This window comes from Streptomyces sp. M2CJ-2 (genome assembly GCF_016757295.1).
GTDB lineage: Bacteria > Actinomycetota > Actinomycetes > Streptomycetales > Streptomycetaceae > Streptomyces.
In genome coordinates this window covers 1-55289 of sequence record NZ_JAESIF010000009.1, presented here as the reverse complement: position 1 = coordinate 55289, position 55289 = coordinate 1, and the positions used below count along the sequence as shown (strand labels likewise).

Annotated in this window: 55 protein-coding genes and 4 pseudogenes (1 of these 59 running past the window's edge); 23 read left to right on the top strand and 36 right to left on the bottom strand. The window is 70.8% G+C overall.

What is annotated here, in order from left to right:
- The 15 genes and pseudogenes from eccD to JL475_RS10470 form a co-directional block, all read right to left on the bottom strand.
- A protein-coding gene (gene eccD, locus JL475_RS10535; protein WP_202277271.1) for a type VII secretion integral membrane protein EccD crosses the window boundary here: on the bottom strand, positions 1-1278 show its 5' portion. 108 nt of this gene lie to the left of the window's left edge; only the first 1278 of its 1386 coding nucleotides appear in the window; it begins with the start codon at positions 1276-1278; the stop codon falls past the left edge of the window.
- Positions 1279-1294: 16 nt separating this feature from the next.
- On the bottom strand, positions 1295-1561 hold the full coding sequence (locus JL475_RS10530; RefSeq protein WP_202277270.1) for a hypothetical protein: 267 nt from the start codon (positions 1559-1561) through the stop codon (positions 1295-1297).
- Positions 1562-1580: 19 nt separating this feature from the next.
- Positions 1581-2423, bottom strand: a complete 843-nt coding sequence (locus JL475_RS10525; protein WP_202277269.1) for an immunity 49 family protein — start codon at positions 2421-2423, stop codon at positions 1581-1583.
- A 33-nt stretch (positions 2424-2456) separates the two neighbouring features.
- Complete coding sequence (locus JL475_RS10520; protein WP_237406789.1) at positions 2457-2987, bottom strand: pentapeptide repeat-containing protein; 531 nt, start codon at positions 2985-2987, stop codon at positions 2457-2459.
- An 82-nt stretch (positions 2988-3069) separates the two neighbouring features.
- Complete coding sequence (locus JL475_RS10515) at positions 3070-3444, bottom strand: toxin-antitoxin system YwqK family antitoxin (protein WP_202277267.1); 375 nt, start codon at positions 3442-3444, stop codon at positions 3070-3072.
- Between the two features lie 182 nt (positions 3445-3626).
- A complete protein-coding gene (locus JL475_RS10510; RefSeq protein ID WP_202277266.1) occupies positions 3627-4490 on the bottom strand; it encodes an immunity 49 family protein in 864 nt (287 codons plus the stop codon).
- A complete protein-coding gene (locus JL475_RS10505) occupies positions 4487-7231 on the bottom strand; it encodes a hypothetical protein (RefSeq protein WP_202277265.1) in 2745 nt (914 codons plus the stop codon). Before JL475_RS10505 ends, JL475_RS10510 begins: the two co-directional genes overlap by 4 nt.
- Positions 7228-7617: a DUF6507 family protein gene (locus JL475_RS10500; RefSeq protein ID WP_202277264.1), complete on the bottom strand. Its 390-nt coding sequence runs from the start codon at positions 7615-7617 to the stop codon at positions 7228-7230. The genes JL475_RS10505 and JL475_RS10500 overlap by 4 nt, the downstream gene beginning before the upstream one ends.
- Before the next feature lie 57 nt (positions 7618-7674).
- Entirely contained in the window at positions 7675-7986 is a 312-nt protein-coding gene (locus JL475_RS10495) for a pore-forming ESAT-6 family protein (RefSeq protein ID WP_109382349.1), read from the bottom strand.
- Between the two features lie 45 nt (positions 7987-8031).
- Positions 8032-8364: a hypothetical protein gene (locus JL475_RS10490; RefSeq protein WP_109382377.1), complete on the bottom strand. Its 333-nt coding sequence runs from the start codon at positions 8362-8364 to the stop codon at positions 8032-8034.
- Positions 8365-8755: 391 nt separating this feature from the next.
- Positions 8756-8836: pseudogene (locus JL475_RS41445) on the bottom strand (D-ribose pyranase); the annotation flags it as partial.
- Positions 8833-9735: a ribokinase gene (locus tag JL475_RS10485; protein WP_202277358.1), complete on the bottom strand. Its 903-nt coding sequence runs from the start codon at positions 9733-9735 to the stop codon at positions 8833-8835. The gene JL475_RS10485 and the pseudogene JL475_RS41445, both read right to left, overlap by 4 nt.
- Positions 9736-10271: 536 nt before the next feature.
- Positions 10272-10889 carry a hypothetical protein gene (locus tag JL475_RS10480; protein ID WP_202277263.1) on the bottom strand — a complete coding sequence of 206 codons (618 nt, stop codon included), beginning with the start codon at positions 10887-10889 and terminating at the stop codon, positions 10272-10274.
- 230 nt (positions 10890-11119) lie between these two features.
- Positions 11120-11431: a hypothetical protein gene (locus JL475_RS10475; RefSeq protein ID WP_237406796.1), complete on the bottom strand. Its 312-nt coding sequence runs from the start codon at positions 11429-11431 to the stop codon at positions 11120-11122.
- A gap of 230 nt (positions 11432-11661) precedes the next feature.
- Positions 11662-12699, bottom strand: coding sequence for a questin oxidase family protein (locus JL475_RS10470; protein ID WP_202277261.1), 1038 nt, complete (start codon positions 12697-12699; stop codon positions 11662-11664).
- Positions 12700-13086: 387 nt separating this feature from the next.
- Here JL475_RS10470 and JL475_RS10465 point away from each other — a divergent pair, with 387 nt between their 5' ends.
- On the top strand, positions 13087-15339 hold the full coding sequence (locus tag JL475_RS10465; protein WP_202277260.1) for an ATP-dependent RecD-like DNA helicase: 2253 nt from the start codon (positions 13087-13089) through the stop codon (positions 15337-15339).
- A 242-nt stretch (positions 15340-15581) separates the two neighbouring features.
- Positions 15582-16871 carry a citrate synthase gene (locus tag JL475_RS10460; protein ID WP_109382337.1) on the top strand — a complete coding sequence of 430 codons (1290 nt, stop codon included), beginning with the start codon at positions 15582-15584 and terminating at the stop codon, positions 16869-16871.
- Positions 16872-17536: 665 nt separating this feature from the next.
- Here the strand turns inward: JL475_RS10460 and JL475_RS10455 are convergent.
- A complete protein-coding gene (locus JL475_RS10455; protein WP_202277259.1) occupies positions 17537-17776 on the bottom strand; it encodes a heavy-metal-associated domain-containing protein in 240 nt (79 codons plus the stop codon).
- A 259-nt stretch (positions 17777-18035) separates the two neighbouring features.
- Here JL475_RS10455 and JL475_RS10450 point away from each other — a divergent pair, with 259 nt between their 5' ends.
- On the top strand, positions 18036-19079 hold the full coding sequence (locus JL475_RS10450) for a zinc-dependent alcohol dehydrogenase family protein (protein ID WP_202277258.1): 1044 nt from the start codon (positions 18036-18038) through the stop codon (positions 19077-19079).
- A gap of 51 nt (positions 19080-19130) precedes the next feature.
- Here JL475_RS10450 and JL475_RS10445 read toward each other — a convergent pair whose 3' ends face one another.
- Positions 19131-19328, bottom strand: coding sequence for an AlpA family transcriptional regulator (locus JL475_RS10445; RefSeq protein ID WP_202277257.1), 198 nt, complete (start codon positions 19326-19328; stop codon positions 19131-19133).
- Between the two features lie 427 nt (positions 19329-19755).
- On the opposite strand from JL475_RS10445, the gene iolC reads away from it, so the two are divergent.
- From iolC to JL475_RS10420, 6 genes and pseudogenes are all read left to right on the top strand, one after another.
- Complete coding sequence (gene iolC / locus JL475_RS10440; protein WP_202277256.1) at positions 19756-20706, top strand: 5-dehydro-2-deoxygluconokinase; 951 nt, start codon at positions 19756-19758, stop codon at positions 20704-20706.
- 53 nt (positions 20707-20759) lie between these two features.
- Positions 20760-20831, top strand: a pseudogene (locus JL475_RS39920) (5-deoxy-glucuronate isomerase); the annotation flags it as partial.
- A gap of 219 nt (positions 20832-21050) precedes the next feature.
- Positions 21051-22553 carry a CoA-acylating methylmalonate-semialdehyde dehydrogenase gene (mmsA, locus tag JL475_RS10435; protein ID WP_202277255.1) on the top strand — a complete coding sequence of 501 codons (1503 nt, stop codon included), beginning with the start codon at positions 21051-21053 and terminating at the stop codon, positions 22551-22553.
- Between the two features lie 190 nt (positions 22554-22743).
- Complete coding sequence (locus tag JL475_RS10430) at positions 22744-25404, top strand: alpha/beta fold hydrolase (protein ID WP_202277254.1); 2661 nt, start codon at positions 22744-22746, stop codon at positions 25402-25404.
- On the top strand, positions 25401-26300 hold the full coding sequence (locus JL475_RS10425) for an ABC transporter permease (protein WP_202277253.1): 900 nt from the start codon (positions 25401-25403) through the stop codon (positions 26298-26300). The genes JL475_RS10430 and JL475_RS10425 overlap by 4 nt, the downstream gene beginning before the upstream one ends.
- Positions 26301-26587: 287 nt before the next feature.
- Positions 26588-27514, top strand: a complete 927-nt coding sequence (locus JL475_RS10420; RefSeq protein WP_237406783.1) for a chaplin family protein — start codon at positions 26588-26590, stop codon at positions 27512-27514.
- 149 nt (positions 27515-27663) lie between these two features.
- Here the strand turns inward: JL475_RS10420 and JL475_RS10415 are convergent, their stop codons facing one another.
- Positions 27664-28929 (bottom strand): NAD(P)-binding domain-containing protein, encoded by a 1266-nt coding sequence (locus tag JL475_RS10415; RefSeq protein ID WP_202277356.1) that lies wholly within the window; start codon positions 28927-28929, stop codon positions 27664-27666.
- A gap of 2 nt (positions 28930-28931) precedes the next feature.
- Positions 28932-30188, bottom strand: coding sequence for an ATP-grasp domain-containing protein (locus tag JL475_RS10410; protein WP_202277252.1), 1257 nt, complete (start codon positions 30186-30188; stop codon positions 28932-28934).
- A 217-nt stretch (positions 30189-30405) separates the two neighbouring features.
- On the opposite strand from JL475_RS10410, the gene JL475_RS10405 reads away from it, so the two are divergent.
- The gene (locus JL475_RS10405; protein WP_202277251.1) at positions 30406-31650 is read left to right on the top strand and encodes a glycoside hydrolase family 26 protein; all 1245 of its coding nucleotides are present in this window, start codon (positions 30406-30408) and stop codon (positions 31648-31650) included.
- A 32-nt stretch (positions 31651-31682) separates the two neighbouring features.
- Here the strand turns inward: JL475_RS10405 and JL475_RS10400 are convergent, their stop codons facing one another.
- The 8 genes from JL475_RS10400 to JL475_RS10365 all read right to left on the bottom strand — a co-directional run bounded on the left by JL475_RS10400 (position 31683) and on the right by JL475_RS10365 (position 41219).
- Entirely contained in the window at positions 31683-32396 is a 714-nt protein-coding gene (locus JL475_RS10400; protein WP_202277250.1) for a lipopolysaccharide biosynthesis protein, read from the bottom strand.
- The gene (locus JL475_RS10395) at positions 32393-33562 is read right to left on the bottom strand and encodes a glycosyltransferase (RefSeq protein WP_202277249.1); all 1170 of its coding nucleotides are present in this window, start codon (positions 33560-33562) and stop codon (positions 32393-32395) included. The genes JL475_RS10400 and JL475_RS10395 overlap by 4 nt, the downstream gene beginning before the upstream one ends.
- A 1-nt stretch (position 33563) precedes the next feature.
- The gene (locus JL475_RS10390; protein ID WP_307825017.1) at positions 33564-34253 is read right to left on the bottom strand and encodes a polysaccharide deacetylase family protein; all 690 of its coding nucleotides are present in this window, start codon (positions 34251-34253) and stop codon (positions 33564-33566) included.
- A gap of 67 nt (positions 34254-34320) precedes the next feature.
- Positions 34321-36015, bottom strand: coding sequence for a murein biosynthesis integral membrane protein MurJ (gene murJ / locus JL475_RS10385; protein ID WP_202277247.1), 1695 nt, complete (start codon positions 36013-36015; stop codon positions 34321-34323).
- The gene (locus JL475_RS10380) at positions 36012-37355 is read right to left on the bottom strand and encodes an O-antigen ligase (RefSeq protein ID WP_202277246.1); all 1344 of its coding nucleotides are present in this window, start codon (positions 37353-37355) and stop codon (positions 36012-36014) included. Before JL475_RS10380 ends, murJ begins: the two co-directional genes overlap by 4 nt.
- A 5-nt stretch (positions 37356-37360) precedes the next feature.
- Complete coding sequence (locus tag JL475_RS10375) at positions 37361-38788, bottom strand: exopolysaccharide biosynthesis polyprenyl glycosylphosphotransferase (protein ID WP_202277245.1); 1428 nt, start codon at positions 38786-38788, stop codon at positions 37361-37363.
- A complete protein-coding gene (locus JL475_RS10370; protein WP_202277355.1) occupies positions 38785-40074 on the bottom strand; it encodes a glycosyltransferase in 1290 nt (429 codons plus the stop codon). The genes JL475_RS10375 and JL475_RS10370 overlap by 4 nt, the downstream gene beginning before the upstream one ends.
- Positions 40075-40124: 50 nt before the next feature.
- Entirely contained in the window at positions 40125-41219 is a 1095-nt protein-coding gene (locus JL475_RS10365; protein ID WP_202277243.1) for a DUF3344 domain-containing protein, read from the bottom strand.
- Positions 41220-41524: 305 nt separating this feature from the next.
- Between JL475_RS10365 and JL475_RS10360 the strand changes: the two genes are divergently transcribed.
- On the top strand, positions 41525-42391 hold the full coding sequence (locus JL475_RS10360; protein ID WP_202277241.1) for a hypothetical protein: 867 nt from the start codon (positions 41525-41527) through the stop codon (positions 42389-42391).
- Positions 42392-42505: 114 nt separating this feature from the next.
- Positions 42506-42778 carry a hypothetical protein gene (locus tag JL475_RS10355; RefSeq protein WP_202277240.1) on the top strand — a complete coding sequence of 91 codons (273 nt, stop codon included), beginning with the start codon at positions 42506-42508 and terminating at the stop codon, positions 42776-42778.
- 198 nt (positions 42779-42976) lie between these two features.
- On the opposite strand, the gene JL475_RS10350 is transcribed toward JL475_RS10355, so the two are convergent.
- Complete coding sequence (locus tag JL475_RS10350; protein ID WP_202277239.1) at positions 42977-43207, bottom strand: chaplin; 231 nt, start codon at positions 43205-43207, stop codon at positions 42977-42979.
- 373 nt (positions 43208-43580) lie between these two features.
- Here JL475_RS10350 and JL475_RS10345 point away from each other — a divergent pair, with 373 nt between their 5' ends.
- Entirely contained in the window at positions 43581-43856 is a 276-nt protein-coding gene (locus JL475_RS10345; RefSeq protein WP_202277238.1) for a hypothetical protein, read from the top strand.
- A gap of 139 nt (positions 43857-43995) precedes the next feature.
- On the opposite strand, the gene JL475_RS10340 is transcribed toward JL475_RS10345, so the two are convergent.
- A complete protein-coding gene (locus JL475_RS10340; RefSeq protein WP_202277237.1) occupies positions 43996-44172 on the bottom strand; it encodes a hypothetical protein in 177 nt (58 codons plus the stop codon).
- A 270-nt stretch (positions 44173-44442) separates the two neighbouring features.
- Here JL475_RS10340 and JL475_RS10335 point away from each other — a divergent pair, with 270 nt between their 5' ends.
- Positions 44443-44712, top strand: coding sequence for a hypothetical protein (locus JL475_RS10335; RefSeq protein ID WP_202277236.1), 270 nt, complete (start codon positions 44443-44445; stop codon positions 44710-44712).
- A 151-nt stretch (positions 44713-44863) separates the two neighbouring features.
- On the top strand, positions 44864-45139 hold the full coding sequence (locus JL475_RS10330; protein WP_202277235.1) for a hypothetical protein: 276 nt from the start codon (positions 44864-44866) through the stop codon (positions 45137-45139).
- 82 nt (positions 45140-45221) lie between these two features.
- Here JL475_RS10330 and JL475_RS10325 read toward each other — a convergent pair whose 3' ends face one another.
- Both JL475_RS10325 and JL475_RS10320 read right to left on the bottom strand, forming a co-directional pair.
- Positions 45222-46232 carry an alpha/beta fold hydrolase gene (locus JL475_RS10325; RefSeq protein WP_202277233.1) on the bottom strand — a complete coding sequence of 337 codons (1011 nt, stop codon included), beginning with the start codon at positions 46230-46232 and terminating at the stop codon, positions 45222-45224.
- 148 nt (positions 46233-46380) lie between these two features.
- Positions 46381-46998, bottom strand: a complete 618-nt coding sequence (locus JL475_RS10320; protein ID WP_202277231.1) for a dihydrofolate reductase family protein — start codon at positions 46996-46998, stop codon at positions 46381-46383.
- A gap of 723 nt (positions 46999-47721) precedes the next feature.
- On the opposite strand from JL475_RS10320, the gene JL475_RS10315 reads away from it, so the two are divergent.
- Both JL475_RS10315 and JL475_RS10310 read left to right on the top strand, forming a co-directional pair.
- Complete coding sequence (locus JL475_RS10315) at positions 47722-48114, top strand: VOC family protein (protein WP_202277229.1); 393 nt, start codon at positions 47722-47724, stop codon at positions 48112-48114.
- Positions 48115-48543: 429 nt separating this feature from the next.
- The gene (locus JL475_RS10310; RefSeq protein WP_237406780.1) at positions 48544-49020 is read left to right on the top strand and encodes a hypothetical protein; all 477 of its coding nucleotides are present in this window, start codon (positions 48544-48546) and stop codon (positions 49018-49020) included.
- Positions 49021-49223: 203 nt separating this feature from the next.
- Here JL475_RS10310 and JL475_RS10305 read toward each other — a convergent pair whose 3' ends face one another.
- Positions 49224-49415 (bottom strand): hypothetical protein, encoded by a 192-nt coding sequence (locus tag JL475_RS10305; protein ID WP_202277227.1) that lies wholly within the window; start codon positions 49413-49415, stop codon positions 49224-49226.
- Positions 49416-49689: 274 nt separating this feature from the next.
- Here JL475_RS10305 and JL475_RS10300 point away from each other — a divergent pair.
- The 5 genes and pseudogenes from JL475_RS10300 to JL475_RS10290 form a co-directional block, all read left to right on the top strand.
- Positions 49690-50900, top strand: a pseudogene (locus JL475_RS10300) (FtsK/SpoIIIE domain-containing protein); the annotation flags it as partial.
- Between the two features lie 83 nt (positions 50901-50983).
- Positions 50984-51091 (top strand): annotated as a pseudogene (locus tag JL475_RS39915) (DUF2637 domain-containing protein); the annotation flags it as partial.
- Complete coding sequence (locus JL475_RS41695; RefSeq protein ID WP_368860225.1) at positions 51039-51383, top strand: site-specific integrase; 345 nt, start codon at positions 51039-51041, stop codon at positions 51381-51383. The pseudogene JL475_RS39915 and the gene JL475_RS41695, both read left to right, overlap by 53 nt.
- 12 nt (positions 51384-51395) lie before the next feature.
- Complete coding sequence (locus tag JL475_RS41690) at positions 51396-51674, top strand: tyrosine-type recombinase/integrase (protein WP_368860224.1); 279 nt, start codon at positions 51396-51398, stop codon at positions 51672-51674.
- Between the two features lie 460 nt (positions 51675-52134).
- Positions 52135-52368, top strand: coding sequence for a helix-turn-helix transcriptional regulator (locus JL475_RS10290; protein ID WP_202277223.1), 234 nt, complete (start codon positions 52135-52137; stop codon positions 52366-52368).
- 96 nt (positions 52369-52464) lie between these two features.
- Here JL475_RS10290 and JL475_RS10285 read toward each other — a convergent pair whose 3' ends face one another.
- The 4 genes from JL475_RS10285 to JL475_RS10270 all read right to left on the bottom strand — a co-directional run bounded on the left by JL475_RS10285 (position 52465) and on the right by JL475_RS10270 (position 54762).
- A complete protein-coding gene (locus JL475_RS10285; protein ID WP_237406779.1) occupies positions 52465-53535 on the bottom strand; it encodes a hypothetical protein in 1071 nt (356 codons plus the stop codon).
- Positions 53457-53912: an NUDIX domain-containing protein gene (locus tag JL475_RS10280; RefSeq protein WP_202277221.1), complete on the bottom strand. Its 456-nt coding sequence runs from the start codon at positions 53910-53912 to the stop codon at positions 53457-53459. Before JL475_RS10280 ends, JL475_RS10285 begins: the two co-directional genes overlap by 79 nt.
- A 167-nt stretch (positions 53913-54079) precedes the next feature.
- On the bottom strand, positions 54080-54430 hold the full coding sequence (locus JL475_RS10275; protein WP_202277219.1) for a hypothetical protein: 351 nt from the start codon (positions 54428-54430) through the stop codon (positions 54080-54082).
- A complete protein-coding gene (locus JL475_RS10270; protein WP_202277217.1) occupies positions 54427-54762 on the bottom strand; it encodes a hypothetical protein in 336 nt (111 codons plus the stop codon). Before JL475_RS10270 ends, JL475_RS10275 begins: the two co-directional genes overlap by 4 nt.
- A gap of 142 nt (positions 54763-54904) precedes the next feature.
- Here JL475_RS10270 and JL475_RS10265 point away from each other — a divergent pair, with 142 nt between their 5' ends.
- Positions 54905-55234, top strand: coding sequence for a winged helix-turn-helix domain-containing protein (locus tag JL475_RS10265; protein WP_307825012.1), 330 nt, complete (start codon positions 54905-54907; stop codon positions 55232-55234).
- Positions 55235-55289 lie beyond the last annotated feature (55 nt).

The window sequence follows — 55289 nt, the reverse complement described above, 5'->3', positions numbered from 1 at the left end:
CCGGACCCGTACGTGCTCGGCCGGCTGCACGGCGAGCACGACGAGCGGCAGGACCGCCAGCACCACGAGGACGGCCAGCGGTGCCGCGGCCGAGGACCGCTCCGCCCACACCACCAGCAACCGCACGGCGACGCCCGCCGCGGCGGCCAGCAGCACGACCACCTCGGCGACCAGCGGGAACGCCCGGGCCCGCAGCGCCAGCACCACTGCGACGACCGCAGCCAGCGGCACCGTCCACCCGGAGGGATCCCGCAGCGCCAGCACGGCGGCCACGGCGGCCGACCCCGCCAGAGTGATCGTAGCGAGCACCAACCCGTGGTGGGCGGCGGCCAGGGCGACGGACACCTGGTGGCGGCTGACGGAGACCCCGCCGGCCCGACGGTCGTCGAGCCCGGAGAGCCCGGACGCCATCAGCGCGAGCCGCGGCAGCACGCCGAGCAGCACCACCGAGACCACGCCGACAACGGCCCCGACACGGGCCTGCTGCTCCGCCGTCCCGGCGCCGGACTGCACTGCGACGACGACCTCCCAGCCGACGGCGGTCAGCGCCACGGCCCCGGCCCCCACGAGCCCGCCCCGCCCCAACGGCGTGAACAACCCCAGCAGGACGAGGACCAGCACGCTCACAGCAGCCAACCCGGCGAGCCGCAGAGCGCCCGCCGAGGACCCGCCGAGGTCGTCGACCAGGCTCCACACGCCCAGCACACCGAGCGCGCCACCGGCACACAGGAGGGTCGCGGCGAGCCCGTGCCTGCGCACCCGCCCCAGGACCGCACCCGCGACCGCGGCCGCACCGGCGGCGGCGAGCAGGGCACCGGCGACGACCGACCGGTCGTACTGCGCCCGCGCGAACAGCGCGGCGACGACCACCCAGCCCACGCTCGCGACCCCCGCCGTGACCCGCCGCGCGGCCGGCCCCCACACCCACGCCCGATGACCCAGATCCTCCGCCACCTCGTCGGTGACGTCGTGCACGACGGGGGCGGGCGGGGCGTCCTCCGCACGGACGAGAGGCAGGACGGCACCGTCGCGGATGCCCGCCGTCTCCAGTGTGCTGTCGTGATCGAGCGCGGAGCCGTCCACCGTGACGAGGTGACGCGAGGCGGGCCGCCCCGCCACACGGTCGTCCAGCAACCGCATGACCTCGGGCAACAGCAGCCCGACCGGCTCCCGCGCCGGAAGCACCAGGTCGACGCGGCGCCGCTCGCCGACGAGCGTGACCCGGCTCAACACCGTCGGCCCACCGGCCGTTTCCCTGCGCAAGGCCCCCGTAGACATCACGTTCGCGAACCTATCACCGGCCTGTAGGACTATTGGAGGGCGTGGAAACGCCGGGGGAGTACGGGCTGTTCTCCCCGATCAGCCGATGCGACACGAACGACCACCCGATACACCCCGCGCAGAGCACGGCCGTGATCACCATCCCGGCGATCACCTTCCCCACCCGCTCGTCCACGGCCCGCCGTTGCCGCTGCGCCCCGAACACCAGGGCGTCCCGCAACCGCCGCCGCCGCACGGAAACGGATTCGAGGAGCTGGCTGTCGTAGTCCTGAGCGGTCATTCTGATCATTCACCTCGTGTCACGTCGGGAATTCGCCCAGCCAGCTGCGCTTGAGCAGATGCTCGGGCAGGTACTCCGATTCGACCTCGACGGGCCGTCCGGCGTCGTGGGCGAGGCAGGCGAGGGCGAGAACGGCGAGAGGGATGTCACCGTCACCCGTCTCCTGGCGCTCCTCGCTTGCCGTCCAGTACTCCCTGTGGAGCTGGAGTGCCTGGACCAGGGCCTCGTTGAACTGGTCGGCATCCCGTCCGACGAAGCGGTAGAACAGATTGATCGGCGGATACAGGACCTTGAGCATCATCTCGCGGTCGAGGAACCGCAGCCGGTCCGGGTCGGTCCCGTCGAACGCGGCGACGAGTTTCTCCCCGAGTCCCGGCCGCTCCAGCCAGTACGTCTGGAGGGTGTCCACCCAGTGGTAGATGTACTCCTCGAACACGGCGCCGGAGGCCCGCAGCGTCTCGATCGGCACCTGGCACAGTTGCGTCATCCGTGCCTGGTCCCGGCAGACGACCGCCAGCCAGAAGACGTCCAGCCAGGTACCGGCGTCCGTGAAGTGCGTGATCCCCACGGCGGGGATCGTCCGCACCTCATGGCCGATCATGCACTCGACGGTGGAGCCCTCCGGAGCGGTCGCCGAGGCGAACAGGGCGGACCCGACCTGCATGGCCATCACCCAGGCCTCCCACGTCTCCAACTTGTCGGTGGTGGGATCGAGGGAGCACTGGAGCTTGGCGGTGTGCAAGGCGCCGTTGAAGACCATGCCGAAACCTTGCGGCCACTCCTCCAGCTCATCGATGTATTTGAGCGTGTCCTCGTTGAGCTCCTGCCGGAGTTGATCGGGATTTGGGTGGGTACCTTCCATCGCGGGCCGCGAAACAATGGCTGACAATTCCCATTACCCCCGGCTCTCCAGTACACGTACATCGCCACCACGTTCCCGCAACCAACGCTCCAGATCGGCACCGCCGATTTCCTGCTGACCGTTGCGACGGATCAGCTGGAGAGGGCCAAAAAGGGTGCCGGACATCCCTGTGAAATTGGTCTTCTCGTCGACGGTCACTTTGAACGTATTCTCGCGGACGATCGCTTGGGAGAGGTCGGTGCCGCGGAAGTCGGCATCGATCAGCGAAGCACCCATGAGGCGAGTCCCCCGGAGCGAGGCGGCCGAGGCGTCGACCCCGTACAGCGATGCCTTGACCAGGTCCGCGCTGTCGAGCACCGCCCCCCGGAACACCGCGTCATCGAGGTTGACACGCACGAGCGATGCCCGCGTCAGGTCGGCCCCGGAGAAGTCGGCCCCTTCGGCGTCGGAGCGATAGAGATCCACACCGATCAGTTTGGTCCCGACCAGTTTGGCATCGGTGAACCAGGACTCCTGAAAGATGCCTCCGGAGAGATCTGCACCGCTCAGATCGAGACCGATCATGTCGATCCCACCTGTGCCGCCTCCCTGAAGCCACTCCTGAAGACGCATCGCAGCCCGGACGGCCGGGATCCTTGCGGCACTCCTACGGATGGTCATCGAGACGCCAACTTCTCGTCGGTCGGCCGTCCTCGTCCCACCGGTATTCCTCTCGGAGTGTGAGACCGTCATCGTCGAAGACTTTACGTGCCGCCAGTGTGCCGTTCGGATGCCACTCCTTGAATTCTCCGCGAGGAAGACCCTCGCGTACGGTGCCCTCCGATCGCAGAGTCCCGTCTTTGTGCCACTCGCGCGACGGACCGTTCTGAATTCCCCCGACATATGCGTCCAGACTCACAAGCTTGCCGCCAAGGCTTTCCGTCACCTCGCCGGTGAAGGGTTCTCCTCGGTAGAGCAGGCGTTGCGTTTCGTCCATGTCCACTTCTGCGTCGTCAATATCGATTCGCCGCGAGTTGCTCATCAGGACTACTACCCCCGGCTTTCCTGCGGAGGCGAAGGCTGTACGGGCTGACCCTCGAAGAGGTGGTCGTACATCGATCGTGCTCGTCCGCGGCCCGTCGTTGCCGCTGTCCTCCCAGAGGTAGGGCGACCCGCAACCGTCACCGCGTGAAGGCGGGTGAGCGGTCATGTCGGTCATCTGTCTCACGTGGGAAATTCGCCCAGCCAGTCGTGCTGGAGGAGGTGCTGGGGCAGGTAGTCCGACTCGACCTCGATGGGCAGGTGCCCGTCGTACGCCCAGCAGGCGATGGCGAGGGGGCCGAGGGCGATGGCGCCGTCGATGTCCTTCTGCCGTTCCTCGGTGAGGGTCCAGTAGGCGCGGTGCAGTTTCAGGGCTTCTTCCAGTGCGGGGCTGAAGCCTTCCACATCCCTGCGTACGAAGTGGTAGAAGAGGTTGATCGGCGGATAGAGGATGCCCTGCAGCAGATCTCGCGGGGCGATGCGGGCAACCGCCGGATCCGACATCTGCAGTGCGGTGGTCAGCTTCTCGACCAGCCCCGGCCGGCGCAGCCAGTACGTCTGCAGGGTGTCGACCCAGTGGTAGATGTACTCGTCGTACTGCCCCTCCGGCGCCCGGAGCCGCTCCAGGGGGACCTCGCACAACTGCGTCATACGCTCCGGCTCACGGCAGATGACGGCGAGCCAGAACGCGTTCAGCCAGGTTCCCGCGCGGGCCGTCGAGAGCGGGCCGGTCGCCTGAAGGGTGCGCACTTTCCCGTTGATACGGCATTCGACTGTGCCCTCGTTCTTGGCCGTGACGGCGAACAGGGCAGAACCCAGCTGCATAGCGTTGACTGCCGCTTCCCAGGTCTCCACTGTTTCGGCCTGAGGATCGTTCACGCAGCGGGCGCGCAGGTTCATCACTCCGGAGCTGAACGCGAAGTCGATCAACTCTGATGAGTCCTCGAGGTCGTTGATCTCGTCAGTCAGATCGGAGGCCAACTGCTCAGCGAACTGTTCGGCATCAGGTCCTGCCGGCAGGCCGTGCCGGGTGATTTCTGTGGTCACGGAAGAGTCCCCTTGCTGATGTCGAACCGTCGATATTGAAGGCCAGTGTACGTGCCAGAGTTCTTCTCACCCTTGACCACGGCATATTCCAGTTTGCCTTGAGTGAGCGCCTTTCTTAAATCTCTGACGAGATCCCGCTCCCCTCGTTTCTTCATGGCCTCCATGATATCGAAGAAGTACTCTCTGCTCCCCTGGGAAACCCGCTGGCCGTCTGGAAGGGTTCGGCTGCCGAGGCCAGTTTCGGTGCTGCTCTTGGCCTCGACGACGATTACTCGGCCATCCTTGTGCTTCCAGACTTGATCAAATTGATCATTGCCGTTCTTCGGGCCGAGAAGCGACTGTTTCTCGAAATCTGGGTAGTGCTCGGCGATGTAATGATACTCGGCAGCCGTCTCGCCGAATTCCCCGGCCGAACGGCCCATCGCGGTGTGGGACTCCTTGTAGGTTGCTCCGGCTTCCACTCGCTGCGCAGCCGAGTCGGCAGTGCTGTGGATGTCATCCGCTATTTCGGCCTCCGTCTTCCACCTCTTGACTGTGTTGTCCCACTCGACGGCGGAGTGGCGTTTGTCCGCGGCCGCATCCAGAATCCGGAGCCTGTCCTTACTGGTGACGGTGTCCGGTCCCACGCTGATGTAATCATCGTCCAGGAAATGCGGCTCGGGTGCCGCTGGAGTGTCCTTGGCTCTGATCCAGGGGGCGTTCTCCGACATCTGAGCCAATTGAGGAGGAGTGAATCCACTCTCGTCCCGGACCTCCAGCCTTTTGCGCCATCCGTTCTCCTTGTAGTACCGCTCGAGGTAACCGGGTTCGTGGTTGGCGCGGTAGACCTGGATTTCCTCGATCTGCTCCCGTGTCAGTGACCCGCGCGGCCCGTAAGGGTTGTCCCCCTCACGCATGAAGTCTGGGCGTTGCACCTTGGTGGGCCGCCCCGGTGTCGTGCCCTCGGGTTCGTTGCCCGGCACGTCATCGCCGGTCCGGGCGAGGTCGTCCGGGCCGCCGTTGCCCTGATGGCCAGTTCCGTTGCCAGAATGAGTGGCTTCGCCGCTGCGGGACGTCTGTGGCGCACTGCCGTCACCGCGTTCCAGAGGCGTGCCGCGGCCGTCCCCGCCCGCGTGACCGCCGCCGGTCCTGCCGTGCTGGGCGGGAACCCGGCCGCTGTCGGTCCCACCGCCACCGACGTTCCTGCCGCTGCCTACGTTCCCGTCGCTACCCGCTGTATGCCCTCCAGTGTGATCGGTGGCGTGCGCGGTCGGCACCGTGTGGCCGCTGGCCCGCCCCGTCGCGTCGCTGCCGACGTGGGCCGCCGTGCCTCCGGAGGCGTGCGCGCCTGCCCGGTCGCCCGCTCCGACGAGCGCGCCCTCCTCGTGTGGCAGGCTCCGCTCCAGCAACTCCCGGTCCGCCGCCGACAGTTCCACCTTCGCCGGTGCCGCCGTCCCGTCCGCGCGGACGACCGAGCCGTCGTCCAGGTTCAGCCGGGTTCCGTCCGGCCACTCCACGACGTTGTCGCGGATGACCGGCGTGTCGTCGGCGACCCGGACCACGCTGCCGTCGGGCTGGACCCGTCCTGCTCCCGAGAGGACGTCGGCGTAGGCGCCCGCGTGTACGCCCCGCAGGCCGGCGAACAGGTCGGTGACCTTGACCTTGACCGTGCCGAACGTCGCGGCCTTGCCCAGGTACGTCATGGGGTCGACCAGCCGGGCCGTCCTGCCGAGCGCGCCGGCCGTGCGGGCCACCGCGCCGCTCTTCGCCGCCGCTCCGGCGCCTCCGGTGAACACCGTGGTCAGGACGTTGAAGGTGACCGCGCCGCTCGCGCGTGCGGGGTTCTCGCCCCACTGGTCCCAGGCGACCAGCGCCTTGCCCGTCTCCTTGACCGCGTTGCGGGAGTCGCGCAGGTAGGAGGGCAGTTTGTCCTCGGGCATCGCCCAGTAGGCGACGCCGACGACGGGCACCGCGGTGATGAGCACTCCGGTGGCGAGCTTGCCGAGCCCTTTCCAGGCCTCGCCTGCCGCGTCCCAGCCGTCGAAGCCGACGAGGGTGCCGAGGCCCTGGATCGTGCCCCAGACTCCGTCGACGAAGAATCCCTTGCCGAACTCCCACACCTGGTGGCCCAGCCAGTCGAGTCCGTGCCGCTCCTTCTCCACGGTCCTGCCCCAGGGCAGTTCCTCGGACTGGTTCAGCAGGTCGGCGGTGAAGCCGTAGGTGCTGGTGCCGCGCTTCACCAGACGCTTCTCCGCGCCGTCCTCGAGGATCAGCGTCGAGCCGCCCACCAGCGCGGTGATCGTGTTGTGGCAGGCGATCTCCGCCAGCCAGAAGGCCTCCGCGGTGGCGTTGACGTCGTACACCAGGTCGTTGTTGAGCTGGACGTTGTCGTCGTCCTCGCGCCAGTCGTCGTCCCCCGCTATCTGCTGCCGGAAGGTTTCCGCACGCCGCTTGAGGCTCTTCAGCCTGGCCACCAGCGGCTGGATCTCCGTCTCGTACGAGCTGAGGGCCGCCGCGACCTTCTCCAGATCGTCGGCGAACTCGTCCGCCTTGGCCGCCACCGGCGCGGTCGTGGCGAACAACTGCTCCGCCTCCGGTGCCGTGTAGCACGCCGACAGCCCCTGGAAGCGGGTGTGCACGTCGGATCCCGACTGGCGGAAGACCAGGGCCTCCGCCGTCAGCAGCATGTGGTCCGTGCCCAGTTGCTCCAGGTCACCGGTGAACTGCGGGATCTTCTGCGGGTCGATCAGGTCCGCGCTCACGTGCCCCCCTGCTGCCCGCCCGCCCCCGGCAGGTCGATCTTCGGTTCCTTCAGCGCGTTCGCCTGGGCCTGCGCGGCCATGTCCAGATCACCCTTGACGTACGCGTTGGTGGCGGTGGCCGCCCCGTTGAGGGAGTTCGACGTGCGCACCGCGACGTACATCAGCTTCTCCTGATAGGCGGTGAAGAACTCGCCCAGCGCCGCCGCGACCGGGCCCTGGACCCCGCTCTTCTCCACGCCGCCCTGCTGGACCGTGCCGGCGGACTTCGCCGCGCTCGGCAGCGTCTCCTGCAGGGCCTTCCCGGTGTCCGAGAGGCCCTCGGCCGCCTCCGCCGTCTGCGTGAGAACGCGCTGCACGCCGGACGGCGAGATGTCCCACCCCGTCATGTGGATTCCCCGTATCCCCGTATTCCCGTGTGCCGTCGGCCCGCCGACGCGCCCGCGTCAGCCGATGTTGTCGACCGCCGCCCGCGCCTTCGCCATCGTCGCCTGGGCCGTCCCGTCGTTGTCCTCGAGGGTGGTGCGCACCAGTTGGATGATGCTGCGCACCTCGTTGGCCGCGCGGTTCCAGCGCAGTTCCTTGCCGTGGTACTCCTCGGAGACCCCGTCGGCCTGGAAGTCGGCCATGGCGGCCTTCACGGCCTTGTCGCGGTCGGCCAGTACGCGCTCCAACTGGCCGACGATGCCCTGCAGACCACCCTGCACCTCGCTCGACGCGCCGGTGTCGTAGGAGCGGCGGTCCAGATTCTGGCCCATCGTCAAAACCCCCTGTGGTTGTCGGTCTCTGCCCCGGCCGGCGCTCTAGCGCGCGCCGAAGCGGGCCGCGTCGAAGTTCGCCGCGCCCATGTTCTTCTGGGCGTTGTCCTGCTGTTCCACGTCACCGGTGCCGAACGCGGTGTCCATACCGCCCTGGCCTTCGAGGATCGCGCCGAGCGACTGGTTCAGCGCGGCGGTGATCTCGTCTGCCCGGGTCTTGAACGAGTCGAAGGCGACCTTCCCGGATCCGTTGAACTTGCCCTCCAGCGGCTCGGCCGCCTGGATGAGCATGCGGATCAGCGTGCCCAGGTCGGTGCTCGAACCGACCGTGTTCTTGCCCAGATCCGACAGGGTCGTGGACCCCATGTCGAACTTCACGTGTGTCACCCCCGTGCGTCACGTACGCATCACAAATCTGTTCGAACGTGCTGTCGCACAACCCGTCGCGAACGCAACGTCGTTGAGCATGATGTGACGTGATCCGGACATGTAGGGGGACAACGTCCCACGGCTCGGGCGCGACGACGGTGCCGCGGACCCCCGGCACCGCACCCGTACATGCACCCGGCCGAAAGCCGGGAAAGTTTTTTCGCGAAGACTTACAACCCTCCCCGCATCCCACGGGTCGTACTTGCTGTCAGGGCTTCTGTGGGGGGACCCGGGGGGATCCGAGAGGTTCTGACAGGGGAGGGAACAGGGGGAGGAAACCGAGGGGGCCCGGTCACGTACCGGGCCCCCTCGAAATTTCTCCGCGTCGAAGTTTCCCCGCGCACGGCAGGACCCCGTCCCCGTGGCCCAGCTGGGCCAGAGCACAGGGGAGACGCCGGTTGGGTATTCCGTGCTTCTTCACAGTGCGGCGACCTCGTCCGCCGTCGGGAAGGACACCTGCGCGCCCTCCTTGGTGACCGTCACCGCCCCCACCCGGGCCGCGTAGGAGGCTGCGTCGGCGAGGGAGTCGCCGAGGCCGAGCCGCCAGGCCAGCGCCGCGGTGAAGGAGTCCCCGGCGCCGGTGGTGTCCACGGCGCGCACCGGTACGGAGGGGATGCGGGCGACACCGTCGGAGGAGGCCACCAGGGAACCCTCACCGCCCAGCGTCACCACCACCGACCGGGGCCCCTTCGCGAGCAGCAGCCGCGCCCAGTCCTCGGGCTCCTCACCGACGCGGGCCTCACCCAGGATCACCTTCGCCTCGTGCTCGTTGAGGATCAGCGGGTCGCACGCCGCCAGCACTTCGGACGGCAGCGGCTGCGGCGGCGACGGGTTCAGCACGAGCCTGCTGCCCGGCGCCAGCGTGCGCGCCACCTCCGCCACCGTCTCCAGCGGGATCTCCAGCTGCGTGGAGACCACCCGGGCGGCGTGGAGGATGCTCCCGGCGGCGCGTACGTCCGCGGGCGTCAGCCGGCCGTTGGCGCCCGGCGAGACGACGATGCTGTTGTCTCCGGACGGGTCCACCGTGATCAGCGCGACGCCGGTCGGCGCCCCACCCACCAGCACGCTCGCCGTGTCGACCCCGGCCTCCCACTGCGAGTCCAGCAGCATTCGCCCGTGCGCGTCGTCGCCGACCCGGGCCAGCAGGGCCGTACGGGCACCGAGCCGGGCGGCCGCGACCGCCTGGTTCGCGCCCTTGCCGCCCGGGTGGACGGTCAGGTCGGAGCCGAGCACCGTCTCCCCGGCGCCCGGCCGGCGCTCCACGCCGATCACCAGGTCGGCGTTGGCCGACCCCACGATCAGCAGGTCGTAGTCGTACACGGACTGGTTCTCCATGGCTCCCCATAGGGTCGTTCCGGGCGGGCGGCCGGCTGCTGTGCGACGTACGCGTACAGGGTGCCCTTCCCGACCGCCTTCCGGCCGTCCGGCGTGCCGTCGAAGCCGGCGACCCGGACCGGTTTTCCGGTTTTCCGGCCTTGGAGCCGAGCACCTCGATCGCGCCGAGAGCCGTCTCGTCGTCCTCGGCGTGCGGGGTGCCATCGGCCGTGTGCCCGGAACCGGCCGTCGGCTGTCGGCGTCGTGGTGTTCATGGCACAGGGCGGGAGCACGATGGGCGAGGAGCCGGCGTGGGCGGAGCTGCTGCTGACGGTCTTCCTCATGGCGGCGATCCCCACCCTCGTCGGAGGGGCGGTGCTCCTGACCCTTTTCGGGCTGACGATGTGGGCGACGGCACCACTGCGGCGACGTAGACGGGCCCGTGCCGAAGAGGGCCAGGTTTTTACGGCCTTGTCCGCGCCCCCTGCGCGTCAGTCAACGGCACGACCGGACCAACGATCCGATGAGGGGAAAGAAACGCCCTAGCTGTGCCGGGTGAAGACGTCGCGGACGCCGTGCAGGTCCGCTTCCTTCTCCTTCTCGTCCTCGTACCGACCGTTCTCGTCCTGGAGCGCCACGACGGTCTCCGGGGTGAAGTCCTCGCCGAAGCGGTAGACGTCCAGGCAGTAGTCGAAGCCGGACTCGCCGAAGAGGTCCGCGTCCTCGCGGCGGCAGTACTCCGCCAGGCCGTCGGACACGTGCCAGCGCGTGCCGTCGTACCAGAAGACACCGCCTGCGTAGTGAATCGTCCGGCCCGTCGCGGAGTCCGTGAGGTTCAGCGACTCGTAGTTCTCGGGACGGTCGCGGACCAGGGCGACGAGGGATTCGGGGACGCCCTCGTAGAAGGACTCCTGAAGGGCGAAATCCTCCTCGGCGTACAGATTCAGCTCCGACTCGTGGTCGAACGTCAGCAGCAGCACGCGGCCGTCCTCCGCGAAGTACCAGACCGCGGACTGGCCGCCGCCGTCGTTCCAGGCCAGACGGCGTGCGCCGGGCACCGTCACCGGGTCGACCTCGGCGAGGTCGTCCACTATGGCCGCACGGCGCCGTACTTCCGGGAGGGGCGTCGTTGCCAGGGCATCCCATATCGCGTTGCTCATCACCGCAGGCTATCCACCGCCTACGACAAGGCCGTCGCCGACCACCACGCCGCCGTCCTCACCTGGTCGGCAGGGTGATGCGGAAGGAACGCCCTGGGCGGTTCCGGCGGTTCGGGGTCCGCGTCCCGCGCCCCGATCCGCAGCGTGCCCGGCGGTGCCCGGCGCACCCCGCCCTGAAGGATTCGGCGAAGGAACTGCGAAGCGTCCCGGGGCCGTTGCCGGCGCGGGGCTCAGGAGGTCGTCGGCAGCGACTGCGGACGCGCCTCGTGGCCGGTGAGGTGGAGTCTCAGGCGGGTGAGGTCCTCGGCCTCGACGAACACCTGCTGCCCCCAGTGCGCGGTGAGGCGGTGGGCGACATCGACCAGCCGGCGGCGGTCCTCGGGCGTGTACGCCGGGAAACGCGCGTAGCCGTGGTCGGCGATCTCGTTCCCGAGTTCGCTGAAGAGCACGGCCCGGAAGCGCTGCTCCTCCTCGTCGGTCAGCGGTGCGACGGCGGCTTCGGCTTCGGTGGGCCGCAACCGGACGTTGTAGAGGTCTCGCATCACGCGCGCTCCGCCATCAGCTCGAGTCCGTTCACGAGAGCCTACCGACCCCGGCCTCCCGGGCAGGGTCCGGGACGTCCGACCCCACCTGCACCGTGGAACCGCGCCCCACCGGTCCGCAGCGGCCGCCCGGTGAGCCAGGGGGGCCGGGGCCGCAGTAGCCGGCCAAGACCCGCGACCGGCAGGGGCTCGGAAGAACCTGCCTGGGGCCGAAGCCGAAAGGCGCGGCGTCAGGACTCGTCGATCAGCTCGGTCGCGCGGATCACTGCGGTGAGGGCATCGGGGTGGCCTGTGCGTCGGTGAACGTCAAGGCAGGTGTCGGCGAGCTTGATGACGTGTTCGTCCTGGTGGCGGACGGCAAGGGCGAAGGTCTCCTCCGCCGACCGGTGGGCGGTGGGGAGGGCGTGCCGAGGTGTGGGTGCGGCGGGGGTGTAGGCCGCGGTCACGGCCGCGCTGGCCGCCCAGGCCGCGTGCAGGCTCATGACCCACTGGGTGCTGGGGAGTGCGGGCAAGGTACGCAGGACGGCCATGGGCGCGGTTGCGGCGTGAACCAGCATGACGGGCGAGCCGTGCGCGTTCGGGAGGTAGTGCACGGCGGCAGCCGTCGTCAGATCGGCCAGCAGGTCCCGGGCCTGCCCGGCGTCCGCGGCGGGTCTCAGCGCGGCCAGCGCGATCGGCCAGCCGGTCAGGTCGGTGAGCTGGTCGAGCCGGTGGTTGATGCCCGCGGTCTGGTCGGGAACGCGCGGAACGCCTGCGAGAGCGGACGCCGGGTCGGCGGTTCCGGAAGGGGCGGCGGACGGCACCCGCTGCCAGCGCGCCGCCCAGTAGCCGAGAGCTTGGCCGAGCTCGGCCAGGCGCGGTCCGTCCTCGTGGTCCAGCAGGGCGTGGACGGCGTGGCCGGTACGGATCACCCCGTGGGTGGCGCCGGCCGCGATGCCGGGCAGAAGCCGTGGCCACCACGTCTCCAGTACCGCGCGCCAGGGCTGTTCGGTCACCTCGCGTTCGAAGAACGCAAGCCAGTCACCGAGACGGCGGGGGTCCCCGAGCGCCGTGCGCCATTCGGCGGCGGTGATGGGCGAGGCGCCGCGGGGCCGATCGTCCAGCCGACTCATGTAGAGGTCCAACCAGCGGTGGACCTGTCGCGCGTGTCCGCGTCTGACCATGGATTCCACCGCCATGGGACCGTGGTTGGTCAGCCAGCCTTCGAATTCCGGTCCGGTCCGATGCAGCCGTTCGTAGGCTTCGTCGAGCGTGCTGTCGATCTTCATGTGCTCCGACTTTAGCCACGCGATGATGCGCCACCATCGGTCCAGGGATCCAGACGCGCCCCTACCCCGGACCTAGGACTTTCGGATGGACACCCACATCCAGGATCCGGTCCGACCGGAAGGAAAGGGAGCGAGCACGGTGGCTCGGACGCCGGCCGAGCAAGCGCTCGCCCGTCCGTACACGACCGGTGACGCCGACGTGAAGGAGGATGTCCCTTCGAGCCCCGGCTCACCCGCGTGAGGGAACAGGCCCTGGCCCGCGCCCCCCTGCCCGCGCCCCCCTGCCCGGGACCTTCGCCCCCTTCGTCCAAGCGCTCGCAGCGGATTCCCGGCGCTGAAGCCCGGACGGCCCGGCACCCTGTCAGAGCCCACCGGTACGGTCGGAGCATGTCCAACCAGTCCGCAGCGGCCCCCGGTGAGCGGCGGCTCGCCACCCTCGAAGGCGTCCTCGAGCGCATCACGTACGCCAACGAGGACAACGGCTACACGGTCGCCCGGGTCGACACCGGCCGGGGTGCCGGCGACCTGCTCACCGTCGTCGGGGCGCTGCTCGGCGCCCAGGTGGGCGAGTCGCTGCGGATGGAGGGGCGCTGGGGGTCCCATCCGCAGTACGGCAAGCAGTTCCATGTGGAGAACTACACGACGCTGCTCCCGGCCACCGTCCAGGGCATCCGGCGTTATCTCGGCTCGGGGCTGGTCAAGGGCATCGGGCCGGTCTTCGCCGACCGCATCACCCAGCACTTCGGGCTGGACACCCTGACCGTCATCGAGGAGGAGCCCAAGCGGCTCATCGAGGTGCCCGGTCTCGGCCCCAAGCGGACCAAGAAGATCGCCGACGCCTGGGAGGAGCAGAAGGCGATCAAGGAGGTCATGCTCTTCCTCCAGACCGTCGAGGTGTCCACCTCCATCGCCGTGCGGATCTACAAGAAGTACGGCGACGCCTCGATCTCCGTCGTGAAGAACCAGCCGTACCGGCTGGCGTCCGACGTCTGGGGCATCGGCTTCCTCACCGCCGACAAGATCGCCCAGTCCGTCGGCATCCCGCACGACAGCCCGGACCGGGTCAAGGCGGGCCTGCAGTACGCCCTGTCGCAGGCCACCGACCAGGGGCACTGCTACCTCCCCGAGGAGAAGCTGATCGCCGACGCGGTGAAGCTGCTCCAGGTGGACACCGGGCTCGTCATCGAGTGCCTCGCCGAGCTGGCCGCGGAGCCGGAGGAGGGCGAGGACCCCGGCGTCGTCCGGGAGAAGGTGCCCGACCCGCAGGGCGGCGACCCGGTCACCGCGGTCTACCTGGTCCCCTTCCACCGCGCCGAGCTGTCCCTCTCCGCTCAGCTGCTGCGGCTGCTGCGCACCGGCGAGGACCGGATGCCGGGCTTCCGGGACGTGGACTGGGCGAAGGCCCTCGGCTGGCTCAAGGGGCGTACGGGAACCGACCTGGCCCCCGAGCAGGAGGCCGCCGTGAAGCTGGCGCTCACCGAGAAGGTCGCGGTCCTCACCGGCGGCCCCGGCTGCGGCAAGTCGTTCACCGTCCGCTCCATCGTGGAGCTGGCCCGCGCCAGGAAGGCCAAGGTGGTGCTCGCGGCGCCGACCGGCCGCGCCGCCAAGCGCCTGGCCGAGCTGACCGGCGCCGAGGCCTCCACCGTCCACCGCCTGTTGGAGCTCAAGCCCGGCGGCGACGCGGCCTACGACCGGGACCGGCCGCTGGACGCCGACCTGGTGGTGGTCGACGAGGCGTCCATGCTCGACCTGCTGCTGGCCAACAAACTGGTCAAGGCCGTGGCTCCCGGCGCCCACCTGCTCTTCGTCGGCGACGTCGACCAGCTCCCCAGCGTCGGCGCGGGCGAGGTGCTCCGTGACCTGCTGGCGGACGGCAGTCCCGTCCCCGCCGTCCGCCTCACCCGCGTGTTCCGCCAGGCCCAGCAGTCGGGCGTGGTGACCAACGCGCACCGGATCAACGCCGGGCAGCACCCGGTCACCGACGGCATGAAGGACTTCTTCCTCTTCGTCGAGGACGAAACGGAGGAGGCGGGCCGGCTCACCGTGGACGTCGCCGCGCGCCGCATCCCGGCGAAGTTCGGGCTCGACCCGCGCCGGGACGTGCAGGTCCTGGCCCCCATGCACCGGGGCCCGGCCGGCGCCGGCACGCTGAACGGGCTGCTCCAGCAGGCCGTCACCCCGGGCCGCCCGGACCTGCCCGAGAAGCGGTTCGGCGGTCGGGTCTTCCGTGTCGGCGACAAGGTCACCCAGATCCGCAACAATTACGAGAAGGGCGCGAACGGGGTCTTCAACGGAACCGTCGGCGTGGTCACCTCGCTCGATCCGGTCGAGCAGCGGCTGACGGTGCTGACGGACGAGGACGAGGAGGTGCCGTACGAGTTCGACGAACTGGACGAACTGGCGCACGCCTACGCGGTGACCATCCACCGCTCCCAGGGCAGCGAGTACCCGGCCGTCGTCATCCCGGTGACCACGGGCGCCTGGATGATGCTCCAGCGCAACCTGCTCTACACGGCGGTCACCCGGGCCAAGCGGCTGGTCGTCCTCGTCGGCTCCCGCAGGGCGATCGGGCAGGCGGTCCGCACGGTGTCGGCCGGCAGGCGCTGCACGGCGCTCGACTTCCGGCTCGCGGGGGCCTGATCCGCCGTTGTTGCGGTCCTTCGCCCCGATCCCGGAAGAAAAATGATCGATCAAATGAGTCGCAAAGGTCACAAGGGCTTCCGGAAGTGGAACGCAACGGGCAGGATGAGAAAGTTGGCGGCACTGAGTGCCGCCAATGGGCCCGATGGTCGACCCCGAGTGCACTCTCCTGAGCCAAGTGGGGGATGGTAGAGACAGTCAGGGCACCTCGAAGATGAGGCACTACGTCGGTGAGGGAAGACGTGAGCGACAACTCTGTAGTACTGCGGTACGGCGACGGCGAGTACACCTACCCGGTGGTCGACAGCAGCGTCGGCGACAAGGGCTTCGACATCGGTAAGCTCCGCGCCCAGACCGGCCTGGTGACGCTGGACAGCGGCTACGGCAACACCGCCGCATACAAATCCGCGATCACGTACCTGGACGGTGAGGGAGGCATCCTCCGTTACCGCGGGTACCCGATCGAGCAGTTGGCCGAGCGCTCCTCCTTCCTGGAGGTCGCCTACCTGCTGATCAACGGTGAGCTGCCGACCGTCGACGAACTCAGCACGTTCAGGAACAACATCACGCAGCACACCCTGCTGCACGAGGACGTCAAGAACTTCTACAAGGGCTTCCCGCGCGACGCTCACCCGATGGCCATGCTGTCGTCGGTCGTCTCGGCGCTGTCCACGTTCTACCAGGACAGCCACAACCCGTTCGACGAGCGCCAGCGCAACCTCTCCACCACCCGGCTGCTCGCCAAGCTCCCGACCATCGCGGCCTACGCGTACAAGAAGTCGATCGGTCACCCGTTCGTCTTCCCGCGCAACGACCTCGGTTACGTCGAGAACTTCCTGCGCATGACCTTCTCGGTCCCGGCCCAGGAGTACGAGCTCGACCCGGTCGTCGTCTCCGCCCTGGACAAGCTGCTCATCCTGCACGCGGACCACGAGCAGAACTGCTCGACCTCCACGGTGCGCCTGGTCGGTTCCTCGCAGGCGAACATGTTCGCCTCGATCTCCGCCGGCATCTCCGCCCTGTGGGGCCCGCTGCACGGTGGCGCCAACCAGTCGGTGCTGGAGATGCTCGAGGGCATCCAGGCCGACGGCGGCGACGTCGACTCCTTCATCCGCAAGGTGAAGAACAAGGAGGACGGCGTCCGCCTGATGGGCTTCGGCCATCGGGTCTACAAGAACTTCGACCCCCGCGCCAAGATCATCAAGGCCGCCGCGCACGAGGTGCTGTCCGCTCTCGGCAAGTCCGACGAACTGCTGGACATCGCGCTGAAGCTGGAGGAGCACGCGCTCTCCGACGACTACTTCGTCTCGCGCAGCCTCTACCCGAACGTCGACTTCTACACCGGTCTGATCTACCGGGCCATGGGCTTCCCGACCGAGATGTTCACGGTCCTGTTCGCCCTCGGCCGCCTTCCGGGCTGGATCGCCCAGTGGCACGAGATGATCAAGGAGCCGGGCTCCCGCATCGGCCGCCCGCGCCAGATCTACACGGGCGTGGTGGAGCGGGACTTCATCCCGGTCGAACAGCGCTGACCGACACCGGTCGCCCGCACGGACACCGGACGGCATGCCCTCAGGGGTGTGCCGTCCGGTGTTTTCGTCAGCGGGCCGGGCCGGGACCGAGCCTCGGGAAAAGCGAGAAGGCGCCCCACGCCGGTCCCCCCACGGGCCGACGACAGGGCGCCTTCCCATGTCCCGGTGCGGATTCCCCCCACGGGATCCGGCCGGGCGTCTGTGAAGAACAGCGCCTGAATCGCTGTGTGAGCACAATGAGCAGAACGGGGCTCACTGCCCTCATGCGGTCTGCCGGGACAGCGCACGGTCGGGAGGGCCGCTCAAAGCTCTCCGATGTACGTGCCCCGGCAACGCGGTCTGGGAAAGTCCCCCAAAGACATCCCCAGATGCCAGGTCGCGCCCCCCAAGACGCTTCCTGACATCGCCAACTTAGACCTTCGAACCCCTTCGATGGTTACGTTCACTTCACTGTGATCTGCGTCTCCTGCGTATGTCCGTTACCTGCGCAAGAGCCCCGTTATCGCCAATAGGGCCCGAGCGTAAGGACGGTGCGTACGCCTTGTGAAGAGCTTATGTGAAAGGTCGTACCGGACTCCAGGGGTTCATCAGGTCGAGATCTCAATGAAACGCCCTTCGGCGGCGGGTCGGCCGGTGCGGCGACGGCCGGCCGGGGCACCGTGTCCTCAGGCCTTGCCGACCAGTTCGAAACCGGCCTCGTCGACGGCGGCGCGGACGGCCTCCTCGTCGAGCGGGGCCGCGGAGACGACGGTGACCACGCCGGTGGCGGCGACGGCCTTCACCGAGGAGACCCCGGGGATCCCGGAGATCTCGCCGGAGACGGCGCCCTCGCAGTGGCCGCAGCTCATGCCGCTCACCTTGTAGGCGGCGGTGACGGAGCCCTGGATGTCGGTCTGGGTGGTCATGTCGTTACTCCCTCGTCGAGACGTGCGGGGTGGAGGGGCCTACGGGGGCCACGTTTTTCAGTTTATACCCCTAGGGGGTATGAATCCAGGACCGCCGGGGCTCCCGGACCAAGGGGCCACCCGCGACAGGGCGGAGGTTCGCGGATAGCGTTCCGCCGCAAACGGTGATCGCCGGGAAGGAGCGGGGGGTGCGCCGGGGTGCGTACGGCACTCCGCGCCGGTCCCCGCACCACCGGCGCGGACGGAAGGCGGGCCGGTCATGCGGGCGGTGGTGTTCGAGCGGTACGGGGGACCGGCCGAGGTGCGGGAGGTCGCGGACCCGGAGCCCGCGGAGCACGGGGTCGTGGTGCGGGTCGAGGCCACCGGCCTGTGCCGCAGCGACTGGCACGGCTGGCAGGGCCACGACCCGGACATCACGCTGCCGCACGTGCCCGGCCACGAACTGGCCGGTGTCGTCGAGGCGGTCGGCGCGCGGGTCGCCGGCCGGCGGGTCGGCGACCGGGTCACCGTCCCCTTCGTCTGCGCCTGCGGGAGCTGCCCGGCCTGCGCGGCCGGGGACCAGCAGGTGTGCGAGCGGCAGACCCAGCCCGGCTTCACCCACTGGGGCTCGTTCGCCCAGTACGTGGCCCTGGACCACGCCGACGTGAACCTGGTCGACGTCCCCGAGGGCATGTCCTTCGCGACGGCCGCCTCCCTGGGCTGCCGTTTCGCCACGGCCTACCGGGCGGTGGTGCAGCAGGGCCGGGTGGCGGCGGGGGAGTTCGTCGCGGTGCACGGCTGCGGCGGGGTGGGCCTGTCGGCCGTGATGATCGCGGCGGCCTCGGGCGCCCGGGTCGTCGCCGTCGACGTGTCCCCCCGGGCCCTGGACCTGGCCCGGAAGTTCGGCGCGGCCCAGTGCGTGGACGGGTCCGAGACACAGGACACCGCGGCCGCGGTCCGCGACCTCACCGGCGGGGGCGCCCACCTCTCCCTGGACGCCCTGGGCTCGCCCGCCACCTGCGCCGCCTCCGTGAACGGCCTGCGCCGCCGGGGCCGCCACGTCCAGGTCGGCCTGCTGCCCTCACCGACGGGCACGACCCCGGTGCCGATGGCCCGTGCCGTCGCCCTGGAGCTCGAACTCCTCGGCAGCCACGGCATGGCCGCGCACACCTATCCCCCGATGCTGGAGCTGGTCCGGGCGGGCGTCCTGCGCCCCGACCTGCTGGTGACGCGCACCATCGGCCTGGACGCCGTCCCGTCGGCCCTGGCGGCGATGGGCACGGCACCGGGCGCGGGCGCGACGGTCATCGAGCCCTGGAACTGAGCATCGTCCACGCCCGGCCGGGACCGGGCGTGGACGATGCCGTACGGACCGTCAGTCCCTGCGGCTCCGGTTGCCGGGCCGGGCCGCCACCCAGCGGCGCACCGTGTCCGCGTACCAGTACGGCTTGCCGCTCTCCACGTGGTCGGGCGGGGGCAGCAGACCGTGCTTGCGGTAGGAACGCACGGTGTCCGGCTGCACCTTGATGTGCGCCGCGATGTCCTTGTACGACCACAGGCGTCGGTCGGTCATGCGTCGTTCCTCCCCACGAGCACCACGGAGGCGGCCAGGGGGCGGCCGTCAGGGGGAGCCGGGTGCTGCGCTGGCGATCACCCAGCGTTCTGCCCGGTCAACGACGCGTCACGGAGCGGGTTGACGGTTGTGCGCGAGGTGTGACGGAAGAGCCGCCCGCGCAGGACATCTGTGACAGGGGCGGGGTGTTTGTGACACAAGTGACGCAAAGATCCTCGCCGGTTCGTCGGCGGGGCGGGTTGACCCGTCCGGGGTGCCCCCGGTTCGACGGGTCGGGTTCGGGGAGACCCTGTCGAGATCTGGTCCGTATGTCTGGACAAAGTATTGACAGGGCTTCGCTCCACGGCTAGAAACCGGGGGAGAGCCGTACGAAGACGAACCGGGACCACCGGACACCGCGACACGGCACGAAGGGAACGCGATCGCGATGGCGTACGACCTGATCACCATGGGCCGTATCGGAGTGGACCTCTACCCGCTCCAGACCGGTGTCCCGCTTCCGCAGGTCACCTCCTTCGGCAAGTTCCTCGGCGGCTCGGCGACGAACGTCGCGGTCGCCGCCGCCCGCCTCGGCCGGCACACGGCGGTGATCAGCCGCACCGGGGACGACCCCTTCGGCACCTACCTCCACCAGGAACTGCGCGGTTTCGGCGTGGACGACCGCTGGGTCACCGCGGTCCCCGGGCTGCCCACCCCGGTCACCTTCTGCGAGGTGTTCCCGCCGGACGACTTCCCGCTGTACTTCTACCGCCTGCCCAAGGCCCCCGACCTGGAGATCGACGCCCACGAACTCGACCTGGACGCCATCCGTGACGCGAGCGTCTTCTGGGTCACCGGCACCGGACTGAGCGAGGAGCCCAGCCGCACCGCGACCCTCGGCGCACTCGCCCACCGGGCCAAGGCCGGCACCACCGTCTTCGACCTGGACTGGCGCCCGATGTTCTGGCGCGATCCCGACCAGGCCCGCCCCTTCTACCGGGAGGCCCTGCGCCACACCACCGTCGCCGTGGGCAACCTGGACGAGGTGGAGGTCGCCACCGGCGTCCGCGAACCCCACGCCGCCGCCCGCGCGCTGCTGGCCGCCGGCGTCGAACTCGCCGTGGTCAAGCAGGGACCGAAGGGCGTCCTCGCGGTCAGCGCCACGGGCGAGAGCGCCGAGGTCCCGCCGCTCCCGGTGAACGTCCTCAACGGCCTCGGCGCCGGCGACGCCTTCGGCGGCTCCCTCTGCCACGGCCTGCTCGCCGGCTGGAGCCTGGAGCGGACCATGCGGTACGCCAACGCCGCCGGAGCCATCGTCGCCTCCCGGCTCGAGTGCTCGTCCGCGATGCCCACCGAGGACGAGATCGAGGCGGCGGTCACCGCGGGGGCCGTGCGATGACCGCCGCGCACTTCGGCCGGGTGCGTTCCGGCCGTATCCCGGGGCACCGCTGACGGCCGGCCCCGGCACCGATCGCCTCCGGCGCGGGAGGCCGCTTTGCTTTGGCAGGAGCGAAGTGCGTGCGATGACTCCCCGCCCGCTACGGCCCCGCGCCGGAGGTCCCCGGCCCACCACCGCGGCTCACCCCGACCCAAGTGTCTACGGGGGGACCGCAACGCCCGACAGAGTGTCGGGCGCGCCCCGCGCCCGATCCTGGTGGGATGAAACCAAGGCACGTAACCCAAGGCACGTAACCCAAGGCACGTGAAGAACCGGCGCCGCCCTCTGCGAAGGAGTACTCGGTCATGACGAAGATCGTCAATCACTGGATCGGCGGCAAGACCGCCGAAGGCACGTCGGGCGCGTACGGGCCGGTGACCGACCCGGCGACCGGCGAGGTCACCACGAAGGTCGCGTTCGCCTCCGTGGAGGAGGTGGACGCCGCGGTCGCCGCCGCCAAGGAGGCGTACCTGACCTGGGGTCAGTCCTCCCTGGCCCAGCGGACCTCCGTCCTCTTCGCGTTCCGGGCGCTGCTGGACGCGCACCGCGACGAGATCGCCGAGCTGATCACCGCCGAGCACGGCAAGGTGCACTCCGACGCGCTCGGCGAGGTGGCGCGCGGACTGGAGATCGTCGACCTGGCCTGCGGGATCAGCGTGCAGCTGAAGGGCGAGCTGTCCACGCAGGTCGCCAGCCGGGTTGACGTCGCCTCGATCCGCCAGCCGCTGGGCGTCGTGGCGGGCATCACCCCGTTCAACTTCCCGGCGATGGTGCCGCTGTGGATGTTCCCGCTGGCCATCGCCTGCGGCAACACCTTCGTGCTGAAGCCGTCCGAGAAGGACCCGTCGGCCGCCGTCCGCCTCGCCGAGCTGCTGTCGGAAGCCGGGTTGCCGGACGGCGTCTTCAACGTCGTCCACGGCGACAAGCTCGCCGTCGACCGCCTCCTCGCCCACCCCGACGTCAAGGCCGTCTCCTTCGTCGGCTCCACGCCGATCGCCCGCCACATCCACACCACCGCCTCGGCGAACGGCAAGCGCGTCCAGGCCCTGGGCGGCGCCAAGAACCACATGCTGGTGCTGCCCGACGCCGACCTGGACGCGGCGGCCGACGCCGCCGTCTCCGCCGCCTACGGCTCGGCGGGGGAGCGCTGCATGGCGATCTCCGCGGTCGTCGCCGTCGGCGCGATCGGCGACACCCTGGTGGAGAAGATCCGCGAGCGCGCCGAGAAGATCAAGATCGGCCCCGGCAACGACCCGGCCTCCGAGATGGGCCCGCTGATCACCAAGGCCCACCGCGACAAGGTCGCCTCCTACGTGGCGAACGCGGCGGGCGAGGGCGCCGAGGTCGTCCTGGACGGCACCGGCCACACCGTCGAGGGCCACGAGGGCGGCCACTGGATCGGCATCTCCCTGCTGGACCGGGTGCCCACGTCCGCGAAGGCCTACCAGGACGAGATCTTCGGCCCGGTGCTGTGCGTGCTGCGCACCGAGACGTACGAGGAGGCCCTGGACCTGATCAACGCCTCGCCGTACGGCAACGGCACCGCGATCTTCACCCGGGACGGCGGCGCCGCCCGCCGCTTCCAGCTGGAGGTCGAGGCCGGCATGGTCGGCGTGAACGTGCCGATCCCGGTCCCCGTCGGCTACCACTCCTTCGGCGGCTGGAAGGACTCCCTCTTCGGCGACCACCACATCTACGGCAACGACGGCACGCACTTCTACACCCGCGGCAAGGTCGTCACCACCCGCTGGCCCGACCCCTCCGACGCCCCGACCGGCATCGACCTGGGCTTCCCCCGCAACCACTGACCCTCCGAAGCGCCGGCGGTCCGAAGCGCCGACCCCGGGGCCGTCCGACATGGGCGGCCCCGGGGCGTTCGCGGTCGTTCGCGTACCACGGGCGCGGTACGCGGCGGGTGTCGCGTACGCCGCTGGGAGGTCACCCGGTTCGGTCTGCGGTCGGCATCGTGCGGACGGGGCGACCCCGTACGGTTGACGCATGGATCTTCGAATGCCCGACCGGCCCGGACTGCGGTGGCCCCGTTCGTGGCGGCCGCGGCGGACCTTGGCCGCCGTGGCCGTCGTCGTGCTCGCCGGGGCCGGTACGTGGACCGCCGTCGCCTCCGAGGACCCGGCGCCCGCGGTCAGCCGGACCGACCGGATCGCGAGTACGGCCGACGGGGTGCGCATCGACACCTCGTACTTCACCGCCGGTCCGGCCGGCCGCCGCCCCGCCGTGCTGCTCGGGCACGGCTTCGGCGGCAGCAAGGACGACGTACGGCAGCAGGCCGAGGAGCTCGCGCGCGAGGGGTACGCGGTACTGACCTGGTCCGCGCGCAGCTTCGGCGAGTCCACCGGGAAGATCGGGCTGAACGACCCGAAGGGCGAGGTCGCCGACGTCTCCCGGCTCATCGACTGGCTGGCGAAGCAGCCCGAGGTACAGCTGGACGAGGACGGCGACCCGCGCCTCGGCATGGCCGGCGCCTCCTACGGCGGCGCCATCGCGCTGCTCACCGCCGGACACGACGACCGGGTGGACGCCATCGCTCCCGCGATCACCTACTTCGACCTCGCCGAAGCGCTGTTCCCGAACGGCGTGTTCAAGAAGCTGTGGGCGGGCCTCTTCGTCAACACCGGCGGCGGCTGCGAGAAGTTCGAACCCGCACTGTGCCGGATGTACGAGCGGGTCGCCGAGTCCGGCACCCCGGACGCCGAGGCCGTCGCGCTCCTCGAGGAGCGGTCCCCGTCCGCCGTCGCCGACCGCATCGACGTACCGACGCTGCTGATGCAGGGCCAGAACGACTCCCTGTTCCCGCTCGGCCACGCCGACGCCGCCGCGAAGGCGATCCGGGCCAACGGCGCCCCGGTCGACGTCGACTGGATCGCCGGCGGGCACGACGGCGGTGAACCGGAGGCGGACCGCGTCCGCACCCGCACCCTGGCCTGGTTCGACCGGTACCTGAAGGACGACAAGGGTGCCGACACCGGCCCCGCCTTCCGCGTCACCCGCACCGGCGGCGTCGACTCCACCGACGGGCGGGCCGTGCTGAGCGGCGCGAGCGCGGACCGCTACCCGGGCCTGACCGGCGACGGCCGGTCCTTCCCCCTCACCGGAGGCGAGCAGAGCTTCGCCAACCCGGCCGGCGCCAACCCGCCCGCCGTCTCCGCCCTGCCCGGCCTCGGCGGGGCCGGCGGCCTCTCCCAGCTGTCCTCGCTCGGCGTCGGCGTCTCCCTGGACTTCCCCGGCCAGCACGCCCGCTTCGAGTCGGCCCCGGTCACCGGCGACCTGCGGATCACCGGATCCCCGACGGCCACCGTGCACGTGAAGTCGACCAGTGACGACGCCGTCCTCTTCGGAAAGGTGTACGACGTCGGCCCGGACGGACGACAGCAGGTGCTGCCGTCCCAGCTGGTCGCCCCGGTCCGCGTCGAGGACGCCAAGGCCGGCAAGGACGTGACCGTCACCTTCCCGGCCGTCGACCACGAGGTCCGGCAGGGCCACCGCCTGCGTCTCGTCCTCGCCTCCACCGACCTCGGCTACGCCTCACCCGCCGCCCCGGCGACGTACACCGTCTCCCTCGAGAGCGACCTCACCGTGCCCACCGCGCCCGGGGTGACCACCGCGGCGGCCCCGCTGCCCGCGTGGGTGTGGTGGCTGCCGCTCGCCGGAGCCGTGACCGCCCTCGTCCTGGTGCTCACCGGCCGCCGCACGGCCGCCGCACCCCCCGACCCCGCACTCGCGGACGTGCCCCTGCAGATCACGGACCTGAGCAAGCGCTACGTCCGCTCCGCCGACCGGTACGCCGTGCGGAACCTGTCCTTCCGGGTGGAGCAGGGCCAGGTCCTCGGCCTGCTCGGGCCGAACGGCGCGGGCAAGACCACCACCCTGCGCATGCTGATGGGCCTGATCACCCCCGACGGCGGCGAGATCCGCGTCTTCGGTCATGCCATCCGCCCCGGTGCCCCGGTGCTCTCCCGGGTCGGCGCCTTCGTCGAGGGCGCGGGCTTCCTGCCGCACCTGTCCGGCCGGGAGAACCTGGAGCTGTACTGGCGGGCCACCGGACGCCCGCCCGAGGACGCCCACCTGGACGAGGCCCTGGAGATCGCGGGCCTCGGCGACGCCCTCGCCCGCGCGGTGCGCACCTACTCCCAGGGCATGCGCCAGCGCCTCGCCATCGCCCAGGCCATGCTCGGTCTGCCCGACCTGCTCATCCTGGACGAGCCGACCAACGGGCTGGACCCGCCGCAGATCCGCGAGATGCGCGAGGTGATGATCCGGTACGCGGCCGCCGGCCGCACGGTGATCGTCTCCAGCCATCTGCTGTCGGAGGTCGAGCAGTCCTGCACCCACCTCGTCGTCATGGACCGCGGCGGGCTGGTCCAGGCCGGGCCGGTGCGGGAGATCGTCGGCTCCGGCGACACCCTGCTCGTGGGCACCGGGTCCCCCGTGGACGAGCCGCTCGCCGAGAAGGTGGCCGCCCTGCCGGGCGTCGCCTCGGCGGTCCGCGTCGACGACGGGCTGCTGGTCCGCCTCGACGCCGACGGCACCGCCGCCCGCCTGGTCGCCGAACTGGTCCGGCTGGACGTGCCGGTGGAGTCGGTGGGCCCGCACCGCCGCCTCGAAGACGCCTTCCTCACGATGATCGGAGGTTCCGCATGAGCACGCTCGCCGAGCGGACCGGGCCCACCGGACCCGAGGTGCCGGCCGGGCCCGTGGAGGTGGCCGACGGCTACCGCGCGGGCCGCACGCTGCCGCTGCGGGTCGAGCTGGTCCGGCAGCTGAAGCGCCGCCGCACGCTCGTCATGGGCGCGATCCTCGCCGCCCTGCCGTTCGTCCTGGTCGTCGCCTTCGCGATCGGCGGTGAGCCGGAGGGCCGGCAGGGCCGGATCACCCTGATGGACACGGCCACCGCCTCCGGCGCCAACTTCGCCGCCGTGAACCTGTTCGTCTCGGCGGGCTTCCTGCTGGTCATCCCGGTCGCCCTGTTCTGCGGGGACACGGTCGCCTCGGAGGCCGGCTGGTCCTCGCTGCGCTACCTGCTCGCCGCGCCGGTGCCGCGCATGCGGCTGCTGTGGTCCAAGCTCGTCGTCGGACTGGGGCTCAGCCTCGCCGCGATGGTGCTGCTGCCGGTCGTCGCGCTCGCCGTCGGCACCGCCGCCTACGGCTGGGGCCCGCTGCGGATCCCCACCGGCGGCTCGCTGGACCCCGCGACGGCGGCGCAGCGGCTCGTGGTGATCGTGGCGTACATCTTCGTGTCCCAGCTGGTCACCGCCGGGCTCGCGTTCTGGCTGTCGACGCGCACCGACGCCCCGCTGGGCGCGGTCGGCGGCGCCGTCGGACTGACCATCGTCGGCAACGTCCTCGACGCGGTGACCGCCCTCGGCGACTGGCGGAACTTCCTGCCCGCGCACTGGCAGTTCGCCTGGGCGGACGCCGTCCAGCCGGATCCGGAGTGGTCCGGCATGATCCAGGGCACCGCGGTCTCGGTGACGTACGCGTTCGTGCTGTTCGCACTGGCTTTCCGCGGTTTCGCCCGCAAGGACGTGGTGTCGTAGTCGCGCACGCCCCGAGTGGGACGAGTGGGCCAAGCGGGTGAACCTGCGCAACCGATTCCCGTGCGTCGGGTTGATGAAGCAGAAGGGCTTGCGACGCCACGAGAAAGGAAAGCGCTGTGCTGCTCCGTCCGCGGTACACCGGTACCTTCCGCAGGCACCCCCGACGGTGAGCATGCCGTGGTGTCCACGTACCAGCCTCCCGGCTCCGCCGTGGCCGGCCTCGCGCGCTGATCTCCGTGCCGAGGCCGCCGGCTTTCCCACTTCTTCGAGCAGGAAGACGAACGACATTGCGACAGACCCTGAGCAAGGGAGTGTTCGCGGCGGCCGCCGCGACGGGCATTCTCTCTCTGTACGGCGCCCCCGCCTTCGCCGACGCGCACGCGGAGGGAGCCGTCACGGACTCTCCCGGTGTGGCGTCCGGGAACAACGTCCAGGTGCCGGTGGAGGTGCCGGTGAACGTATGCGGCAACACCGTCGGTGCGGTCTCCGTGTTCAATGAGGCGTCCAACAACCTGTGCGCCAACACGTCGCACGAGGCCGGGCCCCTGTCCGGGCCCGTCGAGGACAGGTCCGGACCCCGGTCCGCGCAGCGGTCCTCCGCCGAGCGCTCGTACGGCGGCTCCGACGCCGGTGGCGCGCGCGCGGAGGGGGTCGCCAAGGACTCTCCCGGTGTGGCGTCCGGAAACCTCGTCCAGGTGCCGGTGCACGCGCCGGTGAAGGTGTGCGGCAACAACGTCGACGTGATCGGGGCGTTCAACGAGGCGTCCGACAACGACTGCCGCAACACCTCGCACGGAGGCAGCGGCGGCGACGGCGCGTACGCGGAGGGGGTCGCCAAGGACTCTCCCGGTGTGGCGTCCGGAAACCTCGTGCAGGTGCCCCTCGGCCTGCCGCTGAACGTGTGCGGCAACAACGTCGGCCTGGTCGGGCTGTTCAACGAGGCGTCCGACAGCGACTGCCGCAACGAGCAGAGCCGGTCGCCCGAGCCCGAAACCGAGACCGAGACGCCTTCGACGCCGCCCACGCGTACGGACACCCAGCCCCCCGCGCAGGTCGTCGACACGCCGCCGCAGGACGTGGAGGAGCCCGGTGCGCCGCCGCACCTGGCCGAGACCGGCAGTGACGGCATGCTGGTGGCCTCGGCCGCCGGTGCCACCCTGCTCGTGGGCGGGGCGCTGCTGTACCGCCGCGGTCGCGTCGCCCTCCGCCGGTAGCAGTTCCCGGGTGCCGGGCCCCCTCGGCCCGGCACCGCGGGGACTTTCCGGGGCTTGAAGCCGGGCACGCCCCCGGACCGACGCGGACCACCTCGTACGGTGGTCCGCGTCGGTCCGGGGGCTCGGTGCTGTACGGGGAGGGTTTCCCGTCAGAGGCTCACCGGTGTCGGCGAGTCGGCCCGGCCGACGGCCGAGGGGACCGGGACCCTTCCTCGCGCGGGGGTGGACCTGAGCCGGCGGCGCACCCCTTGGACGAGGGCCGCCGCCGTGTACGTCGCGCCCTGGACGAAGCGCATGGACGGGCCGAAGCCGGACGCCGTCGTCAGACCCGCGAAGAACAGGCCGGGATGGGAGGACTCGAAGCCCCGCCCGATCGCCGGGGAACCGTCGGGCAGGGCCGCCAGCGTGCCGCGCAGCTCGGCGGAGAGCATGCCGAGCCGCTCGCGGTGCACCCGGAACCCCGTGGCGGCGATGACGTGTTCGGTGCCGAGGGAGCGGGTCTCACCCGTGCGGTTCACCAGGTCCAGCCGTACGCCACCCGGCACCGCGCAGGCCGTCGTGACCTCGTGGCCCGGCAGCAGTTCCACCGCGCGCTCCACCCGGTCCCGCACCCACCAGGCGCCCGCCGGCCCCAGCGCCGTGGCCGCGATGTGCGACCGGGTCGGCTGCGGCAGCCGCCGGAAGAGGCCGGGGCGCTCGGAGTAGAACCAGTTCCGCCAGCCGGGGCCGAGACCGCTGTGCGGGGTGCGGACCGACTGCCACCAGGGGCGTTCCCAGGCCGGCGGCACGTCGTTCCACCGCACCCGGTCCGCACGCGCCAGCACCCGTACGCGCGTGCCCTGTTCGGCGAGCAGGGCCGCGGTCTCCAGGGCCGCCTGACCGCCGCCGAGCACCGTGACGTCCTTGCCGCGGAAGTGGTCGAGGTCGCTGTGGTGGCTGCTGTGCGTCACCAGTGAGGGGTGCAGTCCGCGCAGGGCCTGCGGCACCTCGACGAACGGCATCACACCGACCGCCAGCGCCACCGTCCGCGCGTGCAGCGCCTCCCCGTCGTCGGTGACCACCGTGAAGCCGGCGGGGCCGGCCGCCACCCGGGCCACCATGCGCTCGTCGATCGCCGGAACGGCATGGCGGGCGAACCACAGGCCGTACTCCGCGAACGCCGTCACCGGGATCGGCTCCGCGTGACGTGACGTCAGCCCATGCTCCGTGCAGTAGGCGGCCAGGGTCCACTCCCCGTCCGGGTCCGAGAGGTTGGACGCCCACGGCTCCGACTTCAGGAACATGCCGCCGGGCATGTTGTCCCGCCAGGACGCCATGGGCCGGCCGAACACGCGCAGGTTCAGCCCGGCGGCCGCGGCGTGGGACGCGATCGACAGACCGTACGGTCCGGCGCCCACCACCAGAAGGTCGTACATCATCAACTGCTCGCTTTCTCGTTGTCGGTAGGGGAGGGCGAGGCCGCCCGGGGGATCAGGGGTGCTGCCGGTGCCGCCGCCGTACTGGCGCCCAGCCGCTCGCGCAGCCGGCCGGACACATGACGGGCCCACAGGGTCCACATCGCCCGTCCGGGTCCGCGGTCGTCCCGGGCGTACCAGGCCAGTTCGCGTCCGCCCGGCGCCGTGCGCAGCGCGGTGAGCGGCGCGTAGTTCTCCACCACGAACGTCCGTCCGGCCACCGGCGCGCCGGCCGGCGGGCGACGACCCGTCAGGTCCAGGTGGAGCGCGCGTACGACGTCCAGTCCGGCGCTGTCCTCGAAGAGCCGGAACTGGGCGCCGGGGCGCGGGTTGAAGTCGAGCAGGTGGTACCGGCCCGTCGCGTGGCAGCGGCGGAAGTCGAGGTCGAAGACGCCGCGGTAGCCCAGTTCACCGGTGAGCCGCTCGGCCAGGGCCTGTACCTGGGCGTTGGGCGTCCAGCAGCCCACCGCCGTCAGCCCCGCGCCGCGCGGCCAGGACAGTTGCTTCCGGCCCGGCCCGCCTGTGCGCACGGCGCCCGAGTGGTCGACGTAGCCGTGGAAGAACCAGTCCCGGTCCGGCCCCGGCGGCAGATAGGCCTGCAACAGGAGCGGGCTGCCCGCCTCGTCGGTGCGCCGGTACAGCTCCCGGGCCTGCTCAGCGGACCGCACCAGCTGAGTGCTGCGCAGCCCGCTGCCGGCCGGCAGCAGCCAGGGCCGGCTCCACTTCGCCACCAGGGGCAGCCCGAGCCGCCACGCGTCCTCGGTGGCCCGCTGGGGGCTGTCCGGGACGAGCGTGACCGGGTGCGGAACGTCCGCGGACGCGCACACGGCGGCCAGCTCCGCCTTGTCGGCGACACGTTCGGGCAGCGTGCCGGGCATCTCGGGCAGCAGGTAGGAGGGTGCCAGGGCGTCCCGCAGGCGCCCGGCGGCGATCGCGCTCGCGTCGTCCATCGGGACCAGGACGGCGGGCCGTGCGATCCGGTCGGCCACGCGGCGCAGCACGGCGAGGATGTCGTCCGCGGACGCGCCGGGCGCCGGCGGTGGATGCAGCCGCCGGACATAACGTGAGCGGCGAACGGGACTTCCGGACTCGTCGGCGACGACATGCACCTCCACTCCCGCCCTGCCGAGCGAACGCACGGCTCCGAGCGTTCCGTGATGGAAGGGATTCCGGTCGATCCGCAGAATGACGGCGGGGACGCGGGTGTCGAGCAGCGGCACGAATTCCTCCTTCTTTCGGGTTCTTTCGGGCTCTTTCGAATTCTGCGGGGCTCTTCGGGGTTCTTTTCGATCGGCTCGCCCGCACGGGGGAGAGCGGCACTCGGAAGCCGCATGTCAGTGGCGTCACGGGATTTCCTGTGACTGAATTTCGTATGACTGTTCGTCAATAAAGAGTCCAGAAGCTGAAGGTCGGACGAGAGCGAAGAGAGGAGCCGGTATGGCCCCACAACACGAGCGTGTCCGGGTGCGCGGGCCGGTCGTGGGAGCGGTGGCGATCGCGGTGTCGGCCGCTTTGGCGTTCGGTCTCATGGCGGGCACGGGGGTGGAGGTGGCGGGCGACGACTCCCGCGCTCCGGGACCGGGGCCGGCGACGTCCGTCAAGGCACTCCCGAGCACGGCGCCGTCCCGTCCGGTGCCGCGAGGGAAGTTCCCGCCCTTCGGCGCCTTTCTCGCCTCCGACGCCCGTGGTGTGGCCCGTATGGAGCAGTTCAGTCGCTGGCTGGGCGGTGCCGAGCTCCGCGTCGGCCACACCTATCTGCCCGGCAACCACTGGAGCGACATCGAGGGCGACGTCGGCTTCCTCGAGGAGTGGGCGCAGTGGCGCAACAAGAAGGACGACCGGATGCTCGTCCTCAACGTGCCCCTGCAGGAACGCAACGAGGGGGGCGTCTCCGACGAGGAGGTCCGGCAGCTGCTGCGGCGGGGCGCGGCCGGAGAGTTCGATCACCACTTCCGTGCCCTGGCCGAGCGGCTGGTCCGGCTGAAGGTGCCGGACACGATCCTCGTGCTCGGCTGGGAGATGAACGGCGTCACGTACACCCATCGGTGCGGGCCGGATCCGGAGGCCTGGAAGAAGTACTGGAACAGGATCGTCACCGCCATGCGGGCGGTGCCGGGCCAGAAGTTCCGGTTCGACTTCACGCCGAGCCGCGGCCTGGACTCCGTTCCCTGGACACAGTGCTACCCCGGGGACGACACGGTCGACATCATCGGCATGGACTCCTACGACCAGCCGGCCGGAACGCCGTTCGACGAACAGGTGGAAGAGCCGTACGGACTTCAGGACCACGTGGATTTCGCGAAAGCCCACGGCAAGCCCATCTCCTACCCCGAATGGGGGCTTTTCCACAACGGTGACAATCCCGAGTACATGCGCGGCATGCTCGCGTGGATGGACGAGCACCGGCCGCTGTACAACACGGTGACCGACTACTGCCCGCACGGTGTGTGGCAGTGCGACGACAACCCGGAATCGTCCCGCGTCTACCGGACGACGCTGTTCGGCCGCACCGGCACGACGGCCCCGGCGCCCACGCCCGTGCCCACGCCCGCGCCCACACTCCCGCCCGCCGCACCGAAGCCGCCGAAGAGCTGCACGCCACTGGACCTGGGCGACTGGGTGGAGCACTGGCTCGGTGGGAAGCTCTGCTTCCGCTTCGACTGGTGGTCGCGCATGGGGTAGCGCCACCGCCGACCCGGCCGGGTACACCGAGGTCACCGCTGTCCGCGCGAGTCGGCGGCGGTGGCCGGGCCGGGCACCGAGGCGGCCGGGGTGTCCTCGGCCGGGTCGGCGTTCCCGGCGTTCCCGGCGTTCCCGGCGTTCTCGGCGTTCCTGGGGGTGTGACCGTTGCGCCGGGGCCGGGCCAGCAGGGCCAGTGAGCCCAGCAGCCCGCCCGCGCTCGCCCCCACCAGTGTGGTCACCGCGGGCGACGCGGACGTCGGCTCGTTCGGCTTCACCGCACGCGAGAACTGCACGAGCCGGACCTGGGTGCTGCCTTTGGTGTGTTCCGCGTGCCGGGTCAGCGCGCGGGAGACCGCGTTGGCCATGTCGACGGCGAGGCCGGGGCGCGCCGAGGTGGCCGAGACGGCGACCATCGGCGCGTCCGGTGAGGTCGCCGTGCGCACGCTGTCCCGCAGGGTCCGCACCGGGACGCCCGCCCACACCTGGGCGTCCCCGAGCACCGCGAGCTGCGTGGCCACCCGTCCGTACGCCTGCGCGAAGCCGCGGGCGGACTCCGGGGTGGAATTCGCGGTCGGTACGGCGACGACGTAACTGGTGGCCGTATAGGTCGTGGGGGTGAGCATGCCGTACATGCCGCCGGTCAGGCCGCCGACGAGAGTGCCGCCGACCACGAGCACGGACCAGGTCGGCAGCCTCCTGAGACGGTCCAGGAACAGGCGGTGCCGACGGGCCGGAGTGTCGGTCATGACGTGCTGGCTCCGAAAGGTGAGAGGGATGAAGGAGATGAAGGGGATGAAGGAGAACGGGAGACGGCTGCCGCGTACACGTCCATGAGGCGGGCCGTGCTGCGGGTGATGCTGTAGCGCCGAGCGGCCTCGGGGGCCGTGCGCGGCCCGGGGCCCGCCGTGCGGACCTCGGCGATCGCGCGCGCGTACTCCTCGGGGCCGCCGAGCACGTGACGGGCACCGGCGGTCGACGGCGCCGCGTCCTCGATCGCCGGACAGGACGCGTAGAGCACGGGCAGGCCCGACGCCAGCGCCTCCACGGCGGCCAGGCCGAACGACTCCTCCGCGGACGGGGAGGCGAGCAGGTCCATCGCCGACATGAGCGAGGGCAGGTCGGGGCCCGGCGAGTCGTCCAGGCCGTAGGGACGTTCGCCGGTGAACAGGACGCGGCCGGCCACACCGGCCTCGGCGGCCGTGCGGCGCAGGAGGTGCTCCTCGGGGCCGCCGCCCACCAGCAGCAGCCAGTGGTCGTCCGGGAGCCGGGCGAGAGCGTGGACGAGGACGTCGAACCGCTTCCCCGGGGCGAGCCGGCCGACGCCGCCGACGACGAACGCGCCCTCCGGCAGACCGAGGCGCCGGCGGGTGTGCGCGCGCCGCTCCGGGTCGAAGCGGAAGCGGTCCAGGTCGATGCCGTTCGGGACGACCTCGATACGGGGAGCGGGCACGCCCCACCGCCGCAGCCGGTCGGCCACCGCCGGGGAGACGGCGACCGTCGCCGACCCGAGCCGCTCGCTGCCGAGGTACAGCGCACGCACCCCCGCCGTCAGCCTGCGGCCCTCCATCTGCGTGTCGCCCAGGGAGTGTTCGGTGGCGACGACCGCGCGGACCCCGGCCAGCCGCGCGGCGAGCCGGCCGTAGACGCAGGCCCGGTACAGGTGCGTGTGGACCAGGTCGTAGCCGCCCGCGCGGATCAGCCGGACCAGCCGGGGGAGCGCGGCCAGGTCACGGTTGCCGCCCATGCCGAGATGCACGACGCGGACCCCGTCGGCGGTGAGCCCCTCGGCGACGGCACCCGGGTTGGTGAGCGTCACGACGTCGCAGCCGACGGGCAGATGACGCAGCAGCAGACGCAGCTGCTGCTCGGCCCCGCCGACCCCGAGACCGGTGATGATGTGCAGAGCCCTCATCTCACAGACCCTCCACCGGACGCCGGCGCCACCGGTGCAGACGGTGCTTCACGTGCAGGCGCCAGGCCGTGTCGTTCTGGCCGATGTGCACGCGCGGCAGGGCGTGCGGGCCGGTCAGCGCGCCGGGGTCGATGGCACAGGCGTAGGCGTATCCCGCCTTCCGCACCGCCTGGACGGCGCGGGCGTCGACCGTGCCGTACGGGTAGCAGAAGCCGTCGGGCCGGGTGCCCGTGAGCTCCGCCAGCCGCGCGCGGCTCTCGGTGACCTCGGCCTCGAGGGTGGGCCCGTCCGCCCGGGTGAGGTCGACGTGGGTCAGTCCGTGCGAGCCGATCTCCACGCCCTCGGCCGCCGCGTGCCGGATGCCGTCCGCGGTCAGCAGCGGCTTGCGCGGGCCGAGCGGGTCCCAGGCGTTGTCGCCGCCGAGCCGTCCGGGCAGCACGAACAGGGTGGCGCCGCAGTCCCAGCGGCGCAGCAGCGGAAGGGCCTCGGTGACGAAGTCGGTGTACCCGTCGTCGAAGGTGAGCCCGACCAGGCGCCGGCCCTCGCCCCGGGCGCGGGCGGCGAGCAGGTCGGCCACGGACACGCCGCGCAGCCCGCGCCGGCGCAGCCAGGCCAGCTGCCTCTCGAGCCGTTCGGGCGTGACCGTGATGCGGTACGGATCGTCCGAGCAGTCACCCACCGAGTGGTACATCGCCACCCACGGGACGGGGCCCGGGGGCGCGGCGGGAAGCCTGCCGGTGCCGACGGAATCGACGGAATCAACGGAAACGGTCATGAGTGAGCTTTCGGGTGATGGTGCGTACGGAGCGCACCGCGGATGCGGAGCCCTGGACGCCCAGGGCCAGGGAGAGCGCGACGAAGACGGCGGTCACGGTGAGAGAGCCGGCCGCGAGGCCCGCCAGGGGGGAGTCGACCCGGCTCGCGGCGAACGCCCCGGCGACGGTGGCGCCGACCGAGGCGAGCACCGGCCGGCTCAACGCGGCCAGCACCTGACGGACACGGAGACGGACACCGCCGGCGCCGCCGCGCCGGGCCGTCCGCAGACCGGCCAACAGCAGGGCGGCCGTGACGGTGATGCCGACGGCGTTGGCGGCGGCGATCCCCGCCACCCCCCAGGGGCGCACGGCGGCGGCGCCGATCAACGACGTCACGACGATGCCCACGCCCATCACCGCGAGGGGGTACCAACTGGGCCGGCCCGCCGAGAAGTACGAGCGGATCAGCGTGCCCACCAGGGTCTGCCCCAGCAGCCCGAGGGCGTACACCCGCATGACGTCGGAGGTCGCCGCGGTGTCGCTCGCGGTGAACGCGCCGCGCTGGAAGAGCAGTTCGACCATCTGCGGGGCGCAGGCGATCACCGCGCACATGCCCAGCAGCACCACACAGGAGGACAGCACCAGATCCCGTTCCACGCGGTCGCGGGCCCGCTCGGTGTCACCGTCGGCGAGCGCCCGCGCCACCACGGGGAAGGTGACCGTGCACACCATCAGCGACAGGGTCATCGGGATCTGGGCGACCTTCTGCGCGTAGTTCAGGTGCGAGATGGCCCCGGCCGGCAGGGAGGAGGCGAGGAAGCGTTCGACCAGGACCTGCGACTGGCGGCACAGGGCGAACAGGAGGACGGAGGCGATCAGGGCGAGCCGCATCGGCCGTTCCTCGCCACCGCCCTGCGCCTCGCCGACCGCCGGGGTGCGCGACGCCAATTGCCGCCACAGCGACGGCAGTTGCACCGCCACCATCAGGCAGCCGCCCACCGCGACCCCGACCGCCGCGGCACGCACGCCCCACGCACCGCCGAGCAGGAACATCGCGGCGACGATGCCCGTGTTGTACGCGATGTAGATCGCCCCGGGCGCGAAGAACCGGCGGTGGGCCCGCAGGGCGGCGCTGCAGTACCCGGCGAGCCCGAAGGCCAGCAGGCTGATCGCGGTGAGCCGGGTGCAGTCGACGGCGAGCCGGGGGTCGGGCAGGCCGGGCGCCAGCACCTGGACCAGGAAGGGAGCCGTCCCGGCGACCAGCGCGGCGACCGCGACGAAGGCGAGGCTCAGGCGCGGCAGGGTGGCGGCGACCAGCTCGCGGACCGGATCGCCCGAGGCGCCCCGGGCACGGCGGGCCAACGCCATGCTGAACGCCGGGATCAGCGCGATCGCCAGCCCGTCCTCGATCAGCAGCGTGGCGGCCAGCTCGGGCACGGTCCACGCGACCAGGAAGGCGTCCGTGTCGCTCCCGGCACCGAACAGCCGCGCCAGCGACTGGTCGCGCACCAGGCCGAGCAGGGAGCCGCCGATGGACAGCGCCGCCGTGACGAGCGTGGCCCTGGCGAGGAACTTCCGGGAGGCAGAGGGCGACGACGGGTCGGCGCCGTCCCCGACCGGGGGCGCGGCACGCGCCGCGGGGACGGTCGCGGACCGGTCGGTTCCGCGTCCGGGGGTCTGCGAAGGCACCACCGTCATCGCGCCGCGGCCTCCTCGAGGCGCTCCTGCGGGCCACTCCTCGGCACGAGGCGCCCCCGCTCACCGTCGCCCAGTGCCCACCATGCGGCGAGCCCCAGGGCCAGGGCGGTCAGCACCGTCGAGGGGCCGCCGATGTCTCCGTACACGAAGTCGGTCAGCAGCCAGACCAGCAGCCCGCAGGCGACGAGCCCGCAGTCCGCTCCCGGTCCGCGGCGGCGGACGCGCAGCAGCCCGCGCAGCCCGAGCACGAGCAGCGCCAGCCAGCTTCCGACGAGGGTGAGCAGCCCGATCAGGCCCTGCTCGCTCAGCACCAGCAGGTACATGCTGTGCGGCGAGAGCAGCGCCTGCTTGTGGTACTCCGATCCCGCGCCCGCGATGTCGCTGCCCGAGGACAGCGCCAGGGTGGCGTGCCCGTCGCGATGTTCGGGAAAGCCCTTCAGCCCGACACCGGTCAGCGGCTGCTCGCGCCACATGTCGCCGGCGGACGCCCACAGGGCGTACCGGTCCACCACGGACTGGTCGGGGTCGTCGGTGACCTGCGTGATGCTGTCGATCCGCTCGGTCAGCTGTGTCGTGCCGACGCCGAACCCGCCCATCAGGACCACCCCCGCGGCGGCCACGGCCGCGGCCGCCTTCAGCGCGCGCCGCGGTCCGGCCAGGGCCAGCTGCACGGCGCACGTCAGGGCGGTCGCGATCCAGGCACCCCGGCTGAAGGAGAGCGCGAGCGGCAGCAGCAGCGCGAGCGCGCAGCCGGTGGCCGCCATCCGCTGCCGTACCGGCGCCCGGCCCAGCGCGATCCCCATCGCGCACACCAGACCGAGGGCGACCGCCGCCGCCATGCCCATCACGTCCTGCGCCCCGAAGGTGCCGACCGCGCGGATCGGCTCGCCCTGGTAGGAGGCGCCGGTCCCGGTGGCGTACTGGTGCACGCCGATGGCCCCCTGCCACAGCGCGAGCCCCACGAACGACCAGGCCAGCACCCGGAAGTCGGCGCGGCCGCGGAGCAGCGTCAGCACGGCCGCCGGGACGAGCACGAAGACCTGCAGGTAGCGCCCGAGGCCGGTGAGTGCCGCCGAGGGCGAGGACGCCCCCATGGCGGCCAGCGCGAGCCCCACGACCGGCAGGCCCAGCACCACCGCCGCGGCGGGCGCCAGTGGACGCCGCCGCTCGCGCAGCAGACGGATCACGCAGTACACCACCAGCAGCCCCGAGACCACGTCGGCCGGCCCCGCCCCGTCGTACGTCAGGGGCAGGGCCAGCAGTGCGAGCACCGCCACCGGGGGCAGGACCGGCGCGAACGCGGCGGCCCGGCGAGGCAGGGGTGCGAGAGCAAGGCTCACGTCGGTCAGCTCCCCGTCGGGCGTACCAGCGACGCCGCGGTGCGCAGCAGGATGCAGACGTCCTGCCACAGCGACCAGTCGTCGATGTAGGCGTTGTCGAACCGGGAGCGGTCCTCGATCGAGGTGTCGCCGCGCAGCCCGTGGACCTGGGCGAGGCCGGTGATCCCGGTCCGCATGCGGTGGCGGACCGCGTAGCCCTGGTAGGTGTGCGAGAACTGTGCGACGAAGTAGGGACGTTCGGGACGCGGCCCGACCAGGCTCATGTCGCCCCGGAGCACGTTCCACAGCTGGAGCAGCTCGTCGAGCGAGGTGCGCCGCAGCATCCGGCAGAACCGGCGCATCTCGTTCTCGTCGGCCACGCTCCACCGGGTCGCCGACTCGTGCTCGTCGGCGGGGCGGTAGGTGCGGAACTTCAGCAGGGTGAACGGCTTCCCGTTCCGGCCGACGCGCTCCTGCCGGAACACCACGCCCGGCCCGTCGCTGATCCGCAGGACCGCCGCACACACCAGCAGCAGCGGGCCGACCAGCATCAGCAGTGTCCCCGACACGAGGATGTCGAGCAGCCGTTTGCCCACGCTGTCGCGGCGCACCGGGGACAGGTCCAGCCGTCGGCAGGCGAACCCGGCCAGCCGCTGCCGCGCCGTGTACGAGGGGGAGTCGGCGTCGAGCTCCCAGATCACGCAGCCCGACTCGGCCAGGGTGCGCAGCAGCGGGCCCTGTTCGGCGCGGACCGAGGGATGGACGGCCAGCACGGCCCGTACCCCGTTCTGGATGACCGCACGCTCGACCTCCTCACCGGTCCGCAGCACCGGGACGCCCCCGGCGTCGTCCGGCTGCTCGGCGACGACCCCCACCGGCCGCACACCGCACCGCGGGTGGCGCAGCACGGAGGCGGCCACGCGCTGCGCGGTCGCCGCCGGGCCGATGACGAGCGCGGCGCGCGGGTGGCGCAGCAGTGCGTCGCGGACCCGTCCGTGCACGGCGGCGCGCAGCGCACAGGCCGCCGCCGTCTGCACGGCGAGGCCGGTCAGCACGGTGCCGATGGACAGCGCGTGCTCCGGCCGGTACGCCGCCCACAGCGCGGCGGGCGCCAGCCAGGCCATGGTGATGCGGCCGCACACGGCGGGCAGTTCGTCCAGCAGCCCCGGCACCGGCGGCCGGCCGTCGCGCGGGCGCAGCAGCAGCGACGCGGCGACCAGCAGGAGGACGAGCGAGAGGTGACGCTGGGCGCCGGTGAGGGCCAGCGTGCCCGCCAGGGCGGCGGCACCGTCCGCGAGGAACAGCGGGACCGGGGAGGGGGGCCGGGCCGGGGGCCGTCTGGCAGGAGGCCGCACTCCGGTGGCGGGGCCACGCGGCGGCACGACGGAGACGGTTGAGGGTCCGTGCTCCCGCGGCGGTACGCCGGGGGAGGGCACGGTACGTTCGGCAGTCACGAGCTGATGGGCTCCTTGTGCTTGGTGGGCTCGACGCGCTGTGTCGTCCGGTTCGCCCCGGCGCCGTAGCCCGCGTCGAGCGGCTGTCCGGGTTCGGCGGCATGGGCCGCGCCACGCTCGACGGCCCCGGTCGGACGCGTCCTTTTCCTGGCGGGCCAGGTGCCGAGCAGGTCGCGGTAGACGTCCGCGACCTGCTCGGCGGTGTGCCGTACGTCGTGGCGGGTCAGCACGTGCCGACGCCCCCGGTCGCCGAGGGACTCGCGCAGCAGCGGGTCGAGCAGCAGCTCGGACAGGGCCTCGGCCAGCGCCGCCGGGTTCTCCGGCGGGACCAGGCACCGGGCGGTGAAGGACGACGGCAGGCTCTCGCGGGCGCCGTCGACGTCGGTGACCACCACGGGGCGCCCGCAGGCCATCGCCTCCAGCGGGGCCAGGGCCATGCCCTCCCAGCGGGACGGCAGGACGACGAGATCGGCGGCCTGGTACCAGGGCGAGGCGTCGGGCACGGCTCCCGCGAACAGCACCGACGGCGGGGCGGCTTCACGCAGCCGGTCGCGGTCCGGGCCGTCGCCGACCAGGACCAGACGGGCGCTCGGCACTCTGCGCACGACGGCGTCCCAGGCCCGCAGCAGGACGTCCTGCCCCTTCTGGCGGCACAGCCGACCCACGCAGACCGCGAGCGGCGCCGCCGGGTGCAGCCCGGCGAGCGGTGCGAGCCCGGCCCGTACGGCGCCGGCGCCGGCCGGGTGGAAGTGCTCGGGGTCGATGCCGTTGGGGACGACGGTCCACCGGCCGGCGATCCCGGCGTGCACCCCGGTGGCCCGTTCCGCCTCGCTCACACACACCACCCGCGCGGCCCAACGCGCCCCCCAGCGCTCCCACCTGAGGGCGAGGGCACCGGTCCGCCCGCCCACCGCCTCGAACGACCAGGCGTGCGGCTGGAAGACCGTCGGGATCCGCCCGCGCACCGCGAGCCGCCCGGCGAGCCCGGCCTTCGCGCTGTGCGCGTGCACCAGATCGGGGCGCACCTCGTCGATGAGCCGCGCGAGGTGCCGTACTTCCCGCACGAGCGACGGGCCGGGCGAGCGCGTCGCCCGCCAGTTCCGTACCTGCGCGCCGAGCACCCGCAGTTGGGTGGTGAGGGCGCTGTCGGGGCAGATCGCGGTGACGTCCAGGCCGTTTGCCAGCTGGGTGCGGACCAGGTCCGTCACGACGCGCGCGACCCCGCCCTCCACCGGCTGGGTGAGGTGCAGTACGCGCGGCCGACGGCCGGAGGGCGACAGCTCCATGTGCACGGTCTCCTCACCGGCGAAGGCGCTCGGGACCGTGGAAGGCGCGTTCACGGCCGCACGTCGGCGGAGAGGAAGAACACGCCGGCCCACGCCGCGTTCCGCTCGGCCACGAGCCGGAGGGTCGCCCGGTCACCTGCCTGCAGCAGGCCCCTGCCGAGAGTGAACACGTCGGAGTCGTAGCCGAGCGTGTTGGCGTGCGCCGGCACCCGTGCCGGGACGGCCCGCCCGGGGCCGCTGATGGTGGAGTTCAGGACGTCGCCGGCGGGGTTGGCGGCGTCGGCGAGGACGACGGTGGAAGCGGGCGCGCCGGTGGTCAGGGTGAGCGAGTCGCCGGTGGTGCCGCGGTCGCCGTTGTACGCCACCACCCCCACCTCGCCCTCCGCGTTCGCCGGGAGGTTCAGGCCGCTCAGCCCGATCTCCGCCCCGCCGGTGGACGCCAGAGGTGTGAAGCCGTCCCAGAGCGAGAGGTGCCGCAGCGGCTCCGCCGGATTCTCGTACGCCACCACCAGCGTCCAGCCGCCCCACGCGCCGGTCGTCGACCGGCCGGAGGCCACGTTGACCTCCGCCACGGTGTACAGACCCGGCCCGCTGTCCCGCACCATCTGTGTCACGTCCGCCGAGGCCTGGAAGGCGTCCGCGCCGTCCGCCACCCGGTGTCCGACGACCGTGTCGGCGAGGAGCTCCTTGTACTCCCCGCCGGGTTCGGCGATCAGGACCCGCCCGTTGGCCTCCGGCGGCTTCTGCTCGCCCACGAGCAGGTTGCCGCCCCAGTACAGGCGGGCGTACGTCACCCGGGAGCCCGAGGGCAGCCGGACCTCCGCGCGGGAGGAGTTGTAGGTGTTCGGGTCGCGGTCGACGTCGACGTAGAACATGTCGAAGTCGCCGTTCACCCCCCGCGCGCCCGCCTGCACGTCCGCGCACGCCGAGTGGCTCGCGCGGCAGGTGGCCGAGGAGTTGGCCGCGCGCACGAGGCCGCCGTGCTGGAGTGCGCGGTACCGCTCCACGAACGCGAGGCTGCTCGCCTCCGGCGCGGGCGCCGCGGCCGCCGTGGCGGCTGAGGACCCGTAGGGGACCCACGTGGTGATCAGGGTGAGGACGCCCACCGTTGCATGACGAAGCAACTGGCCCAGGGAATGACGCATGACCGGCGAAGCCTTTCGGGGAGGTGGCGGTGACAGGCAGCGCGAGGAGTGCGATGCGTCCGCCCAAGGGAATACGTCCGGAGGTTCGCAACTCTAACCATCTAACGGACAAAATCCCTGAAACTCGTTTAAGCCAGACAAGTGTGTTGGAAACGTGAAGCCCCTTCTCGGCGGGCGACGCCCTCATCAGGCAGGACGGGGCAACGGCGTGAGAGGAGGCACCGAAGGGCCCATGCCCGGTTGCGGGAAGCCGGGGGCGCTCTCACGGTGGGCTCAAGATCCGAGGCCCGTGGAAAGGAACTCCCATGCGCGCTCTGCCTGCACGGCGCATCGCATTCGGCGCACTGTGCGCCGTCCTCCTGGTCGGGGTCACCGGCCCCGCCGCCCTGGCCGTCGACTCGGCCGGTGAGCGCAGCCAGGCGGCGGTACCCGGCACACCGCTCGTGCAGGTCAGGAACTCCGACGTGCGCGGGGACGAATTCACCCCGGTCGTCGACCTGCTGACCGCCGTGACCCGGGCGGACGACGGCCGGCTGTCCGCGGCCGAGGCGAGGGCGCTGGGCGAGGCCGCGAAGGACGCGCTGGAGAAGGCCGAAGCGAAGCAACAGGCCACCAGAGTCATGCCGTTCGCCTCGGCCCCCGCGCCGGGCGTACTGCTGCCCACGGCCGAGACCGACCCCGTGAGCGACGTGCTGGACGACCTGTGGGACGCCGTCGACCGCCTCCTGGACCTGCTCCTCCCCGGTGACGACACGATGAGTGACGCAGCCGACGAGGAAGCCACCGAAGAGACCGCCGACGTGGTCGACCACGAGGTCACCGAAGAGATCGACAAGATCCTGGACGAGATCTTGGGCGAGATCGAGGCCGAGGCCGACGACACGACCGACGACACAGCCGATCCGACGCTTTCATGGCTCGACGACCTACTGACCGAGATGGAGGAGCTCATCGACGAACTGTCCGCCGGCGACCCGCAGGTCTCGGTCGTGGCCACGCAGACGACGCCGTCCACCACGACGTCCTTCAGCGTGACGTCGTCGAGCATCACGTTGTTGACGTCCTGGCCTTCGACCTCGCCCTCGACCTCGGCTCCAGCCACCACATCGCCGGTGGTCACGCTGCCCGCGACCGCTTCGCCGACGCCGGCGGTGGTGCTGTCGGCTGATTGATCTCATATGAGGACTCGTCAATCCGTGGTTCCCCGGTTTCCGGTCCGGCCAGGGATCGTTAGGCACGGCGACAGAATCCCTCCGGCGACCCGCGTTGCCGAAGAAAGGAACACGATGAAGTCCCTGAAGGCTGCCGCCGTCCTTGCCGGGTCCCTGATCGCCGCCGCCATGGCCACGCCTGCGTCCGCCCAGGAGCTCGACCTGGCGTCCACCGGGCTCGACACCGGCCTGAACACGCGCACCGCGGTCCCCTTCGAACTGATGCCGCTGCACGACCGGTCGGAGAGTGGGGAGCAGGACACCTCGGTGTTCGGCACGGCGCACGAGGCCGCGGCCGTGGTGAACGAGGCCAAGCCGGTGCACGGCGACCTGGGGCTCCACGCCTGAGGCATGCCATACGAGAGTCGGCCCCCGGTCTCCACCGGGGGCCGACTCTCGTATGCCCGCCCTCCCCGTGTACACGTGGGGGCGCGGGTTCTCGACGTTCATGCCGAGAGCCCCGGCGCTCGGGGGCGCCGGGGCTCTCGGGTCACGACGACGGATGTCAGTAGCCGTATCCCTTGTGCTACTTCTTGTGGCTGTCGTTCAGCAGGTGTTGCCGACGGCCGAGTTGAGGGCGCCGATCCCGTCGACGGTGTTTCCGCACACGGTGACCGGTACGTGGATCGGGGCCTGGACCACATTGCCGGACAGGACACCGTGCGAGCCGACCGCCGCGCCCTGGGCGCCGGCGGCCGCCGTGGCGATACCGGCCCCGCCGAGCATCACGGCGCCCGTGCCGAGGGCGACGGTGGCCGCCTTCGCGATGCGAGACATGACGTTCTCCTTAGCTGATCTGGTAAGCGCGGCAGCATGACGCGCGGCCGCACGCCCCGCTCAACGCGGTGATCCCACCCTGGTCACGGCGAGCGTCCTGGGATCACCCGTTAGAAAAGGGACTTCGCTACGCGAGTAGGAGCTTTCAGTCGCGGATGCCGACTTTCCGGCGCCTCGGGCGCGCTCGGGCGGAGGGCGGCTGACGCCCGGTCCGGCTGTCCGAGGTGTGCGGCTACGCCGCACCCGGCATCTTCGCGAGAAACCTACGCGTTTCGGCGTTTTGCCTACCCAAAGCCGCAAAACCTCGCCTACGTTAACTCCTGACAGTGACCAACCCGACACGGGTTGTGTCCACTCGAGAAACGGAGAGGTAATGCGCAAGTACCAGAAGGCCGCTGTCGTCATGGCCATGCTCGGCAGTGTCGGCTTCCTCGGTGCCGGTGTCAGCCACGCCGGTGGCGAGCCCGAGTTCGAGCTGAACAACAAGCAGGCCACCAACTGCGTCCAGGACAACTCCACCAAGGGCCTCGTCAACATCGACGACGTCAACGTGGGTCTCAAGCTGCTGGGCCTCGGTAAGCAGGAGGCCAACGACACGACCTCCCAGGTCTGCATCACCAGCTTCGAGCTCGGCGGCAAGAAGCACTGATCGCTGTCAAGCGATCTGGGTGGGTCTCGGGACTCGGAGTCGCATGTTCGAGCCCCGAGCCTGCCCGGCTGGTTGGCCGGTGCGGCCGGTCCAGTCATTCGGAACGACTCGCCGCCGTTCAGCGGCGGCGAGTCGACCGTCAAGGAAACAGGCAGATGTTCAGGTCGGAGAAGATCGCTGCGGTGGTGGGAGTTCTGGGGGCTTCGCCCTGATCGGTGCCGGCGCCGGTGCCGTCCAGGCCGTCGGTGCCGAGGGTCCGGGCAGCTGCGTCAAGGGCAGCCAGGGCACCGTTCGCTGCGCGCAGGCGAGGCAGCATCGGCTCCCGCCTGACGGGAGTGGGGAGGTCCGTTTCGTCGGTGAGTCGACGAAGGCCTGTTCCGGCTCGGCTGCCCGACTCTCCCGTGCGAACAGCGTCGTCGTCGATGACGGGAAGTCCTGACACCTCCGTCGACGAGGCGCGGTGGACCCTTTCCCAGAAAACGCGCGATTCGGCGTTTCGCCTATCAACTGCCGCAAAGCGTCGCCTAGATTAGCGACTGTGAGTGACTCGGTCAATGCGGACCGTGTTCAGATGAATGGAGAAGTAATGCGCAAGTACCAGAAGGCCGCTGTCGTCATGGCCATGCTCGGCAGTGTCGGCTTCCTCGGCGCCGGTGTCAGCCACGCCGGCGACGAGCCGGAGGTTCAGCTGAACAACAAGCAGACCACGACCTGCGCTCAGGACAACTCCACCAAGGGGCTCATCAACATCGGCGACGTCAACGTCTCGCTCGGCATCCTGGCCTTCCACGACCAGGAGGCCAATGACACCACCTCCCAGGCCTGCAGCACGAGCTTCGCCATCGGCGGCGAGTGATCACTGCTAGGTGATCCGGGCAGGTCTCGGGGCTCGAACCCAGGTGGTCGAGCCCCGGGCCTGCCCCGTTCGTTGACCGGTCTGGCCGGTCCAGGCATCAGGAACGACTCCGTCGTTCGGTCACGGGGTCGACCGTCAAGGAAACAGGTAGATGTTCAAGTCGAAGAAGATCGCAGCGGTGGCGGGAGTTCTGGGGGGCTTCGCCCTGATCGGCGCCGGTGCCGTCCAGGCCGTCGGTGCCGAGGGTCCGGACAACTGCGTCAAGGACAGCCAGGGCACCGTTCGCTGCTCGCAGGTGGCCAAGTACGAGGTCACATCCGAGGAGTACGGAAAGATCCGCGTCGTCAACGACTCGACGCAGACCTGCTCCGGTGGGAGCGGAGCATCCTGCACGAACAGCGTCGTCATCCCGGGCAAGAAGTCCTGACGTCCCGTACGGCGGAAACAGCTCGTACAGCGGAGAGTGGCCGGAACCCGGTACCGGGTTCCGGCCACTCTCCGTATGTCCGTCATCGGCTCGGCGTCACGCCGGCGAGTTCGGTGCCCGGCGACTCCACGGCGGTGCAGTACGGCAGGCCGTCGATGGGGAGGTCGGTGCAGAACCGGCCGATCAGCTCCGACGACTCCTCCCTGCGCTCGACGGTGACCAGGTGGTCCGCTTCCCTGACGGTCGTGAACCGCGCCGAGGGCATCGTCGCTGCGAGCTCGCGGCCCATCTCGGGGGTGCACAGGGTGTCGTACTCCCCGGTGAACACCAGGGTCGGCACGTCGGGGACGGGCAGGGGCTCGTAGCAGCCGTGCGTCACCAGTCTCGTGTTGTGCTCGAGCGCCTTCTTGATCTCGTCCGGCGTCTGGCTCATGAACTGCCGCTGGAGGAGGCGTGTCACGGCCGCGTGCCTGCGGACCTTGCCGGCGCCCGGGTTCGACATGAACAACCGCACCAGTCCGCCGACGGCCGCCTCGTTGTCGCCCCGTTCGAAGGCGTGCGACAGGCGCGGTACGACGTCGGTGTAGATCTCGGGGAGACGCTTCGCCGCGCCGCAGAAGACGATGCGGCGGACGAACTCGGGATGCAGCTGCGCGAAGCGGAGGCCGACCACTTCGCCGAAGCAGCCGCCGAAGAGATTCACTTGCGGCATCCCGGTCTCCACCAGCATGTGCTTGACCGCGGCGGCGAGGAAGTCGATGCCGTACCGGGAAGGCAGGAAGTCCGCGCTGCCGTAACCCGGGAGATCCACGGTGATCAGCGTGCAGAGCGGAGCCAGCCACTTCTCGTGTGCCTGCCAGGAGTACCGGTCCTGGGACGAGCCGCCGAGCAGCAGCAACGGCGCCGTCCGTGGGGCGCTCTGATGGACGATCCGGCACTCGTACGCGAAACCCTCGAAACTGAGACTCCGCTCCTCCACCTCCTCCACCTGCTCCACCTGCTCCACCTGCTCCGACGGCTTCGACGGTGGAGGAGTGGACCCGTGGCGCTGTGCGTTCAGTGGAATCCGGGCGGCGGTGAGGGGAGTGCGCATGGACGGCTCCAGTACAGAGGAATGTGGACGAACCAGTCCATGATTACCAGCAACCATGCCTTTTCTTCGCAATCATTCGTTTCCGGGCGATCCTGGCGAAGCGTCATGTTCAGCCCGAACGGCGCCGAGAGGCTCCCCGGCTGCCCGGTCAGGTGGACGTGACGGGGCGGTAGCGCACGTTCACCGTGGTCGAGGGGTCGTCGCCGTTCAGCAGGGCGAGCCGGACGGGAGCGCCGCCGGGGCGGTCGAACAGCCGGATCTCGTCACCCAGCAGCACCGGCGCGACATGCAGGTCCACCTCGTCGACCAGCCCGTGTTCCAGTAGTTGCCGGCCGATGGAGGGCGAGAAGACCTCGAGGTTCTTGCCGTCCGCGGCCTCCAGCCCGATCCGGACCGCCTCGGCGACGTCGCAGCTCAGGAACGTCACACCCGCGGCGGGCCGCGCGTCCTGCGGGTGGTGGGTGAGCACGAACACCGGTCCTCGCCACGCGCCCCCGTAGATCGCCCCGGTGTCGGGGTGGGAGTCCCAGCCGTCCCGTCCTCCCAGAACGGCGCCGGTGGTCTGCGCGTACTCCTCGACGACCCCGGGGCGGGACGAGAACCCGGTCATCCAGTCCATCGTGTGCCCCGGCCCCGCCACGAACCCGTCCAGCGACATGGTGAAGTGCAGGAGGACCTTGCCCCGGGCCGTCTGCCGTTCCGGAGCGGCCAGTGGCGAGAGGCTCTGCGCGGCGTCGGTGTTCTGCGGGGTCTGCGGGGTGGGCATGAGCAGTCCTCTCTGCGGCCATGCGGCCATGCGGCCATGCGGCCGTTCTCGGCCTCACCCTCATGGACTGCCGCGGGCCCGGAAAGTCATCGTGGACGGTCAGGGCGCTCGGCCCGGCGGCGGCACGCATCGCGTCAGAACGGAAAAAAAGACCAGCGTTTCTGCTGGTCAGAAGGTATTTGCGCCCCCGGCAGGACTCGAACCTGCGGCCAAGCACTTAGAAGATGCGGGCACACCTTGGTGAGTCCACCCGATTGGCCTATGCCGACACCGTGCAGGGCCGCCGAATGCTGTTGCTGTCCACCGTCGTTGCCGTCAGCGCTTCCGTCACTGCCGTCGGCGGTGCTGCCGTGTGACCACCGCATTAGGAGTTCGATCCGAGCCCGCCCCGGCTGCTGCCGTCGACTGGTGCGACGGCCAAACAGAGTCGCTGGTGTGCGCCTCCGTCCGGCGTCGTTGATGTCAGCCGTGGATGTCAGAGGCCTTCTGATCCGTAGCTCTATGCAAGATCGGTCGCGGACGGCCATTCCGGCCGTGCCACGGCCCTAGGAAGACGCCAACGGGCAGGAGTGGTTGCTGTACTTCAGTGCTGTACGCCGATTCCTGTCAGGGTGTCATGTCCCGTCCCCGGGCTCCCTGCGATCCACGCAGTGTTCCTGGGACATCGCGCCGCTTCGGCACTTCCGGTGGCGTCCGCCGCTTCGCTCGGAGAGGATCACCCGCATGGTTTCGACAGTGACGAACATGACAGTGGACTGCGCAAACGCATACCAACTGGCCCGGTTCTGGAGTGAGGTGACCGGGCATCGGCTCGACCCCGAGGACGAACCGGGCGACGACGAGACGGAGATCATGCTGCCGGGCGGCCTATCCCTGCACTTCAACGAGGTACCGGAACCGAAGGCAGGCAAGAACCGGCTCCACCTGTGCTTGCGTCCCGACGCCTCGCGGGACGCGGAGGTCGAACGGCTGCTGGCGCTGGGCGCCTCCCTGGTCGCCGATCACCGAAAGCCCAACGGCTGGGGGTGGGTCGTGCTCGCCGACCCGGAGGGCAATGAGTTCTGCATCCTCCTGGCCGAATCCGAACGAGCCGCACTGCGCCCAGCGTCCTCGTAGTACGTAGTGGATATTCCTGCGTCACCAGCAGGGGCCGTTGCTGCGGGATTGGTCTGAAGTTCCTCAACACTGCTTCACTGATCGGCACCTGTGCCGGCACCCGAAGCACCGTTTCTGAGCAGGGGAAGAGCCGTCGTCGACTGTCGTCACCTGTCATCGTTGAGCACCCCCCGCACGGCCCAGAGACGGCCCGAGCGGGGGGTGTCGCGGTGGACCCCTCGATGCGAACTATGGGCGGGACGGTCGTTGAGGTCTGCCGGGCTGGTGAATCGGTCGTCGAGCGCTGGTGACGGTCGGCTGCGGGCGCCACGGTTGCTGTACATCTGTGCTGTACTACAGCGGCTTCGGAGCCGGCCGACCGTCTCAGTATGCGGGAACCGACTGCTCGTTCACCGCGTCAAGTCCAACTGGTACTGGAGGAAGGTGCATATGAGGAAGCTGGTTGGTTCGCTCGGCAGTGGCCTGCTGGTCGTCGGGATCACCGCGGGGGTGTGGTGGAACTGGTTCCACGAGCCCTATGCCCTGGCCGACGCGCCCAAGGTCGACGTGACGGTGCGCGCGGAAAAGTCCACGTACCCCGACGTGCAGGAGACGACCGAGGACGTCGACACTCTCGTACGAGTCTACGTCCAGCGACTCAAGGACGGAGACGCGAAGGGAATCGCCGAGCTGGCCGGGCCCGCTTACAAGCAGCCCGGGCCTGCCGCGGCCAAATACGTACGCGAGTACGGCCAGGCAGCGGGCGGTCCCGTCGAAGTCACCGTGCTGGAGGGATCCGTTCCCTACTTCAACCCGGTGACAGTGGCGTACAAGCAAAGCGGTCAACGGCAGGCGCTGCTGCTGGTGAAGGATGACGGGCACTGGTGGATAGGCCTCGGCGACGGCGACCCTGCGGCGGGCCTGTAGTGACAACCGCGGAAGACGACGTTTGAGGTGCAGCCTCATCTTTATCAGGTCGATCATGGGAAGCCAGCAATCTTGGTTGCTCCGGCCTACGCCTGGACTCGTCGTCCGCTGGGCTTCGGCATCGATCGCCTCTGTTTGTACCTGTTGGTGTCAGACGTTGATGTCAGAGCATCGGGACGCCCTTGACAGATCCAACGACGTTGCTAGGGCATGGCATCCACGACGTATGCCATGCCGATGACGACAACCAAGCAGACAACAACGGCAGCAATCACGACGATGCCCAGCAGTCCCGCCATACCTGCGATCACTCTCCAACCGATCCGGGTCATCCGCTCAGCCCGCTCGACTGCGCTCTCGTAGTCGCTGTCGTCGTACCAATCCCGATTGGTCATGACACCCCCGACCCCGAAGCATAGAGGGCACAGCCGAACCCCTTCCTCCGCCCACTACTCACCCTGGCTCCCCTCCCGTCCGCCGTCGACCCACACACCGTGGAGCGGGCGCGGTTCAGGGGCGTCAAGGTGGAGCGCGCCATTGTACGAACGGCCTGGACGCCCTGGGCCGCGTCTGCTCGGCTCCGCCTGGGTCGACGGCGGACGGGATGGGAGCTCCCCGCGCACGCCACAATGTGCCCGCACTCGGCAACGGCGCCCCGCCTGGTACTGGCTGACCTTCGGGGCACCCTCGCCACGGTGCGGGTCCTGGTCCGCTACGGCTCGGTCATGGACGCCTGCGGCCTGACCGTCCCCGCCTCCCGCTGGCGCCTCACCGTGGCCCGGATGACCAACCGGCCGGTGTCCGCTCCCCGTGCCCCGCACATCCTGCGGGTACGGCCGACCCGGACCGGCCTGGTGCTGCGGCTGGGGCTCCGGCCCGGTCAGGACGCCTTCGACCTGGCCGCCTCCTCGGACCGGCTGCGGCACTCCTTCGGGATGTACGGCGTCACCTCGCGCGAGCTGCGCTCCGGCGTGGTCGAGGTGCGGATGACCGGCTACGACGTGCTCCAGCGGGTGCAGATGTCCGCCCGGGTCGACACCCGGCCGATGCGGGTGCCGGTCGCCCTGCGCGAGGACGGGGCCGTGCACTTCCGCGACTACCGGGCCGTGCCGCACGCCCTGACCCTCGGCGCCACGGAGTCCGGCAAGTCGGTCTATCAGCGCAACCTGGTCGCCGGGCTCGCGCCGCTGGACGTCGCGCTGGTGGGCATCGACTGCAAACAGGGGGTCGAGCTGTTCCCGCTGGCCCGCCGGTTCTCCGCGCTGGCCGACACCCCCGACACCGCCGCCGAGATCCTCGACGCCCTCGTCGCACACATGGAGGACGTCTACCGGCTCATCCGCGCCCACCAGTCCATCAGCGTGAGCGTGCCGGATGCGGAGATCGCCGCCGACATCTGGGACCTGCCCGCCGACCTGCGGCCGGTGCCGCTCGTGGTCCTGGTCGACGAGGTCGCCGAACTCGCGCTGTTCGCGAGCAGGGAGCAGGAGAAGCGGCGGGACCGGATCGTCACCGCCCTGGCCCGGCTGGCCCAGCTCGGCCGTGCCGCCGGCATCTATCTGGAGATCTGCGGGCAGCGCTTCGGCTCCGAACTCGGCAAGGGCATCACGATGCTTCGCGCCCAGCTCACCGGCCGGACCGCGCACCGGGTCAACGACGAGACCTCGGCGAACATGGCGTTCGGCGACATCTCCCCGGATGCCGTGCTGGCCGCGATCACGATTCCCGCCGAGGCGCGGGGGGTCGCCATCGCCGGGGACTCCACCGGCGGCTGGGCCCGCATCCGCGCTCCGCGCACCTCGCTGCGGCAGGCCGTGAACCTCTGCAACAAGCACGCCGACCGCACTCCCGACCTGCCCGGCCTGGAGGCCTTCCGCCCCGTCCCGGGCCAGGTGAAGCCGGTCACCGCCCCGGCTGTCGAGTCCGCCCCGGCCGCCGCCTGGGCCAGGAAGGAGAAGCCCTCATGCCCCGCTCCGCTCTGCGTGTGGATGCCGTGCTGGTTCAGGCCGTGATCGCCGGTGCGCTGTCCTTCGCCCACCTGCACGACCTGGCCGCCGCTGCCGGCGAAGAAGCTGCTGGCCGAGGTGCATGACGACCGGCTGAGTGCGGTGTACGTGCTCGCGCTCTACCTCGGGCTGCGGCGGGGTGAGCTGCTGGGCCTCCACTGGTCGGACGTTGATCTGAATGGAGGATCGCTGGAGATCCGAACGGCCCTCCAGCGGGTTGACGGAGCGCTGACGCTGACCGCGCCCAAGACCCGTCGCTCGGAGCGTCCCGTCCCGCTCCCGGCCGTGTGCGTGGACGCCCTCCGCCGGCACCGTGAGCACCAGGCCGGGGAACGGCGGGCGGCAGGGGAGCGGTGACAGGAGACGGGCCTGGTCTTCACCACCAGGCGGGGCACCCCGATCGAGCCGCGGAACCTGAACCGGCACTTCTACCCGATCCGCGAGCGGCTGGGTCTAGAGGTCCGGTTCCACGACCTCCGGCACACCTGCGTGACGCTGCTGCTCGGTCTCGGTATCCCGCCGCACATCGTCCGCGACATCGTGGGGCACAGTGCGCTGGATGTGACGATGAACATCTACGCGCACGCCGACATGACGGAGAAGCGGGCCGCTCTCGACCGGCTGGGGAGCCTGCTGGTCGTCGAGTGACGGGGCCATTGCCGTCAGCGTTGCCGTCAGAGACACGAAACGCCCTGGAGGGGAGATCCCCTCTGGGGCGTTTTTGCTGATGGCGGGTGGCGCCCCCGGCAGGACTCGAACCTGCGGCCAAGCGCTTAGAAGGTGTGGCGCGTCTAGCGATGTGCTCACCTGCGTTTTCGCAGGTCGCCCGGAACCAAACTAAAGAAAGGCGCTTGGTCTGAGATCTCGCCTATTTGGCGGGGAACAGATGCCCCGAACGGGTGCCGCCCCGAACCCACTGTAGGGCTCGGGGCGGCAGGGAGACTGCAGTTCCGCCATCGGGACGGATGAGTGCCTCGCGCGAGGACCTCGACTGTAGCTCCCGTCTGTAGAGGGTGATCGTCTGACCATGTGCCCACCCTCCTCCAAGATCATTCAATTTGCCCAGGCAGGCAAAGACAAGTGCGCATGATCGTTCAACGGTTAGCGGGTGCCTCTCGATCCCATGCCCGACTGGGTGCCCGCCCGCCGCCGGGAGATCGGGATGCGACTGCGTGAAGCGCGACTCGCCGCGAACTTGACCCAGATGCAGCTGGCCGAACGCATCGGCCGCGACCACCGCACCATCCACCGGTGGGAGTACGCGCAACGGGCCCCGAACCTCGAGGACTTGCTACTCCTCGCCGACGCCGTCGGCGTCCCCCTCGCCGACCTCGTCCGCTGAACTGGTCGGCACCGCCGGACACGACGAAGGCCCCGCCCATCCGCCGGGGGTGCGGACGAGCGGGGCCGGTCTGGGTTGCTAGCTGGAGTGGACCGTTTATCGAGACGGCGCCGCCAGGTAGCCGTCAGCCTGGAAGGCGCCGGCGAACGTGCCCGGCCCGTGCCTGCTGTCCAGCCAGTGGCACAGGCTGCTGCTGTCGCCGCTGATCGTGGCCATGAGCACCAGGTCGTGCAGGCGCTCCGCTTCCCCCGCGCCGAACTCGTCCAGCCACACCTCGTAGCGAGCGTTCACCCCGGCCTGGTAACGGCCCATCGACTCGACATACGAGCCTGCCTCGCCGCCGATTCGTGCTCCCGCATCCGCCGGCGGCTCGCCGTCGAGCTGGCCGGTGACATCGCGGTACGCCCACCAGCCGGGGTCGGTCGGCGAGCTGGGGCCGGTGATGCCGTACAGGTCGGAGACCTGCCGCGTCAGGCGCCGGGCCTCCCGGTCGCACGCGCCCTCCATGATGATCCCCAAATTGCGGGTGTGGGGGGAGTCTTGCGGGTCCGACGACGAGTAGCTGCGGCCGTTGACGCGGCGCCAGTTGATGCCGTATTGGGTACGCACCACCTGCCCGTCTGCGAGAACGTACCGGCGAGCGGAGCCGTAGTGCAGGCAGTCGTGCGCATACGCCCGCACCAGGTCGAGCATGGCCAGCCCGGGATCCGCGGGCACGTCCTGCTGCATCGGGCCGTACATGGTGATCAGGGCTGCCATCTGCAGGTGCCGATATCCCTGATTCGGGTGGTGGAATCCACCCCACGCGCCGCCGCGAGTCGACTCGGCGCCGACGAGGACCCGGTCCAGCGGCAGCATGTGCCGCAGGCCGAGCTCGGCGTACCGGTTGCGGGCGAGGTACAGGCCACTGTGGTACGGCGCCGTGTCGATGCCCGCCGCCCGCCACCGGTCGAGCCGCTCCGCCAGGCTCCGGAAGGTGTGGTCCGGATGGGCTGCGGTCAGCGTCGTCGGGTCGGTGCGCCACGCGGCGAGAGCGTCGGCGACCGCGGCGCAGTCACCGCCGAGGATCTCGTGCGGTGCGAGACGGATCAGGCCGGTGTCGAGCCGGTGATGAGCTGCCGGTGGGATTCCTGTAGTCCCTCCGGCAGACTGTCGACCGAGAACCATTTCGCCTCCAGGATCTCAAACGAGTCGATCTTCATGTCGCCGCCGACGATGTATGCCTCGTAGGCGACCTCCACCCGCAGCCGGTAGCCCGACTGCAGGCGCACCAGGCGGCCGGCCTTGACCTCGAGTCCGGTCTCCTCACGGACCTCGCGGACGACCGTCTCTGAAAACTCTTCGCCCGCCACCGCGTATCCGGTGGGCAGACCCCACTGGCGTTCCGGGGGCCACATGCGGTGACGCAGGAGGAGTACGTGGCCCTGATCGTCGCGGACGACACCGGTCACGCCGATCATGTATTTCGAGTGGGCCAGCCACAGCAGACGCCACTGGAGTGGGCCCCTGATGATCCGCCACAGGCGGGCGATGATGCGCTTCATGTCGTCGTGCCTTTCTCGGTTGGACCGCTGGTGCGACCCGTGGAGGGGCCACGATGGCGCATCGAGCGTGGCCTTCCAAACACGCTGCGTGGTTGGAGGGCTGGCGGACTTCGTGGGGTGAGCGGCCGCCCCGCCACGGGGGGATGCGAGGGCGGCCGCTCTTCCCGCTACCGGTCCGGCCGGCGGACTGCGGGCCGGGAGCGGGAGTCGTCGGCGAGCTGGTGCAGGGCGCGGGCGTCCGGGCAGTGGTCCCGGTCGAGGCAGCGCGCGCACCGCTCGGTGTGGATGCTGAGCACCTGGCCGGCCTCCCGCTCGGCGCACGGGGCGCAGGCGCGTGGGTGCCAGCGGTGCAGGGGCCCCGGGGTGGCGCCGGTGCTGGTGGACAGCCGCGGCCCGAGGTTTACGGTCGGGGCCTCGCCGCACCAGACGCACGTGATGCCGTCGGCCTGCTGCGGGCGGACCCGGTCCGGGCGGGGCACGGGCAGCAGCTCGGCCGCTCTGACGAAGGCCTCGTTCACCGTGCCTCCATCTGCGCCCAGAGCCCGCGCTCGTCGGTGGTGAGCCCGGTGCGGGTGGCGAGGCCGGTGACGATGGCCCAGCCGGGGCCGTGGCTGTAGAGCAGCGGCAGCGGGTCGGAGCCCTCCGCCGTGATGCGGATGCGGGTGTCGGCTGTCGACAGGGTCATCTCGACGGCGGGGGCGCCGGAGCCGAGGACGGCGACGAACAGTTCGTTCGCGACGGCCGGGGCGTCGGGGTGCGTCACACGGCCGGCGGTCCACAGGCGGACGTGCGCCGCCTCGATGGGCGAGCCTTTGAACGCCTTTTGCCACGCGTGTCCCGACTCGGGCATGAGTGTCCCCTGACAGTGAGTACTTATCTGTGCGCAGGTAGTTCTTATCTGCACTCAGATTGTCGCCGGGATTGGCATAGGTCAAGAGGGGCGAGACATTATGTGTACTCAGATTGACGTGATCACTCGAAGGGGAGGCGCTGTGGCACAGCCCGAGTACCTGCGGATCGCCGCCGACCTGCGGCGCCGCATCTCCGAGGGCGAATGGGGGCCCGGCGACCAGATCCCCACACTGCCCGCGCTGTGCACCGAGTACGGCGGCGTCTCCGAGACCACCATCCGCAGCGCTCTGCGGCTGCTCGCAGGCGAGGGCCTGATTGAGACCCGCGCCCGGGCAGGCACCCGCGTCCGGCCGCGGCCGCCGATCCACCGCATGGCCGCCGACCGCTACCGGTCCACGCCCGGGGCGAAGTCGACGCCGTACACCAGGGACCAGGGCATCGGATGGTCTGAGTGCCTGTCCATGAACTGATCATTTCGAGGTTGGCGGGGCGGTGGCGCGGGCGAGGCGGCGTCGCATCAGGAGG

What these genes read in the sequence shown, in the direction of transcription:
- JL475_RS10425 (WP_202277253.1), top strand. Translation starts at nt 25,401, where the DNA reads ATGAGCACGCTCGCCGAGCGGACCGGGCCCACCGGACCCGAGGTGCCG.
- JL475_RS10365 (WP_202277243.1), bottom strand. Translation starts at nt 41,219, where the DNA reads ATGCGTCATTCCCTGGGCCAGTTGCTTCGTCATGCAACGGTGGGCGTC.
- JL475_RS10305 (WP_202277227.1), bottom strand. Translation starts at nt 49,415, where the DNA reads ATGACCAATCGGGATTGGTACGACGACAGCGACTACGAGAGCGCAGTC.
- JL475_RS10515 (WP_202277267.1), bottom strand. Translation starts at nt 3,444, where the DNA reads ATGAGCAACTCGCGGCGAATCGATATTGACGACGCAGAAGTGGACATG.
- JL475_RS10350 (WP_202277239.1), bottom strand. Translation starts at nt 43,207, where the DNA reads ATGTCTCGCATCGCGAAGGCGGCCACCGTCGCCCTCGGCACGGGCGCC.
- JL475_RS10500 (WP_202277264.1), bottom strand. Translation starts at nt 7,617, where the DNA reads ATGACGGGGTGGGACATCTCGCCGTCCGGCGTGCAGCGCGTTCTCACG.
- iolC (WP_202277256.1), top strand. Translation starts at nt 19,756, where the DNA reads ATGGCGTACGACCTGATCACCATGGGCCGTATCGGAGTGGACCTCTAC.
- JL475_RS10430 (WP_202277254.1), top strand. Translation starts at nt 22,744, where the DNA reads ATGGATCTTCGAATGCCCGACCGGCCCGGACTGCGGTGGCCCCGTTCG.
- JL475_RS10455 (WP_202277259.1), bottom strand. Translation starts at nt 17,776, where the DNA reads ATGACCACCCAGACCGACATCCAGGGCTCCGTCACCGCCGCCTACAAG.
- JL475_RS10325 (WP_202277233.1), bottom strand. Translation starts at nt 46,232, where the DNA reads ATGCGCACTCCCCTCACCGCCGCCCGGATTCCACTGAACGCACAGCGC.
- JL475_RS10270 (WP_202277217.1), bottom strand. Translation starts at nt 54,762, where the DNA reads ATGCCCGAGTCGGGACACGCGTGGCAAAAGGCGTTCAAAGGCTCGCCC.
- JL475_RS10330 (WP_202277235.1), top strand. Translation starts at nt 44,864, where the DNA reads ATGTTCAAGTCGAAGAAGATCGCAGCGGTGGCGGGAGTTCTGGGGGGC.
- JL475_RS10405 (WP_202277251.1), top strand. Translation starts at nt 30,406, where the DNA reads ATGGCCCCACAACACGAGCGTGTCCGGGTGCGCGGGCCGGTCGTGGGA.
- JL475_RS10345 (WP_202277238.1), top strand. Translation starts at nt 43,581, where the DNA reads ATGCGCAAGTACCAGAAGGCCGCTGTCGTCATGGCCATGCTCGGCAGT.
- JL475_RS10465 (WP_202277260.1), top strand. Translation starts at nt 13,087, where the DNA reads ATGTCCAACCAGTCCGCAGCGGCCCCCGGTGAGCGGCGGCTCGCCACC.
- JL475_RS10480 (WP_202277263.1), bottom strand. Translation starts at nt 10,889, where the DNA reads ATGAGCAACGCGATATGGGATGCCCTGGCAACGACGCCCCTCCCGGAA.
- JL475_RS10310 (WP_237406780.1), top strand. Translation starts at nt 48,544, where the DNA reads ATGAGGAAGCTGGTTGGTTCGCTCGGCAGTGGCCTGCTGGTCGTCGGG.
- JL475_RS10475 (WP_237406796.1), bottom strand. Translation starts at nt 11,431, where the DNA reads ATGCGAGACCTCTACAACGTCCGGTTGCGGCCCACCGAAGCCGAAGCC.
- JL475_RS10400 (WP_202277250.1), bottom strand. Translation starts at nt 32,396, where the DNA reads ATGACCGACACTCCGGCCCGTCGGCACCGCCTGTTCCTGGACCGTCTC.
- JL475_RS10470 (WP_202277261.1), bottom strand. Translation starts at nt 12,699, where the DNA reads ATGAAGATCGACAGCACGCTCGACGAAGCCTACGAACGGCTGCATCGG.
- JL475_RS10280 (WP_202277221.1), bottom strand. Translation starts at nt 53,912, where the DNA reads ATGAAGCGCATCATCGCCCGCCTGTGGCGGATCATCAGGGGCCCACTC.
- JL475_RS10360 (WP_202277241.1), top strand. Translation starts at nt 41,525, where the DNA reads ATGCGCGCTCTGCCTGCACGGCGCATCGCATTCGGCGCACTGTGCGCC.
- JL475_RS10415 (WP_202277356.1), bottom strand. Translation starts at nt 28,929, where the DNA reads ATGTACGACCTTCTGGTGGTGGGCGCCGGACCGTACGGTCTGTCGATC.
- JL475_RS10395 (WP_202277249.1), bottom strand. Translation starts at nt 33,562, where the DNA reads ATGAGGGCTCTGCACATCATCACCGGTCTCGGGGTCGGCGGGGCCGAG.
- JL475_RS10370 (WP_202277355.1), bottom strand. Translation starts at nt 40,074, where the DNA reads ATGGAGCTGTCGCCCTCCGGCCGTCGGCCGCGCGTACTGCACCTCACC.
- JL475_RS10520 (WP_237406789.1), bottom strand. Translation starts at nt 2,987, where the DNA reads ATGATCGGTCTCGATCTGAGCGGTGCAGATCTCTCCGGAGGCATCTTT.
- JL475_RS10445 (WP_202277257.1), bottom strand. Translation starts at nt 19,328, where the DNA reads ATGACCGACCGACGCCTGTGGTCGTACAAGGACATCGCGGCGCACATC.
- JL475_RS10355 (WP_202277240.1), top strand. Translation starts at nt 42,506, where the DNA reads ATGAAGTCCCTGAAGGCTGCCGCCGTCCTTGCCGGGTCCCTGATCGCC.
- JL475_RS10285 (WP_237406779.1), bottom strand. Translation starts at nt 53,535, where the DNA reads ATGGTTCTCGGTCGACAGTCTGCCGGAGGGACTACAGGAATCCCACCG.
- JL475_RS10450 (WP_202277258.1), top strand. Translation starts at nt 18,036, where the DNA reads ATGCGGGCGGTGGTGTTCGAGCGGTACGGGGGACCGGCCGAGGTGCGG.
- murJ (WP_202277247.1), bottom strand. Translation starts at nt 36,015, where the DNA reads ATGACGGTGGTGCCTTCGCAGACCCCCGGACGCGGAACCGACCGGTCC.
- JL475_RS10335 (WP_202277236.1), top strand. Translation starts at nt 44,443, where the DNA reads ATGCGCAAGTACCAGAAGGCCGCTGTCGTCATGGCCATGCTCGGCAGT.
- mmsA (WP_202277255.1), top strand. Translation starts at nt 21,051, where the DNA reads ATGACGAAGATCGTCAATCACTGGATCGGCGGCAAGACCGCCGAAGGC.
- JL475_RS10530 (WP_202277270.1), bottom strand. Translation starts at nt 1,561, where the DNA reads ATGACCGCTCAGGACTACGACAGCCAGCTCCTCGAATCCGTTTCCGTG.
- JL475_RS10320 (WP_202277231.1), bottom strand. Translation starts at nt 46,998, where the DNA reads ATGCCCACCCCGCAGACCCCGCAGAACACCGACGCCGCGCAGAGCCTC.
- JL475_RS10315 (WP_202277229.1), top strand. Translation starts at nt 47,722, where the DNA reads ATGGTTTCGACAGTGACGAACATGACAGTGGACTGCGCAAACGCATAC.
- JL475_RS10390 (WP_307825017.1), bottom strand. Translation starts at nt 34,253, where the DNA reads ATGTACCACTCGGTGGGTGACTGCTCGGACGATCCGTACCGCATCACG.
- JL475_RS10340 (WP_202277237.1), bottom strand. Translation starts at nt 44,172, where the DNA reads ATGCTGCCTCGCCTGCGCGCAGCGAACGGTGCCCTGGCTGCCCTTGAC.
- JL475_RS10495 (WP_109382349.1), bottom strand. Translation starts at nt 7,986, where the DNA reads ATGGGCCAGAATCTGGACCGCCGCTCCTACGACACCGGCGCGTCGAGC.
- JL475_RS10525 (WP_202277269.1), bottom strand. Translation starts at nt 2,423, where the DNA reads ATGGAAGGTACCCACCCAAATCCCGATCAACTCCGGCAGGAGCTCAAC.